Source organism: Streptomyces sp. GLSS-08, assembly GCF_056387915.1.
The window spans coordinates 338,878-396,548 of the sequence record NZ_JBWJAQ010000006.1 but is presented as its reverse complement, the minus strand read 5'-3'; the positions used below and the strand labels follow the sequence as shown (position 1 = coordinate 396,548).

Below are 57,671 nucleotides of genomic sequence, written 5' to 3'. Positions count from 1 at the left end.
CGGGGCGCGGACCGCGCTGAGCACCACGGCGCGGACGCCGCCGAGCACCACGGCTCGGTGCTGGACACCACGGCGCGGACCGCGCCCGGTACGGCGGGCACGTGGACGTCGCGCGCCGCACCGGGCCAGTGCCAGGGCGGCGTCTCTTCGCGCGCACCCGGGCGGCTCGCGCTGGCGGAGCGGCGGCCCGAGCGTACCGAGGCGGTTCGCGCCCGCGGTGCGCGGTGCGGGGGCCCGGAGCCCTTCGCGCCGACTCTCGAACTCCTGAATGAAAAGGCCCCGTCTCTCACTCGCGCGAGTGACCGCGCCCGTACAGTTGCCCACCGCGGCGCGGCAGCGGCCGCCCGGTGGTGCCGCGGCGGGCGGGTGTCCTGGCATCCTTGACGCAGTACGCGAAGCACGACGTGCGGTACACCCCTCCGCGCGCCCTTCTGTACGTTCCTTCGTGACCGTCCGACGCCGAACCAGGAGCCCCGGCCACGTGAGCCTCGTGAGCAGCCACTCACCGCACGGGCAGTCGCCGCTGTGCACCGTGCAGGTGCTCGGGGGCGGCAGTGCGGGCAGCAGCGCCCATGTGCGGTCGCTGGCCTCGGGACTGGTCGCCCGGGGCGTGCGGGTCACGGTGTGCGCCCCCGCCGAGGCCGAACACACCTACGGCTTCGCCGGAGTCGGCGCGCAGCACGTCCCCGTGCCCCGCAGGAGCGACCCCGCCTCCGTGGCCGCGCTGCGGGCGGCCTGCGCGGACGCGGACCTCGTGCACGCGCACGGTCTGCACGCGGCGCTGCGGGCCGCGCTCGCGCTCAGTGGCCGACCCACCCCACTCGTCGTCACCTGGCACACCCGCTCGCAGGCGGAGGGTGCCCGGGCCCATCTGCTGCGCCTGCTGGAGCGCCGCGTCGCCCGGGCCGCCTCCGTCGTCCTCGGCACGTCGTCCGACCTGGTGGACCGGGCACGCAGCAGGGGAGCGAGGGACGCGCGGCTGGCCGCCGTCGCCCTCTCGGCGGCGCGCAAGCCCATGGAGTACGACGAGGCGGAGCGGCTGCGGCACAAGGCGCGGGCCGAACTCGGCGCCACGGAACGCCCGTTGCTCATGGCCGTCGGTTCCCTGGACCGGCACCGCGGCTACGGGACGCTGCTGAGCGCGGCGCGCACGTGGCGCCACCTCAGCCCCGCGCCCTTGCTCGTGATCGCGGGGGAAGGGCCGCTGCGTGCGGAACTGCAGCGCCGTATCGAGGACGAGGGCCTGCCGGTGCGTCTGATCGGCCGGCGCGACGACATCCCGGAGCTGCTCGCGGGCGCCGATCTGGCGCTGCTGCCCAGCAGTTGGGAATCACGCTCCGTCCTCGCCCAGGAAGCCCTGCACGCACGCGTGCCGCTGGTGGCGACCGAGGTCGGCGGCATCCCCGAACTGGTCGGCGACGCGGCCGAACTCGTCCCGTACGCAGACGCGGACGCCCTGGCCGCGGCGGTCGTGCGCCTCCTGGAGGACCCTGCGCGCCGGGAACTCCTCAAGGACAGGGGAGTCCAGCAGGCGGCCACCTGGCCCACCGAGGACGACACGGTCGCCCAGATCCTGAGCGTCTACGACGAGTTGACCCAGCCGCGCCCCCTGCCCTAGCGGAGGACGGGCGCCGGAAGACGGGCGGCGGACGGCGGACGGCGAACGGCGGGCGGCGCGGAAGCCCTACGGCACGTGCCTGCGCGCGCGCAGGGCCAGGCTCAACGCGAGTACCGTCTGCGGGTCGTCCAGGTCCGTGCCGAGCAACTCGCCGATCCGCGCCAGGCGGTTGTAGAGCGTCTGCCGGTTCAGATGCAGTTCGCGGGCCGTCTCCGCCTTGCGGCCCGCGTGCGCCAAGAACGTCTGCAGCGTGGGCAGAAGAGGCGGCTTCGACCGGTTGTCGTGCTCGCGGAGCGGGCCGATCGCCCGGTCCACGAAGGCCGCCAGGTCCGGATGGTCGCGCAGCCGCCACAGGAGCAGGTCGATGTCGAGGCGCCGGGCGTCGTACCAGAGGCGGTCCGACAGGCCCTGTGCCGCCGTCGCCGTCTCCGCCGCGTGCCGCAGGCCCGCCGAGGCCGCCGCCCAGCCGCCCGCGACCCCGACCACCACCACCGGCGGCTGCGCGCCCGGCCGCTGCATGCCCGCCCGCTCCACGCCCGCCCGCAGCGCCGCCGCCACCCGGTCCGCGACGGCCGCGCGCTCGGACTCCGAACGCAGGCCGAGCAGCAGGGGCACGCGGCCTTCGACGGGCCGTACGCCCAGGAGCACGGGCACGCCCACGGAGGCCAGCTCCTCGGCGACCGCGCGGGCGAGAACCGCCCAGCCGCCGCCCGGCGAGAGTCCGTCCGCGAGCCGCATCACGACCGGCAGAAGCGGACTGCTGCCCGGCTTGAAGCCGAGCACGCGTGCCTGGGCGGGCGCGTCCTCGGCCCGGACGCGGCCCTCGGCGAGGTCGGTGAGGAAGTCGCCGCGGCCGCGTGCCGCGAGCTCCTCCTCCTGGCGGGCCTGCATCAGGACCACGGCCAGGATGCCCGCCGCCCGCTCGGCCGCCATCCGGTGCACGGGGGCCGTCGGAGCGGTCACGGGCGTGAGGACCAGCCGGGCGCGGACGGAGCCGGTGCCGGGGCCGCCGCCGGGCACGTCCACGACGGTCGTGCCCGCGGGCGGTTCGTCCTTGTGCTGGCCGCGCAGCCCCTCCCACACCTGGAGCGGATCGGCGCCCGCCGGGCCGGCCCCGGCCGCGTACAGCAGCTGCCCGTCCGCCGTCTCCAGGAAGACCGGGTTGCCGGCGAAGTCCGCGAGGATGCCGAGGACCTGCGGTATCCCGCCCCCGCCGAGCAGTGCCCGAGTGCAGCGCCGGTGCACCTCCTCGGCCCGCTGGAGCAGTGCGTAGTGGCCGTTGACGATCTCGGTGTGAACCTCCTCCGTGACCGCCACGAACGGCACCTCGCGGTGCAGCTGGACCAGCGGGAGGCCGGCGGCGCGCGCCGTCTCCACCAGAGTCGCGGGCAGCCGCGAGAAGCGCGGGCCGAGCTCCACCACCAGGGCGGCGATCCCGCGCTCGGCCAGGGTGCGGACGAAGGCGCGCTGCTCGGCGGGACGGGTACCGAGGCCGTACCCCGTCGTCAGCAGCAGTTCGCCGCCCTTGAGGAGCGAGGCGATGTTCGGTACCTCGCCCGCGTGCACCCAGCGCACCGTGCGCTGCAGCCGGTCGGCCCCCGCCAGGATCTCCGGCAACCCGCTGCGCAGCCCGGGCAGCTCCAGCGCCCGCTGCACGGTGATCCCGGCGCCCTCGGTGTCGTAACGGCTGTCCATGCAGCGGACGCTACCTGCGCGCACGTCCCGGGAACACTTCGGCCCGTCCCGGGCACGGCGGCGGGCGCGCCCCCCGGACGACGCGGCGGCCCCGCCCCCGCCCGGAAGTGCGGGAGGGAGCGGGGCCGCCGTGCGTATGGAGGGTGCAGGTTTCCGATACCTGGCGCTCCGTTGGGTTCTCTGGCGGGCTCTACGGCCGGGTCAGCCCGGCTTGACCGCCAGCGTCGCAAAATAGTTCGACATGTATTGAGCGGATGCGTTGGATTGGTGCGGCGCTTCCGCGAAGCCGGTGAGGACGAACCCCGCGGCGAGCTGCCCGCCGATCTGGTCGGTGAGGGTGTGGCTGTATTCGAGAGCGGCATCCGCGCCGAACTTCGTGGCGCGTTCGTCGGCGGAGTACTGCGTGACATCGCTGTAGGGCAGCTTGTGCACGACGATCAGTTCGCCGCGCTCGTCGAGCGCCTCGTGGTCGAACAAGTACACATCAGGGTTGAGGAAGCCCGCGAGCAGAGTTCCGCCCGGTCGCAGGACGCGGAAGCACTCACGCCACACCAGTGCCAAGTCTGGTACGAATAGGTTGGAGACCGGATGGAATACGACGTCGAATGTCGCATCGCCGAAGGCGCTGAGATCGCGCATGTCGCCTAGGACGGTGCGCAGCTCGAGTCCGTCGCGCGCCGCCACCAGCTGGTCCTGGCCGAGCTGGCGCGGTGAGTTGTCGAACACGGTGACCCGCGCCCCCGCAGCGGCGAGGACCGGACCCTGCTGGCCACCGCCGGAGGCCAGGCACAACACGTCCTTGCCGGTCAGGTCCGTCGGCAGCCAGGAGCGGTCGACCGGCTCACGCCCGATGAGAACAATCGACCAGTCGCCCATGCGGGCGCGCTCGATATCCTCAGCACTCACCGGCCTCGACCACTCGCTGCCCTCTTGGACATACCTGTCCCAGGCTGCCCGATTGTGGGCAACGGGGTCGACAATGTCCTGCACGTTCAACTCCCTGCTACAGCCAAGCGGACACCTGCGGTACTGACAGTTCGGTGCCGCTAGCCAACACGATTGCAGGGTGCGGGCTCAACCAAATTGCCTGCGCCGCTGCGGTCAGAGTCGGTAGAACAGTCAACCGCCGAATGCCGTGGGCATGCCCCGGTCGTCTGCGTTGATGACGACCGGGACGGTCCGGTACACAAGGGGGGAACTACTCGGGTCAGAGGCATGAATCCCGCCCACATGTCGTATCCGACACGGCTACGACATTCCCGCGCGGAATCCGACACGGAGAACGGGATCCCACGGTGGGTCAGCCGCCGTACGCCCCGCTCGCCGTCAGTCGCAGCGCCGTGTCGATCAGCGGGACGTGGCTGAAGGCCTGCGGGAAGTTGCCGACCTGGCGCTTGAGCCGGGGGTCCCACTCCTCGGCGAGCAGACCGAGGTCGTTGCGCAGGTCGAGCAGCTTCTCGAAGAGCTTGCGGGCCTCGTCGACCCGCCCGATCATCGCGAGGTCGTCCGCCATCCAGAACGAGCAGGCGAGGAACGCGCCCTCGTCGCCCTCCAGACCGTCCACGCCCGCGTGCTCGCCGGACGTCGGGTAGCGCAGGATGAAGCCGTCCTCGGTGGACAGCTCGCGCTGGATCGCCTCGATCGTGCCGATCACGCGCTTGTCGTCCGGCGGCAGGAAGCCCATCTGCGGGATCAGCAGCAGCGAGGCGTCCAGCTCCTGCGAGCCGTACGACTGCGTGAACGTGTTGCGCTCCTTGTCGTAGCCCTTCTCGCACACGTCCCGGTGGATGTCGTCGCGCAGCTCGCGCCACTTCTCCAGCGGGCCGTCCGCGTCGCCCGACTCGATGAGCTTGATGGTGCGGTCGACGGCGACCCAGGCCATCACCTTGGAGTGCACGAAGTGGCGGCGCGGGCCGCGCACCTCCCAGATGCCCTCGTCCGGCTGGTCCCAGTGGTCCTCCAGGTAGCGGATCAGCTTGAGCTGGAGGAGCGAGGCGTAGTCGTTGCGGGACAGACCCGTCATGTGTGCCAGGTGCAGGGCCTCGGTTACCTCCCCGTACACGTCCAGCTGGAGCTGGTGCGCGGCGCCGTTGCCGACGCGGACGGGCCCCGAGTTCTCGTAGCCGGGGAGCCAGTCCAGCTCCGCCTCGCCGAGCTCCCGCTCACCCGCGATGCCGTACATGATCTGCAGGTTCTCCGGGTCGCCCGCGACCGCGCGCAGCAGCCACTCGCGCCAGGCGCGCGCCTCCTCGCGGTACCCGGTGCGCAGCAGCGAGGACAGGGTGATCGCCGCGTCGCGCAGCCAGGTGTAGCGGTAGTCCCAGTTGCGGACGCCGCCGATCTCCTCCGGGAGCGAGGTCGTGGGCGCGGCGACGATGCCGCCCGTGGGGGCGTACGTCAGGGCCTTCAAGGTGATCAGGGAGCGGACCACGGCCTCACGGTAGGGGCCGTGGTACGTACATTGGTCGACCCAGTCGCGCCAGAACTCCTCGGTCGCCTCCAGGGACTGCTCCGGCTCGGGCAGCGCGGGCGGCTGCTTGTGCGAGGGCTCCCAGGAGATCGTGAACGCGATCCGCTCACCCGGCGCCACCGTGAAGTCGGCGTACGTGGTGAGCGCCTTGCCGTAGGTCTCGCAGGCTGTGTCGAACCACACGGAGTCGGGTCCCGCGACGGCGACGGTCCGGCCCTCGTGCTTGTGCACCCAGGGCACGACACGGCCGTACGAGAAGCGCATCCGCAGGGCCGAACGCATCGGCACCCGGCCCGTGACGCCCTCGACGATGCGGATCAGCTGCGGCGCCCCGTCACGCGGCGGCATGAAATCGATCACGCGCACCGTGCCGCGCGGGGTGTCCCACTCGGATTCCAGGATCAGCGAGTCGCCGCGGTACGTGCGCCGGGCCGCGGTCGGCGGCTTGGCGTCCGCCGCGTGCGCCGGCCCGAGCCGCCAGAAGCCGTGCTCCTCGGTGCCCAGCAGGCCGGCGAAGATGGCATGCGAGTCGAAGCGGGGCAGGCACAGCCAGTCGACTGTGCCGTCCCGGCAGACCAGCGCGGCTGTCTGCATGTCTCCGATGAGTGCGTAGTCCTCGATGCGCCCGGCCACGTGCATCTCCAGTCGAACGGCCACGTCGCCCCACGAGGGGCGGTCGCTCTTGCGGTCAAGGGGTCTTTGTCAGGCGTCGTCGCGAAACGACGGAAGGGTTGTGTGAATGTCGTTGCGAAACGAACTGCCGAGCTCTCGTGTTCCAGGATGCGGCGTGGGTGGTGCCGTCTACCGGCCGGTCTCGGCAGTGAGTGTCCGAGCAGGATACGACGCACGTCGATGATCCGCTTGCCTCTCCCGGCAACCTGACTCGGCCGACCGAGTGAGCAGAGGGTGAGCGGTGCGGACGGGGTGGGCGGGTCGTGCGGGCTCCGTGTCGAAGTGTGCGCGGAGCGTGGCCGCGAGCGGCCCCGTTCTGGCGCTGATACCCTGGTAGCCCGTGGACCGGAGGGCGAGAAACCCCCGAACCGCAGCGACGGCGCCCCCCGAAAATCCGGTACCTCCGGGTCGGGCCGCCGGTACGCACCCCACACCGCGACCACGGGAGCCCCCTCTTGGCCATGCCGCCCGCTGCTTTCCGAAACAGCACAGCCACGACGACCAAGCACATCTTCGTCACCGGGGGTGTCGCCTCCTCCCTCGGCAAGGGTCTGACCGCCTCCAGCCTGGGCGCGCTGCTCAAGGCACGGGGTCTGCGGGTCACCATGCAGAAGCTGGACCCGTACCTGAACGTCGATCCGGGCACGATGAACCCCTTCCAGCACGGTGAGGTGTTCGTCACCAACGACGGCGCCGAGACCGACCTCGACATCGGACACTACGAGCGCTTCCTCGACGTGGACTTGGACGGCTCCGCCAATGTCACTACAGGGCAGGTGTACTCGACGGTCATCGCCAAGGAGCGGCGCGGCGAGTACCTGGGCGACACCGTGCAGGTCATCCCGCACATCACCAACGAGATCAAGCACCGCATCCGCCGCATGGCCGCCGACGACGTCGACGTCGTCATCACCGAGGTGGGCGGCACGGTCGGCGACATCGAGTCGCTGCCGTTCCTGGAGACCGTCCGCCAGGTCCGTCACGAGGTCGGCCGCGACAACGTGTTCGTGGTGCACATCTCGCTCCTGCCCTACATCGGCCCGTCCGGGGAACTGAAGACGAAGCCGACGCAGCACTCGGTCGCGGCGCTGCGCAACATCGGTATCCAGCCGGACGCGATCGTGCTGCGCGCCGACCGCGAGGTCCCCACCGCCATCAAGCGCAAGATCTCGCTGATGTGCGACGTCGACGAGGCCGCCGTGGTGGCGGCGATCGACGCCAAGTCGATCTACGACATCCCGAAGGTCCTGCACACCGAGGGCCTGGACGCGTACGTGGTCCGCAAGCTGGACCTGCCCTTCCGCGACGTGGACTGGACGACCTGGGACGACCTGCTCGACCGCGTCCACAACCCGCTGCACGAGATCAACCTCGCGCTGGTCGGCAAGTACATCGACCTGCCCGACGCCTACCTCTCGGTCACCGAGGCGCTGCGCGCGGGCGGCTTCGCGAACAAGGCCCGCGTGAAGATCAAGTGGGTCACCTCGGACGACTGCAAGACCCCGGCGGGCGCCGCGAAGCAGCTCGGCGACGTGGACGCGATCTGCATCCCCGGCGGCTTCGGCGACCGCGGTGTGTCCGGCAAGGTCGGCGCCATCCAGTACGCCCGCGAGAACAGGATCCCGCTGCTCGGCCTGTGCCTGGGCCTGCAGTGCATCGTGATCGAGGCCGCGCGGAACCTGGCCGACATCCCCGACGCCAACTCCACCGAGTTCGACTCGGCCACCGGGCACCCGGTCATCTCCACGATGGCCGAGCAGCTCGACATCGTGGCCGGCGAGGGCGACATGGGCGGCACGATGCGCCTGGGCATGTATCCGGCCAAGCTGGCGGAGGGCTCCATCGTGCGCGAGGTGTACGACAACAAGGAGTACGTCGAGGAGAGGCACCGTCACCGCTACGAGGTGAACAACGCCTACCGCGCCGAACTGGAGAAGAAGGCCGGCCTGCAGTTCTCCGGCACCTCCCCGGACGGCAAGCTGGTCGAGTACGTCGAATACCCGCGCGAGGTGCACCCCTACCTGGTGGCGACCCAGGCGCACCCCGAGCTGCGCTCGCGTCCGACGCGCCCGCACCCGCTCTTCGCGGGCCTGGTGAAGGCGGCCGTGGAGCGCAAGACGGGCAAGTGACACGAGGGTTGTACGGTTGCCGGGGTACGCGTCTTTCGAGGTGCGTGCCCCGGTTTCTGTCGCCGGCGCACCGTGGCCGATTCCCTTCGGCCGTGACCGGCTTCTCTCGTGTACGTGTGGAAGGACGCAGGGCATGACGATCAAGGACACCGCCGAGGAGTGGGAGATCCGGGCGAGCGAGACCCCGTTCACCGGGAACAAGACCTCCGTCCGCACCGACGACGTGGTCATGCCCGACGGCTCGGTGGTCCGCCGCGACTACCAGGTCCACCCCGGATCCGTGGCCGTCCTCGCCCTCGACGACGAGGACCGTGTGCTGGTCATCCGGCAGTACCGCCACCCCGTGCGCCACAAGCTGTGGGAGATCCCGGCCGGGCTGCTCGACGTCCCCGGCGAGAACCCGCTGCACGCGGCGCAGCGGGAGCTCTACGAGGAGGCGCACGTCAAGGCCGAGGACTGGCGGGTGCTGACCGACGTCTACACGACGCCCGGCGGCTGCGACGAGGCCGTCCGCATCTTCCTGGCCCGCGATCTGTCCGAGGCCGAGGGCGAGCGCTTCGAGGTCGAGGAGGAGGAGGCCGACATGGAGCTCTCGCGCGTGTCCGTCGGCGACCTCGCCCGCGGGGTGCTCGCCGGGGAGCTGCACAACAACTGTCTGGTCGTCGGTGTGCTGTCGCTGATCGCCGCCCGGAACGGCGCAGGTGTCGACGCGCTGCGTCCGGCGGAGGCGCCCTGGCCCGCCCGGCCCTTCGAGTCCTGAGCCGCTCCCGCGTCTCCTCGGGGGACCCGGTGTGACGATCGGCTGATCCGATCGGGCGACCCTTCCGCCGTGCTCCACCCGGATCGTCGCAGAGCGTGAACTAGGCTCTGAAAACGCCCCGTCCGGAGTCCCGGCGGGCTTGCGCGGCAGTGGGACGGGAGTGTGGCCCGTGGCGGATCAGGCGGTGGACACCGACGGCACGGACGTGTCGGCACAGGAGCGGCCACCGGCTGCCGGGTCCGCTCCTGCGGCGGGTCAGTTCCTGGGCCGGGCAAGAGAGTTGAAGGAACTCCGGGCCGACATCGAGCGCGCCGGACTGGACACCCTCTCCGGCCGCAAGGCGCCCCGCGCCCGGGTGCTGCTCATCGCGGGCCGCCCCGGATTCGGCCGCACGGCGCTAGCGGAAGAGCTGGTGCGGCAGGTCGCCGAGAGTTACCCCGACGGTGTGCTGCGGGCCCGGCTCACCGAACCCGACGGCACGCCGGTGCCCACCGAGCGCACCGCACGGGACCTGCTCACCGCCCTGGCGGAGCCGACCCCGCCCGGGGCCGCCGAGGACGACCTCACCGAGGCACTGCGCGGGGCCCTCGCCGACCGCCGTGCCGTGCTCCTGCTGGACGACGCGGCGACCGCCGAGCAGGTCGACTCCCTGCTGCCGGACACCCCCGACTGCCTGGTCGTCGCCGTGTCGCAGGGCCCGCTGACCGGCATCGCCGACGTCCGCCCCTGCACGCTGGGCGGCCTCGACACCAAGTCCGCCCTGGAACTGCTCGGCCGCCACACCGGCTCGGTCCGCATCACCGTCGACCCCTGCGCCGCCGAGGGGCTGGTCGAGGAGTGCGCCGGCCAGCCCGCGGCGCTGGTGCTGGCGGGCGGCTGGCTCGCCGCCCGGCCGCAGGCCGCCGTGGCCGACCTGGCCAAGCACCTGCACGGCGAGGGCGAGGAGGGGACGCCGCTGGCCCGTGTCTTCCGGCTCGTGTACGCCTCACTGCCCAGCGCCGCCGCCCGGATACTGCGCCTGCTCTCCCTGGCCCCCGCCGGCCTCGTCGACCCGCACACCGCGTCCGCGCTGGCCGGCTGCTCGATCCACGCGGCCCGCACCACCCTGGACGACTTCGCCGGGCTCGGACTCCTGCGGCCGGTGGACTCGCCCCTGCCGCAGTACGAGGTGCCCGGCTGCCTGCTGCCCCTGCTGCGTGCCCTCACCGGGACCCAGGACCGGCCGGCCGAGCTCCAGCTCGCCCGCGCCCGGATGCTGGAGCGGACGGTCCGGCTGCTGGTGTCCTGCCGCGCGATCACCGAGACGGACAGCTCGCCCGCCCGCGAGAAACTCGCCGGCATGCCCCAGGCCCTGCGCTTCCCGCACCCCCGGGCCGCCGCCGACTGGCTGCGCATCCGGCAGCCCGCGCTGCTCGCCGCCGCCCGCGCGGCCGTCGCCGACGGCGAGCTGGACACGCTGGCCCGCCGTCTGATGGCCGCGCTGGTCCGGGCCATGGTGGCGCACATCGGTACGCAGGCGGCGGCGCCCGAGCTGTACGGCATCCACCGGCTCGTCCTGGACGTCGCCGAGCGCCGCGACCTGCCCCGCGAGAAGGCCGCGGCCCTGCTGAACCTCGCCGACCTCGACGCGCAGACGGGCCGTACGGCCGAGGCGCTCGCCCGCTACCGGGCCGCCCTGGACGCCGGACGCGAGGCGGACGACCCCTACGCGACCGGGCGCGCGATGGAATCCGTAGGCGGCGCCCACCAGGAGCTCGGGGACTACGAGCGGGCCGCCGACTGGTACGGCAGGGCGCTGGCGCAGCGCCTGGCGCGCGACGAGCGGGTGGACGCCGCCCGGCTCCACGGCCGCATCGCCACCGTGCACACCTACGCCGGCCGCTACGGGGAGGCGCTGCGCAACTGGCGCTCGGCCGTCACCGGCCACCGCAGGAACGGCGATGTGGCGGCCCAGGCACGGGCGTTGAGCGAGCTGGCCCGGGTCCAGGAGTACGCGGGACGGCCGGAGGAGTCGCTGTACACGTGCCACGAGGCGGTGGAGTGGGCCCGCCGCGCCGAGGACGTGCGACTGCAGGCCGCTCTCCAGCTGAGACTGGCCGACACCCTGGACCGGCTCGGCGACCCGGTCGCGGCCGGGCTGCACCGCAGTCAGGCCGAGCGCATGCTGGGAGATGAGCTGCCGGAGAGCCCGTGAGCCATGAAACAAGCCCCTAACGCCTGCGAAATCCGTAGTGCATCCGCCGAAGATTGATGCTTTGAAAGGCTAGACAGAGAGAATCCCTTCATTAGACTGGCTCCGCCGCGCTGTTTCGTGGTGTCTCCCGGTGTGCCCCCATGGCGCCGGGTATGACGGGCATTGCCCCGATGCGCACCGCCCTGGCGTGCGCAGCCCCAGAACCCTCTGAGCCAAGGACCGTGATCGACGTGAAGGTCGGCATCCCCCGCGAGGTCAAGAACAACGAGTTCCGGGTGGCCATCACCCCCGCCGGCGTGCACGAGCTGGTGCGCCACGGCCACCAGGTCGTCATCGAGCGACACGCCGGCGTCGGCTCCTCGATCACGGACGACGAGTACGTCTCCGCCGGCGCGCAGATCCTGCCCACCGCCGACGAGGTCTGGGCCACCGCGGACCTGCTGCTGAAGGTCAAGGAGCCCATCGCCGAGGAGTACCACCGCCTCCGCAAGGACCAGACGCTCTTCACCTACCTGCACCTGGCCGCGTCCAAGGAGTGCACGGACGCGCTCCTGGAGTCCGGCACCACGGCGATCGCGTACGAGACGGTCGAGCTGCCGAGCCGCGCGCTGCCGCTGCTCGCCCCGATGTCCGAGGTCGCGGGCCGTCTCGCCCCGCAGGTCGGCGCCTACCACCTGATGCGCGCCAACGGCGGCCGCGGTGTGCTGCCCGGCGGTGTCCCCGGTGTGCTGGCCGCCAAGGCCGTCGTCATCGGCGGCGGCGTCTCCGGCTGGAACGCCGCGCAGATCGCCATCGGCATGGGCTTCCACGTCACCCTGCTCGACCGCGACATCAACAAGCTCAAGGAGGCGGACAAGATCTTCGGTACGAAGATCCAGACCGTCGTCTCCAACGCCTTCGAGCTCGAGAAGGCCTGCCTCGAGGCCGACCTCGTCATCGGCGCCGTGCTCATCCCCGGTGCCAAGGCGCCGAAGCTGGTCACCAACGAGCTCGTCTCGCGGATGAAGCCCGGGAGTGTTCTTGTCGACATCGCCATCGACCAGGGCGGCTGCTTCGAGGACTCGCGTCCGACCACGCACGCCGAGCCGACCTTCCCGGTCCACAACTCGGTCTTCTACTGCGTCGCCAACATGCCCGGCGCGGTGCCCAACACCTCCACCTACGCGCTGACGAACGCCACGCTGCCGTACATCGTCGAGCTGGCGAACCGCGGCTGGGTCGAGGCGCTGCGCCGCGACTCCGCGCTGGCCAAGGGCCTCAACACCCATGACGGCAAGGTCGTTTACCGCGAGGTCGCCGAATCGCACGGTCTGGAGCACGTCGAGCTGGACACGCTGCTCGGCTGACAGGTCACTCGCACCACTAGTCGACTTTCCCGGCTGCCCAGTGGCGGATTCCCCGCTGGGAAAAGGCGATACGTCAACACAGGTGGTCAACACCGCGCACCCGGCCGGACCTTGCTGGACAAGGTCCGGCCGGATGTGTGTCGGGTCACTTTGCGAGACTCGTTCAACTCGCCGCGAACGTAACTCTTCAACCGATTCGCACACCGGTGGAACCTGCTGTGTGACGGCCTTACGCCCTTGACAGCGGGGTGTTCGGTCACCGACACATCGGGTCGGGTCCGGCGGATTGTGTTGCTGCGGAGCGGTGACACGCCATAGAGTCGCCAATCGTCGGCATGGTGCCACGCTGACCTATCTAGAAGTTTCCTGGTCACCAAGGAGGTAAGACGACTTGTGAATGAGTCGACATTTACTCCCGGGGGTGGTCAACCAGGAATGCCGACGCGGGGCCAGGGCCCCACGGGGCTCGAGGCTGTCGGCTCCGTCGCTGTCCGCACCTTCGCAGCCCACCAGAGTCCCCTCAGAACAGGGCTGACCCAGCCAGCACACCCGAGCATGGATGGCCATCACGTGAACGCCATGGCCGGCAACGGAAGTGGCGAGAACCACACCCACTTCGCCGACTACGACGAACTGCCCGAGGGTCACTTCTACGACCCTGACGCCGAGTACGAGCCCGATCCCGAGTACGCGGCCACGCTCGCGCCCGACGCGGCCCGTCAGCGCCGTGAGCGCATCGGCCCGACCGGACGCCCGCTGCCGTACTTCCCGATCCCGGGCCCGCTGGCCGACCACGGCCCCGCGAAGATCATCGCGATGTGCAACCAGAAGGGCGGCGTCGGCAAGACGACGTCGACCATCAACCTGGGTGCCGCGCTCGCGGAGTACGGACGCCGGGTCCTGCTCGTCGACTTCGACCCGCAGGGCGCGCTCTCGGTCGGCCTCGGCGTCAACCCGATGGAGCTCGACCTCACCGTCTACAACCTGCTCATGGAGCGGGGCATGGCGGCCGACGAGGTGCTCCTGAAGACGGCGGTCCCGAACATGGACCTGCTGCCCAGCAACATCGACCTGTCCGCCGCCGAAGTGCAGCTGGTGTCCGAGGTCGCGCGCGAGTCCACGCTGCAGCGGGCCCTCAAGCCCCTGATGGCCGACTACGACTACATCGTGATCGACTGCCAGCCCTCGCTCGGCCTGCTCACCGTGAACGCCCTGACGGCGGCGCACAAGGTGATCGTGCCGCTCGAGTGCGAGTTCTTCGCGCTGCGCGGGGTCGCGCTGCTCACCGAGACCATCGAGAAGGTCCAGGAGCGGCTCAACCCCGACCTGGAGCTCGACGGCATCCTCGCCACGATGTACGACTCGCGCACGGTGCACAGCCGCGAGGTGCTCGCCCGTGTCGTCGAGGCCTTCGACGACCACGTGTACCACACGGTCATCGGCCGCACCGTCCGCTTCCCGGAGACCACCGTCGCCGGTGAGCCGATCACCACGTACGCCTCCAACTCCGTGGGCGCCGCCGCCTATCGCCAGCTCGCCAGGGAGGTGCTCGCCCGGTGTCACGCCGAGTGAGTCTGCCTGGGGCCGACGAACTGTTCCGTACCACCGGGGGAATGGCGCTCCAGGCGTCCTCGCCCTCGCGCCGGACCAACGGCGAGGCCAGGGTGCCCGCCCCGGCGGGTGAGAGCGACGCGGCCGCCGCGGCGGAGGACGGGCCGCAGTCGGTGCCCGTGCGGGGCGGCGACGGCGAGGGTGACGAGCATGTGGCGGCAGGCGACGAGTCCGGCGCCGGGGAGTCCCGCAGCCGGGGCACCGGTGGCGACCGCTCCGGCCAAGGACAGCGTCAGGCGCCGCAGGAAGGTTCTTCCGCCGGCCAGTCCTCCCGCAAGCGGAGCCGCGCCGCGAACCGCCGGCCCAGCGGGCGCGAGCGGCACGACGAGAAGATCACGGTGTACGTGTCCGCCGAGGAGCTGATGGACCTCGAGCACGCGCGTCTCGTGCTCCGGGGTGAGCACGGGCTCGCCGTCGACCGCGGGCGGATCGTCCGGGAGGCGGTCGCGGTGGTGCTGGCCGATCTCGAGTCCCGCGGGGACGCGAGCATCCTCGTACGACGACTTCGCGGGCGGTAGCGGTAGCCTGCGACGGCTATGACCTCGAACGACGTCCCCGCCTCCGCCGGTGGCCCCGCCGGGCGCCGGCGTGCGCTCGGACGCGGACCCGGGGCGGCGCCGGCGCCCGCCGAGGAGTCCGTTCCGCCCCCCGTGGAGGGGGCCCCCGAACGTGGACCCGAGCCGGAGCCCGAACTCGAGCCGCCTGCGGCCGAGCCGTCCGCTCCGCCGACGGGGTCGCCGGCGGAGGCCGTACCGCCGGCGCCGGAACCCGAGCGGCCGGCCCCGGAGCCCGAGCGGTCGGTCCCCGAGCGTGAGCGGACGGCCCCGGACCGTGGGCGTCCCGCCCCGGGCGGGCCCGCGGTCCTTGCGGAGCCCGAGGGCCGCCACGCCTCCTCGGTTCGCGCGGAGCCCGCGGCCCCCGCCGGGGCGGGTGACGAGCCCGGTGACGGCGTGTTCAAGGTGCGGCTCGCGAACTTCGAGGGGCCCTTCGACCTGCTGTTGCAGTTGATCTCGCGCCACAGGATGGACGTCACCGAGGTGGCGCTGTCCCGCGTGACCGACGAGTTCATGGCGCACATCCGGGCCATGGGGCCGGACTGGGATCTCGACCAGACGACCGAGTTCCTGGTCGTCGCGGCCACCCTGCTGGACCTCAAGGCGGCGCGGCTGCTGCCCACCGCCGAGGTCGAGGACGAGGCGGACCTGGCGCTGCTGGAGGCACGGGACCTGCTGTTCGCGCGGCTGCTCCAGTACCGCGCCTACAAGCAGATCGCCGACATCTTCAACACCCGCCTGCTGGAGGAGGGCCGCCGCTACCCCCGTACCGTCGGCCTCGAAGCCCAGCACGCCGCGCTGCTCCCCGAAGTGGTCATCACCGTCGGGGCCGAGGGATTCGCCACGCTCGCCGTGAAGGCGATGCAGCCGAAGCCCAGGCCACAGGTGTACGTGGATCACATCCACGCACCGCTGGTCAGCGTGCGGGAGCAGGCCGGGATCGTGGTCGCCCGGCTGCGGGAGCGGGGGGAGGCCAGTTTCCGGGACCTCGTCGAGGACACCGACGACACCCTGACCGTCGTCGCCCGCTTCCTCGCCCTGCTGGAGCTGTACCGCGAGAAGGTTGTGGCACTGGACCAGGAGGTGGCCCTCGGAGAGCTGCTCGTGCGCTGGACCGGCGGGGACGGCGAGGAGCAGGTGAGGGTGACGGACGAGTTCGACCGGCCCCCGGAGGACGCGGAGGAGGAGAAGGCGTGAGCGAGCAGCACAGCGAGTCCCCGGCCGGGCCGGGCACCGTCGCCGCCCTCGATCTCCGGCCCGCCCTGGAGGCCGTCCTCATGGTCGTGGACGAGCCCGCGACCGAGGAGCACCTCGCGAAGATCCTGGAGCGGCCCCGGCGGCAGATCGCGGACGCGCTGCGGGAGCTGGCCGACGAGTACACAGTCCAGGGCCGCGGCTTCGAGCTGCGGCTGATCGCGGGCGGCTGGCGCTTCTACACGCGGCCCGCCTACGCGGCGGCCGTCGAACGCTTCGTCCTCGACGGCCAGCATGCCCGGCTCACCCAGGCGGCCCTGGAGACCCTCGCGGTCGTCGCGTACCGCCAGCCCGTCAGCCGTTCCCGCGTCTCCGCGGTCCGCGGAGTGAACTGTGACGGCGTGATGCGGACCCTTCTTCAGCGGGGTCTGGTGGAGGAGGCGGGCGCGGAACCCGAAACAGGTGCGATCCTGTACAGGACGACGAACTACTTCCTGGAGCGAATGGGCCTGCGCGGCCTGGACGAGCTCCCGGAGCTCGCGCCCTTCCTTCCGGAGGCGGACGCGATCGAGGCTGAGACGCTGGAAGGGGTTCCGTCGTTCGATCCGGACGCACCGGACCCAGACGCAGACGACACGACGACGACGGAACTTTGATGCGAAGCAGTGGCAGCGGCAGTGGCAGGAACAGCGGGCGCGGCAACCCCCGGGGGACCGGCGGGGGCGGCAGCGCCCGCGGGACCGGCGGGGGCGGCGACCCCCGCGGGGCCGGTGGGCGCGGCAGCGCCCGTGGAGCCGGTGGGGGCGGCAGCGCCCGCGGGGCCGGTGGGGGCGGCAGCGCCCGCGGGGCCGGCGGGAGCGGCAACGCCCGCGGGGCCGGTGGGGGCGGCGGCTCCCAGCCCAGGAGCGGAGCGGGGCGCGACGACAGGCCGAAGCGCGAGGGCAGGCCCCGTCCCGAGGAGCGCCGCTACGACGTAGGCCCCGGCGCCTCCCACGAGGGCCCGAAGTCCGGCCGGGGCAACGGCGCCCGCGGTGGCGCCAAGGGCGGCCCCAAGCAGAGCCAGCAGCGCGGCGGCCGTACGGCTCCGGCGCGCTCGCGCGAGTACGAGGCGCGGGCCGAGGAGCGCAACCGTGAGCGGTACGCCGGCAAGCCGGACGTGAAGCCGCCGAAGACGTTCCCCGGGGCCGAGCAGGAGGGCGAGCGGCTGCAGAAGGTGCTCGCGCGTGCGGGCTACGGTTCGCGGCGCTCCTGTGAGGAGCTGATCGAGCGGTCGCGCGTCGAGGTCAACGGCGAGATCGTCGTCGAGCAGGGCATGCGGGTCGACCCCGAGCACGACGAGATCAAGGTCGACGGACTGACGGTCGCGACGCAGTCGTACCAGTTCTTCGCGCTGAACAAGCCCGCCGGTGTGGTGTCGAGCATGGAGGACCCGGAGGGCCGCCAGTGCCTCGGCGACTACGTCACCAACCGGGAGACCCGGCTCTTCCACGTGGGGCGTCTCGACACCGAGACCGAGGGCATCATCCTGCTCACCAACCACGGTGAGCTGGCGCACCGCCTCACCCATCCCAAGTACGGCGTGAAGAAGGTCTACCTCGCGCACATCGTGGGCCCCATCCCGCGGGACCTCGGCAAGCAGCTCAAGGACGGGATCCAGCTCGAGGACGGGTACGCGAAGGCGGACCACTTCCGCGTCGTCGAGCAGACCGGCAAGAACTACCTGGTCGAGGTGACGCTGCACGAGGGCCGCAAGCACATCGTGCGCCGCATGCTCGCCGAGGCCGGCTTCCCGGTCGACAAGCTGGTGCGCGTCGCGTTCGGGCCGATCACCCTGGGAGACCAGAAGTCGGGCTGGCTGCGCCGCCTGTCGAACACCGAGGTCGGGATGCTGATGCAGGAGGTCGACCTCTAGTCGCCCCGCGTCACCGCGTACTCCCTCGGCCGGCCCCGGAACTGTTCCGGGGCCGGCCGACGCGTTCGTCCCACGCGGACCGGAGTGGATCTCCGGCCGGCGCCCCCGGACGCCCGGCGCAATCCGCGGGGTCGTGGGGCTTGTGGGTGCCGCTCCCTGCCTTTATGGTCGTACTGACTATTAGTCGTCCCGACTATTGATCGGGCTGATCAGGAAGGGGGCGGGCGGACGTGCGTGCGCAGGAGGGCCGGGCATCCGGCGGCAGGGCACCCGAGGGCTACGACAAGTACGCGTTCGAGCCCTTCGCGGTCGCCGTCGACCTCGCCGTGCTCACCGTCCGCGCCGGAGCGCTCCAGGTACTGCTCGTGGAGCGGGCGCAGGAGCCGTACGAGGGATGCTGGGCGCTGCCCGGGGGGTTCGTACTGCCTGACGAGTCCGCGGAGACGGCCGCCCGGCGCGAACTCGCCGAGGAGACCGGACTGTCGGACGTCTCCGGACTCCACCTGGAGCAGCTGCGGACGTACAGCGAACCCGGCCGCGACCCGAGGATGCGGGTCGTCTCCATCGCCTTCGCCGCGCTGCTCCCCGACCCGCCCCTGCCGCGGGGCGGCGGCGACGCGGCCCAGGCCCGGTGGCTGCGCTCCGACGCCCTCGGCCCGCTCGCCTTCGACCACGACCGGATCCTCGCCGACGCCCACGACCGCGTCGGCGCCAAGTTCGAGTACACCTGTCTCGCCACGTCCTTCTGCCCGCCCGAGTTCACCCTCGGAGAGCTGCAGCAGGTCTACGAGACCGTGTGGGGCACCGCCCTCGACCGGCCCAACTTCCGGCGCAAGGTCCTTGCCACGCCGGGCTTCGTCGAACCGGTCCCGGGCGCCGCGCGCCTGACCGGCGGCCGCGGGAAACCGGCCGCCCTCTACCGCGCGGGCGGCGCCACCGCCCTGCACCCGCCCCTGCTGCGCCCCGCCTCGGAAGGACGGAACCCATGACCACCACGACGCTCGCGAAACGCGCCGCCACCGGCTCCCTGATCGGCCTCGCCCTCGGCGACGCGCTGGGCCTCCCGACCGAGTTCAACGACGTGCCCTCCATCCTCGCCAAGTGCGGCCCGTGGCGGGAGATGGACCTGCCCAGGCCCGCCGTCGTCACCGACGACACCCAGATGACGCTGGCACTGGGACGCGGGCTGCGTACGGCGATGGACCGCGGGCTGCTCGGGCCCAAGCGGCTCGAGCGGGCCGTGCGCGAGGAGTTCGTGGACTGGTACCAGTCGCCGGACAACAACCGCGCGCCCGGCCGCACCTGCCTCGTCGCCTGCGATCTCCTCAAGTCGGAGCGACGCCCCTGGCAGGACGCCAGCCAGGTCCAGTCCAAGGGCTGCGGGGCGAACATGCGGGTCGCGCCGCTCGGCCTCATCCGCGGGCTGAGCGACGAACAGCGGGCGGGCGCCGCCCAGTTGCAGGCGGCGCTCACGCACGGGCATCCGACGGCGCTCGCCGCCTCGGACCTCACCATGCACGCGGTACGGCTGCTCGCCCAGGGCGCCGAGCCGAAGGGGCTGATCGGCCTCCTGCGCTCCTACGCCTACGAGAACCGCGGCCGCTATCACGAGCGGTGGCTCGGCGACCTGTGGACCCGCGGCCAGGACCCGACGCCCGAGCGCTTCATCGCGCGCGGCTGGGACGAGTGCCTGGACGTGCTGGACCGCCTCCGGCACGCCGTGCACACCGTCTCCCCGGAGACCGACCCCTGCCTGGCCACCGGGGAGGGCTGGATCGCCGAGGAGGCGCTCGCCACGAGCCTGTTGTGCTTCCTGATGTTCGTCGACGAACCCGTCACGGCGCTGCGCCGGGCCGCCTGCACCTCCGGCGACTCGGACTCGATAGCGTGCCTGGCCGGAGCCTTCGCGGGCGCCCACCACGGCTCGGACGCCTGGCCGCGGGAATGGGCCGACCGCATCGAATACCAGAGCGACCTCATGTCACTGGGAGCGCTCTGGGACGCTTGAGGCATGAGAGACGTCCTGGAATTCGATCTCGGCCCCGTGGTGGCGGAACAGCCCGACCCGGTGCTCTTCGCCACCGTCTCCGGAGCGCACCTGTACGGCTTCCCGTCGCGCGACTCGGACGTGGACCTCCGGGGCGTCCATCTGCTGCCGACGGCCGCCCTGGTGGGCCTGCGTGAGCCGGAGGAGACCCGGTCCCGGATGTGGGACCGGGACGGCGTCGAGATGGACCTGGTCACCCACGACCTGCGCAAGTTCGTCCGGCTGATGCTGCGACGCAACGGCTATGTGCTGGAGCAGCTGCTCTCGCCCCTGGTCGTGCACACCAGCGAAGCGCACCGCGAGCTGGCCGCGCTCGCACCCGGCACCCTGACCAGCCACCACGCCCACCACTACCGGGGATTCGCGACGACGCAGTGGCGGCTCTTCGAGAAGACCGGCGAACTGAAGCCGCTGCTCTACACGTTCCGGGTGCTGCTCACCGGCATCCACCTGATGCGCAGCGGTGAGGTGCAGGCCGACCTGCCCACGCTCGTCGGGCAGGTCGGGGCTCCCGCGTACCTGCCGGACCTGATCGCGGCGAAGGCCGAACAGGAACACGGAGCGGCGGACGTCGACCGCGCGCGGGTGAGGGACGACGTGGAGAAACTGCACGCCCGGCTGGACGAGGCGCAGGACGCCTCAGAACTGCCCGACGCCCCGTCCGTCCACGACGTCCTGCACGAGTTCGTCGTCCGGGTGCGCCTGGAGGGCCTGGGGGACGGCCCGCAGGGCTGAGGCGCGGCGGGTGCGGACGAGGAAGTCCTCGACGCGGGCGTGGTCCGGCTCGGCGGGGAGGGGGCTGCGGGTGGCCGCCTCGTCGGCCTCCGCCACCAGGCGGGACATCCAGGTCTCGAAGCGGGCCCAGGAAACCTCGCCGCGCCGCACGGCGAGCAGCGGCTCGCGCCGGTCGCCGACATCGGTCGTCAGGGTGCCGGTGCGCAGGAGGTCGCGGGAGGTCATGAGAAGACGGAGCAGGTGCATGGCGTGCTTCCAGCGCGGCACCCCGTGCCCGCGCACGTCCGCCTCCAGCTTCTTGTACTGGCCGAGGGCGTAGCGGGTGAAGGTCTCGTGCACCTGCCGGGAGAGGAACGCCTCGCGCAGGGCGAGGAGTTCGCGGCCGGTGTCGTCGACGTGCTCCACCAGCGGGGAGTGCAGGCACTCCAGGATGTTCGGGTTGGCGCGCAGGGCGAGGGAGCAGAAGCGCTCCAGCTCCCAGCTGAACTGTTCGTCCGCCGGCCCCTCGACGTGGGTCGGGGGCTTGTCGAAACGCCAGAACAGCGGAGTCGGGGCGAGGAACACGCCCCGGCGGTCGGTGTCGCTGCCGTCCGTGGCCAGACCGAAGGCGCGCGAGCCCATCACGCAGGCGTAGATCGTGTGGTCGCGTACCAGGGCCTCGGAGTGCATGCCCCGGAGCGTACGGGCCGTCCCCGCCCCGGCGAATCGAATTTCCCGTCCCCGTGATCCTCTCCGCGTGGGCCCGACCGGCGCCGCGGGGCCCCCGGGCGTGCCCGTCGGCCACGACTCCGAGGCACGGCCGGCGCAGAAGTACGCGATCGCCCGGCCGTCTCGGCAGGCGGGCGCCGCGCACCCGCCCGCCGCGGGCTGACTACGCTGGTGGGACACGACGTGTACGCAGATCAGCGAGGAGCATCACCGTGGCGGTACGAGCGGTCCGGGGCGCCGTCCAACTGGAGCGGGACGAGGCCGGCCACATGGACGAGCAGGTCAGCGAGCTGCTCACCGCCGTCCTCGAGCGGAACGGCCTCACCACGGACGACCTGATCAGCATCTGGTTCACCGCGACGCCCGACCTGCACAGCGACTTCCCGGCCGCCGCGGCCCGCAAGCTCGGCATCGTCGACGTGCCGCTGATCTGCGCCCAGGAACTGGACATCGAGGGCGCGATGCCCCGGGTGGTGCGGATCCTCGCCCACATCGAGTCCGACAAGCCCCGCGCCGACATCGCGCACGTGTACCTGGGTGCCGCGGGCGCGCTGCGCAAGGACATCGCCCAGTGAGGACCGCACTCGTCCTCGGAACGGGCCTCATCGGTACGTCGGCCGCGCTGGCGCTGACCGCCCGCGGAGTCGTCGTCCACCTCGTCGACCGGGACCCGGAGCAGGCCCGTACGGCCGCCGCCCTCGGCGCCGGCACGGACGAGGCGCCGGACGGGCCCGTCGACCTCGCCATCGTCGCGGCACCGCCCGCCCACGTGGCGGCGGCCCTCGGCGACGCGCTCAGGCGGGGCGTGGCGCGCGGCTACCTCGACGTGGCCAGCGTCAAGGGCGGCCCGCGCCGTGAGCTGGAGGCGCTCGGCCTCGACCTCTCCTCGTACATCGGGACGCACCCCATGTCGGGCCGGGAGAAGTCCGGCCCGCTGGCCGCCACCGGGGACCTCTTCGAGGGCCGCCCCTGGGTCCTGACACCCACCCGCGACACCGGCACCGAGGTGCTCAACCTCGCCCTGGAGCTGGTGTCGCACTGCCGTGCCGTGCCGGTCGTCATGGACGCGGACGCCCACGACCGGGCCGTGGCCCTCGTCTCCCACATGCCGCATCTCGTCTCCAGCATGGTCGCCGCGCGCCTGGAGCACGCGGAGGAGGCGGCGGTACGGCTCTGCGGCCAGGGCATCCGCGACGTGACCCGCATCGCGGCCTCCGACCCCCGGATGTGGATCGACATCCTGTCCGCGAACCCGGGCCCGGTCGCGGACCTACTCGCCGACGTCTCGGCGGACCTCGACGAGACGGTCGAGGCGCTGCGCGCCCTCCAGTCCTCCGACGAGTCGAAGCGCCGGGTGGGCGCCACCGGCATCGAGAACGTCCTGCGCCGCGGCAACGCGGGCCAGATCCGCGTGCCCGGCAAGCACGGCTCCGCCCCGCGGACGTACGACGTCGTCGCCGTCCTGATCGACGACCAGCCGGGCCAGCTGGCCCGCATCTTCGCGGACGCGGGCGCGGCCGGGGTCAACATCGAGGACGTGCGCATCGAGCACGCCACCGGTCGGCAGGCCGGTCTGGTCCAGCTGACGGTGGAGCCGAAGGCGGCCCCGGTGCTGAGCGCGGCCCTGCGCGAGCGGGGCTGGGCGCTGCGGCAGTAGCCGCCGCGCCGGGCGCTGCGACGGGCCGGATGCGGGGCGCCGGGACGGGCCAGTAATACGGGGTCCGTGGAGCCAGTAACCTTGTGCGGGGCGCCCTAGTGCCCCGCACAGACCTCCACCACGCACCAGGAAGGTGTCCCCACCGTGGAAAACGGCGCCGCCCGGACCGCCCAGGCAGTGATTGTCGCCATCGACGGCCCCTCCGGCACGGGCAAGTCGAGCACCTCCAAGGCCGTCGCCGCGCAGTTGGGGCTCAGCTACCTGGACACCGGTGCCCAGTACCGGGCGATCACCTGGTGGATGGTGAACAACGGGATCGACATCACCGACCCCACGGCGATCGCCGCCGTCGCCGGGAAGCCGGAGATCGTCTCCGGGACCGACCCGTCCGCGCCGACGATCACCGTCGACGGGACCGACGTCGCCGGCCCGATCCGCACCCAGGAGGTCACCTCCAAGGTGAGCGCGGTCAGCGCGGTGCCCGAGGTGCGGACCCTGATCACGGAGCTGCAGCGCTCGATCGCCGGCACCGCGGAGCGCGGCATCGTCGTCGAGGGGCGGGACATCGGCACGACGGTGCTGCCGGACGCCGACCTGAAGATCTTCCTCACCGCGTCCCCGGAGGCGCGTGCCGCCCGCCGCAGCGGCGAGCTCAAGGGCGCCGACGTCGACGCCACCCGCGAGGCCCTGATCAAGCGGGACGCGGCCGACTCCAGCCGCAAGACCTCCCCGCTCGCCAAGGCGGACGACGCGGTCGAGGTGGACACCTCCGACCTCACGCTCCAGCAGGTCATCGAGTGCGTCGTCACCCTCGTCGAGGAGAAGCGGGCCGCGAAGTGAGTCGAGCCCTCTCGGCGCAGGCGCCGTCCGTCCGCGGTGCCGAGGTCGGCCGCCGTATCGGCGTCGGTCTGATGTACGGCCTGTGGAAGCCGCGCGTCCTCGGCGCCTGGAGGGTGCCCGCGACCGGGCCGGCGATCCTCGCCGTGAACCACTCGCACGCCATCGACGGCCCGATGGTCATGGGCGTGGCGCCCCGGCCCACGCACTTCCTGATCAAGAAGGAAGCGTTCGTCGGACCGCTCGACCCGTTCCTGCTCGCCATCGGGCAGGTGAAGGTGGACCGCACCACCACCGATCGCACCGCCGTCACCCAGGCGCTCGGCGTCCTCCGCGACGGCGGCGTCCTCGGTATCTTCCCGGAGGGCACCCGAGGCGAGGGCGACTTCGCCTCGCTGCGGGCCGGGCTCGCGTACTTCGCCCTCCGCGGCGGCGCGCCCGTCGTCCCGGTGGCGGTGCTGGGAAGTTCCGGCGGGAGCAGCCGGTTGACGAAGGCGCTGCCACCGCTGCGCAGCCGGGTCGACGTCGTCTTCGGCGACCCCTTCGAAGCGGGCGACGGCAGCGGACGACGGACGCGCCAGGCGCTGGACGAGGCGACCCTGCGCATCCAGAAGCAGCTCAGTACGCACTTGGACCACGCCAGACGTCTCACCGGACGCCCGACGCAATGAACGCCGGGCGCCCCGCCGAGCGCTGAGCGACACTTGAGTAGTGGATCACCCGGTACGGGTGCGTCCACCGATCACCACGATGAACGACGAGGTACGCACTTCATGAACGACCACATCCAGCCCGAGGGCTCGGCCGAGCACGAGCACGGGGCGCTTGGCGATGCCGAGTACGCGGAGTTCATGGAGCTCGCCGCGGAAGAGGGCTTCGACATCGAGGACGTCGAGGGCGCCCTCGACGCGGCGGGCCACGGCCCGCTGCCCGTCCTCGCCGTCGTCGGCCGCCCGAACGTCGGCAAGTCGACCCTGGTGAACCGCATCATCGGCCGCCGTGAGGCCGTCGTCGAGGACAAGCCCGGCGTCACCCGCGACCGGGTCACCTACGAGGCCGAGTGGGCGGGCCGCCGCTTCAAGCTCGTCGACACCGGCGGCTGGGAGCAGGACGTCCTCGGCATCGACGCCTCCGTGGCCGCGCAGGCCGAGTACGCGATCGAGGCGGCCGACGCGGTCGTCTTCGTCGTCGACGCCAAGGTAGGTGCCACCGACACCGACGAGGCCGTCGTGCGCCTGCTGCGCAAGGCCGGCAAGCCCGTCGTGCTGTGCGCCAACAAGGTCGACGGCCAGAGCGGCGAGGCCGACGCCTCCCACCTGTGGGCCCTCGGCCTCGGTGAGCCGCACCCCGTCTCCGCGCTGCACGGCCGCGGCACCGGCGACATGCTGGACGCCGTCCTCGAGGCCCTGCCCGAGGCACCGGCGCAGACCTTCGGCGGCGCCGTCGGCGGCCCCCGCCGCATCGCCCTCATCGGCCGCCCGAACGTCGGCAAGTCGTCCTTGCTCAACAAGGTGGCGAACGAGGACCGGGTGGTCGTCAACGAGATCGCTGGCACCACCCGCGACCCGGTCGACGAGCTGATCGAACTCGGCGGCGTGACCTGGAAGTTCGTCGACACGGCGGGCATCCGCAAGCGCGTCCACCTCCAGCAGGGCGCCGACTACTACGCCTCGCTGCGCACGGCCGCCGCCGTCGAGAAGGCCGAGGTCGCCGTCATCCTGATCGACGCGTCCGAGAGCATCTCGGTGCAGGACCAGCGCATCGTCACGATGGCCGTCGAGGCGGGCCGCGCGATCGTCCTGGCGTTCAACAAGTGGGACACCCTCGACGAGGAGCGCCGCTACTACCTGGAGCGGGAGATCGAGACCGAACTCCTCCAGGTGGCCTGGGCGCCGCGGGTGAACGTCTCGGCGCGCACCGGACGGCACATGGAGAAGCTCGTCCCGGCGATCGAGACGGCGCTGGCCGGCTGGGAGACCCGCGTCCCGACGGGCCGGCTGAACGCCTTCCTCGGTGAGCTGGTCGCCGCCCACCCGCACCCGATCCGGGGCGGCAAGCAGCCGCGCATCCTCTTCGGCACCCAGGCGGGCACCAAGCCGCCGCGCTTCGTGCTCTTCGCCTCCGGCTTCATCGAGCACGGCTACCGGCGCTTCATCGAGCGCCGGCTGCGCGAGGAGTTCAGCTTCGCGGGGACCCCGATCCACATCTCCGTGCGGGTGCGCGAGAAGCGCGGCGCCAAGAAGAAGTGATCACGGGAAAGGGGCGGCTCCTTCGAGGAGCCGCCCCTTTCCCGTGGGTCCCGCCTCAGATCCCCTTGCGGGGCGCGGGCGGCAGCGCCGCCGGTACGTGGTGCATCCCGGTGCCGTGCTGCCGTACGCCCGCCTGCCAGACGGCGGGCGTCGAGCCGGTGTGCGTCTCGTGTGAGCCCCGGTGCGGGTCCGTGTGCTGGGCGCTGCCCTGGCGCGCGGAGTGCGCGCCCACGCTGTACGTGCTGTACGAGGTGTAGGAACTCGCCCCCCGCGGCAGGCTCCCGAAGGGGGTGAAGACCGCCTCCTCCTCCCCGTGGCGGTCGCCGGGCAGCGCCCTGAAGGACCTGACCCACTCCGCGTAGAGCGCGTCGTAGATCGGCGTGGCCGATGGGCCGCCCGGCGGGTCCTGGGCCGGTCGCGCGGACGGGATCGGCTGGAAGGGCTGGCGGCGGGGGGAGTCGTAGGTGTGCACGTCTGTGCCAACGACCCGGTCGCCCAACGGATGCGGTCGCCCCGCCGCTTTCGCAGGTCAACCGTCATGTGGGGCAGCGTGAGGGAGCCGGGGCGCGACCGGCGGCGCGCCCCGGCTCCCGTCCCGGACGGCTCAGGTGCCCGCGAGCGGCAGGGCGGCGGCGACGAGCTGGCCGCCCGCGGCGGCCTTGTCGAGCGCGTCGCGCAGCAGGTCCTCGCGCGGCTGTCGCCCGATCGAGCCGACCGGGGCCGCGAACAGCAGCACCTGCTGGTGCTTGTTGGCGGCGGCCCGCCAGCTCTCGGTGACCTGGAGCGGCTGGTGCGCCTGCCACCAGGCGACCGGGGAGCCGCCGCCGGTGCCCGGCTGGAGCACCGCGTGCAGCTGTCCCATGGCGAGCAGCACGGACCAGCCGTGCAGTACGGAGGGTGCCGAGTTCAGCTCGGTCACCGGCATGAAGCCCTGTTCGATGAGCAGCGGCAGGAAGTCGTCCCCCGGGCCGTTCGTGCCCGGGCGGACGATGGGTCCGGTGGGCTCGACGACGAGCGCCGGGTGCAGCTCGCCGCTGATCAGGACGAGTCCGCTGGTGACGCCGAGCACGGCCTGCTCGGGCGCTGCCTGCGGGGGTGCGGCCTGGGCCGGCGTGTCGTCGGCACCGATGGAGCGGGCGGCGCCCCGGAGCTGCTCCTCGGTGACCTGGACGACCTGGGAGGGCAGGCAGGTGGCGTGGGCGAAGGCCAGGACGGCGGTCTCGTCGCCGATGAACAGGACGGTGCTGGTGCGCTCCTGTTCCGAGTCGCCCGGGGTGCGGCAGGACGTGCAGTCGTAACTGCCCGGGGCGTTCTCTCCGGCGAGCAGCCGGTCGGCTTCTTCGTCGCCGATCTCGGCGCGTACGTCGTCGCTGACGTCGAGCATGCGCGGCACGGGTGGCTCCTCGGGATGCGGTACGTGGCGATGCCGGGTGGCTCCCGGCCCATGAACCGGGGGTCCCCGGCTCATGAAGAAGACAACGGGCGATCCGCGGCCGGGGTCACGCCCGGGGGCGAACGGAATCGAACCGGCCGGCGCACGGGGTGACGTACGCACCGGGATGCATTCCTGCCTGCCAACTGGTCGCTACGGAGGGCGAGTTGTGCCGGTCCGGCGAGCCGTAGACCCTCGGGCCGTCAGGTCGACAAATCCGGACATCATCCCATGCGGGGACCGGCGTGAATTTCGCCGCCGCTCCCGGGGGCGGCGACCGGCCCGCCGGTCCGCCGACCGGGTGGGACCCCGGCCGCCCCGGGCGCGGTCGCCGGCCCGGCGGCGGCCCGCGGCCTAGCGTGGGCCGATGCTCGCCGTGTCGATCAAGCGCATCCGGTGCGCGGCCGTGGCCGCCGCCGCCCTGGCCGTACTCATCCCGTCGCGGGCGGCCGCCGCGCCCCCGCCGTTTCCCGGGCCGCCGTTTCCCGGCTCCACGCTTCCCGGATCGCAGGGAGGCCTGTACGACTGCGCGGCGAAGGACTGGCCCTGGGGGTGTCTCGCCGAGTGCGAGAGCAGCGGGCGGTGGCACGCGAACACCGGGAACGGCTTCTACGGAGGGCTGCAGTTCGGGCAGGCCACCTGGAAGGAGTTCGGCGGCCTCGCGTACGCGCCGCGCGCCGATCTCGCCACCCGCAAGCAGCAGATCAAGGTCGCCCGGGAGGTGCTGGCCTCCCAGGGGTGGGGAGCCTGGCCGTACTGCTCCAGGAAGTACGGGCTCGCGGGCCGGGTGCATGTGGTGAAGTCCGGCGAGACGCTGTCGTCGATCGCCCGCAAGTACGGCGTCAAGGGCGGCAAGGCCGCTCTCCAGAAGGCCAACGAGCAGATGCTCGGTCCCCGCCCCGGCCGGCTGAACCCGGGCACGATGCTGGTCATCCCGCAGGGGTCCGGCACCGCCCGGCATGCGGACCGCGTGCTCTTCGGCCCCCCTCTCGCACCCCCGGCCCCCGCGCCCTCGTCGGTGCCGTCCCTCTCCGCCCCGGCGATCCTGATGAACGGAACGGAACCAGGGTTCCCCGATTCGCCTACCGATCGGGCAACTGTTCGGGAACAACACGGTAAGGGCACCCAACCCCTTGATGAACCTCCGGGTCTAACCATGCGGTAGGTGGACGAGACAGGGGAACACAGCAGATTCGGGGACGCATGCATATTTCCTTCCTGATACACAACGCGTACGGCATCGGGGGGACCATCCGGACGACGTACAACCTGGCCAACACCCTTGCCCGGCAGCACGACGTCGAGATCGTCTCGGTCTTCCGCCACCGGGACGAGCCGGCCTTCGCGCCCGACCCGCGCGTACGGCTGCGGCATCTCGTCGACGTCCGTGAAGGCGGCGGGGGACGCGACGGCGACGATCCGGACCTGAGCCGTCCCGCCAAGGTCTTCCCCCGCGCCGAGGGCCGCTACGAGCAGTACAGCGCGCTCACCGACCGGCGCATCGCCGAGCACCTCGCGAAGGTCGACGCCGACGTCGTGGTCGGCACCAGGCCCGGCCTGAACGTCCATCTGGCCCGCCAGACGCGCCGCGGCCCGCTCCGCGTCGGACAGGAGCACCTCACCCTCGACAGCCACTCCGCGGCCCTGCGAGCCCAGCTGCGCGGCGCCTACCCGCGGCTCGACGCCCTCACCACGACCACCGAGGCCGACGCCCGCGCCTACCGCGGCAGGATGCGGCTGCCCGGGGTCCGGGTGGAGGCCGTGCCCAACCCGGTGCCCGCACCCGGCGTCGAGCCGGCGGACGGCTCGGGCAAGTGGGTCGTCGCGGCCGGACGGCTCGCCCCGGTGAAGCGGTACGACCTGCTCATCAGGGCCTTCGACCGGGTGCGCGCCCAGCGGCCGGACTGGCGCCTGCGAATCTACGGCGGCGGCCGGCAGAGGGACAAGCTGCGGACCCTGATCGACGAACTCGGCCTCTACAACCACGTGTACCTGATGGGCCCCGTCAACCCCATCGAACCGGAATGGGCCAAGGGGTCCATAGCCGCCGTCACCTCCAGCCTGGAGTCGTTCGGCATGACGATCGTGGAGGCCATGCGCTGCGGTCTGCCCGTGGTGTCCACCGACTGCCCGCACGGTCCTGGCGAGATCATCGACAACGGTGTCGACGGCCGCCTGGTCGAGGTCGGCAACGTGGAGGCCATCGCCGCGGGACTCCTGGAACTGATCAACGACGACGGCCTGCGGCTGCGGATGGCCGACGCGGCGCTGAAGGACTCCGCGCGCTTCGACCCGGCCCGGATCGCCGAGCGCTACGAGTCGATCTTCGCCGGTCTGGCGGGCCGCGGCGGCCCCACCCTCGGGGGCCGGGTGCGCGGATCGCTGCACCGTACGCGCGGAGCGCTGCTCAGCGGGGCGTATGCCGTTCGGGATGCCGGACGCGTCGCCGTGACGAAGGGGCACACCGCATGAGAACGCCGGCTCCGCAGACCACACCCCAGCGATCCGACGAGGACACCGCCATGCCGCCGCGTGCCGACTGCATCGCCGACTCCGCCGGCGGACTCACCTTCGACGTGACGGAGACGGGAGAGCCGGGAGACGCGCTCCTGGTGCTGCGCCGCCGGGAGGGCACCGAGGAGGTCAGTCTGCCGCTGAGCCCGGCCGCGGACGGCCGGCTGCGCGCCGCCCTGCCCAGCAGCGTCGCCCTGCCCGAGGGCCGCTGGGACGCGTACGCCCAGGTCGCCGGGGGCGAACCGCGGCGCCTGACGCCTGGCGTGAACGACCTGCGCTCCCTCGTCGACCGGATGCCCAGCGGCTCCCTCGGCCATGTCGCGGTCCGCATCCCGTACGCGACCAAGCACGGCAACCTCACCGTCCGCAGCTGGCTGCGCGCACCGCACGCGGAGGCCGGTGAACTGCTGATAGAGAAAGACGAACTGACGGTGCGCGGCCGGGTGTTCGGCACCGCGCTCGGGCCGGACGCCCACGCCGAGCTGCGCCAACGGCGCCCCGCGGGTTCCGTGGTGCGCGCCGAAGTGCGCGCGGAGCAGGCCCAGTTCGCCCTCACCCTGTCGTACGGAGCACTGGCGCCCGGCATCTGGGATCTGTGGCTGCGGCCCGCGGGGGAGACCGGACCGCGGGTGCGGATCGCGCGACTGCTCGACGACGTCGCCGACAGGAAGGGCATCTTCGCCTACCCCGCGGTAGACCTGGAGACGGAGCACGGCCCGGTGCAGGCCGGGCCCTACTACACCCGGGACAACGACCTGTCCGTCGCGGTGACCGCGGCCGGCTGAGCGTCGCGCGGCCCCGGTGCGGCGGGGCGCCCGGAGTCCCCTCGCGGACCGTCACTGTCCGCAAGGGCTGGCAGACTCGGCGCCATGTTGGAGACATCGGCACGACTGCTGCGTCTGCTGTCACTGCTGCAGGCCCACCGCGAGTGGTCCGGCGCCGACCTGGCGGACCGCCTCGGGGTCACGCCCAGAACCGTCCGCCGCGACGTGGACCGGCTGCGCGAGCTCGGCTACCCCGTCAACGCCAGCCCGGGCACGGGCGGCGGCTATCGGCTCGGCGCGGGAGCCGAACTGCCGCCCCTGCTGCTGGACGACGACGAGGCGGTGGCCGTGGCCGTCGGGCTGCGACAGGCCGCAGGACAGGCGATCGAGGGCATCGGCGAGACGTCCGTCCGCGCTCTCGCCAAGCTGGAACAGGTGCTGCCGCACCGGCTGCGCCGCCGCGTGGGCGCCCTGAACGCCTTCACCGTGCCGATGCTGCGCGGTCCTCGCGCCTTTGCCGTCGACCCCGCCGTGCTCACCGAACTCGCCCACGCCTGCCGGGACTGCGAGCGGCTGCGCTTCGACTACCTCGACCACGGCGGCACCCCGACACGGCGCACGGTGGAGCCGCACCGCCTGGTGTGTTCCGAACGCCGCTGGTACCTGTTCGCCTGGGACGTCGACCGCGCCGACTGGCGCACGTTCCGCGTGGACCGCATCACGCCAAGACCCCCGCACGGACCGCGCTTCACGCCCCGCACCCCGCCCGCCGGGGATCTGGCCGCCCACGTCTCCCGGGGCGTCTCCACGCGCGCGTACGCCTCCCACGCGGTCGTCCGGCTGCTCGTGCCGTTGGCGGAGGCCGCGGAACGCGTCTCACCGTCCGCCGGGACCCTGGAGGCGGAGAGCGAGCACAGCTGTCTGCTGCGCGCCGGGGCCGCGAGCATCGAGCTGATGGTCGTTCACGTGCTGATCATGGGCTTCCCGTTCGAGGTGCTCGAACCCGCCGAGCTGGTCGACGCGCTCAGGACGGCCCGGGACCGTCTGACGGCCGCTCTTGACCGAAGCGCAGCTGCGGGCTGTCCTCCTGCCCGGAGCGGGTCTGCGGGGGAGTGATCGCCGCGAACGCAGGGTGGTGCAGGTCGAAGGCGGGGGCCTCGGAGCGGATCCGGGGCAGCGTGACGAAGTTGTGCCGCGGCGGCGGACACGAGGTCGCCCACTCCAGGGAGCGCCCGAAGCCCCAGGGGTCGTCGACGACGACCGGGGTGCCGTACCTCGCCGTCTTCCAGACGTTGTAGAGGAACGGCAGCGTGGACATGCCCAGCAGGAGGGCGCCGACCGTCGAGACGGTGTTGAGGGCCGTGAAGCCGTCGGCGGCCAGATAGTCCGCGTACCGGCGCGGCATGCCCTCGGCGCCCAGCCAGTGCTGCACCAGGAACGTCGTGTGGAAACCGACGAACAGCGTCCAGAAGTGGATCTTCCCTAGGCGTTCGTCGAGCATCTTCCCGGTGAACTTGGGCCACCAGAAGTGGAAGCCGGCGAAGGTCGCGAAGACGACGGTGCCGAACACGACGTAGTGGAAGTGCGCGACGACGAAGTACGTGTCCGTGACGTGGAGGTCGAGGGGCGGCGACGCCAGGATCACCCCGGTCAGACCGCCGAACAGGAACGACACCAGGAAGCCCGTCGCCCACAGCATGGGCGTCTCGAAGGACAACGACCCCCTCAGCATGGTCCCGGTCCAGTTGAAGAACTTGACGCCCGTCGGGACCGCGATCAGGAACGACATGAAGGAGAAGAACGGCAGCAGCACCGCGCCCGTCGCGAACATGTGGTGCGCCCACACGACCAGCGAAAGACCGGTGATCGCCATCGTCGCGCCGACGAGCGTGAGATAGCCGAAGATCGGTTTCCTGCTGAAGACCGGGATGATCTCCGTGATGATCCCGAAGAACGGCAGCGCGATGATGTAGACCTCGGGATGCCCGAAGAACCAGAAGAGGTGCTGCCACAGCAGTGCGCCGCCGTTGGCCGCCTCGAACACCACCGATCCGAACCGCCGGTCCGCCTCCAGGACCAGCAGCGCCGCCGCGAGCACCGGGAACGCGAAGAGGACGAGGATCGAGGTGAAGAGGACGTTCCAGGTGAAGATCGGCAGCCGGAACATCGTCATGCCGGGGGCGCGCATCCCGATGATGGTGGTGATGAAGTTGACCGCGCCGAGGATGGTGCCGAAGCCGGCCAGCGCGAGCCCCATGATCCACAGGTCGGCGCCGATGCCCGGCGACCGCTCCAGGCTGTTGAGCGGAGCGTAGGCGAACCAGCCGAAGTCCGCCGGACCCTCGGGCACCGCGAGCGAGCCGAGGACGATCAGGCCGCCGAAGAGGAACAGCCAGTACGACAGCATGTTGAGCCGGGGGAACGCGACGTCCGGGGAGCCGATCTGCAACGGCATGATCTCGTTGGCGAACCCCGCGAAGGTCGGGGTCGCGAAGAGCAGCAGCATGATCGTGCCGTGCAGGGTGAACAGCTGGTTGTACTCGTGGTTGTCCATCAGCTGCAGCCCCGGGCGGGCGAGCTCGGCGCGCATCAGCAGCGCCATGAGCCCGCCGACCAGGAAGAAGACGAACGCGGTGATCAGGTAGAGGTGACCGATCTTCTTGTGATCGGTGGTGGTCAGCCAGTCCACCGCCAGCCGGCCCGGCCGCTTCGCCGGTACGGGTCGCGCCGCCGCCCGCGCGGTGTCCGTGCCCATCGCTCGCCCCTTCACTCGTCGCGCCCCCGGGCCCTGCTGAAGCTGACGCCATGATGCTCGCGCCGCCCGGGCTCCGACAGAGGGCGCGCGGGGTTCTGTCCGGGAACCGCATATTCAGGCCGCCGCGGTTTCCCCGGGGCGGCTTCGGATTCGGCTCGCAATGACGTTGCCGTACGCGCGTGTCCGGCCTTTCGACCGGTCAATTCGGAGCATCGCGGGGCCCTTCGGGAATTGTCCGCGGCGGCTCGGCGGACACACACAGAACCCCTCGAAGGTGTGACGGAGGCGGGCCGAAACGCGTGTCGTGATCCTGTGACAGAAGCGTGACCGGAGGGGGACACGTGACGCATGGTGTCCGGTCCGGGCTTCCCCGGCCGCGGCGGGCCGCCTAACGTGGCGGGCATGGCACCCATACCCACCACCCCGCCCGAAGAGCCCGAGGACAGCCCGGAGACCTACGTCGGGCTGGCGGCGAGCAGCGCCGAGGAACGGGCCCGGCAACGCGGCTGGTCCACGGTGCGCTCCCTGCCGCCCGGCTCGATCATCACCATGGAGTACCGCGTGGGCCGGCTGAACCTCGAGGTCACCGACGGCACGGTCACCCGCTGCTGGAAGGGCTGACGGCACCGCTTCCCGCACGGCGAAGGCCCCCGGCTCGTCAGGAACCGGGGGCCTTCGCCGTGCGGGGCGGCTGTGCGTACCGGCCCCGCCGTTCTGTGCTCAGCCGCCCGTCAGGGGGCGGGCCGAGGTGCCCGTGGTCCGCGGCACGCGGTCGGCGTGCGGCGGCCGGCGACTGCCCACCGGCGTGACGGGTGTGCGCTCCGAGCGGGCGGAGTGCGGACCGGGAGCCAGATGGGCGGGCGCCCGGGGCGGCCGTGCGGCGGCCGTCGCGTGGGCCGGGGCCTGCCCGTCGTCGGCGGTCGGCCGCGTGACCATGACCGGCGCGCCCACGGGCGCCGGGGAGGCGGCCGGGACCGTAGTGCCACGGCGGCTGCGCCAGGCGTCGCGCAGGGTGAAGATCCAGGCCTCGGCGCGGGCGATCAACGGCTCGAACCAGGGCAGCGCCAGCAGGATCAGCAGACCCGCGGCCCAGCCCAGGAGCACGTCGCTCAGCCAGTGCGTACCGAGGTAGACGGTGGTGAGTCCGACGCCGAGCGAGGTCACCGCCGACAGCGCGGACAGCCAGCGCCTGGCGCGCGGGGTCGAGGCGAGGTAGGCCAGGATTCCCCAGGTCACCACGGCGTTCGCGGTGTGGCCCGAGGGAAATATGTCGCCGCCGAGGCCCATCTCGTTCGAACCGATGGTGATGGCGTAGTGCGGGCCCAGGCGGCCCATGCCGATCTTCGCGGCGCCGACCGTGATGTTCAGCAGGAGCAGTGAGGCGCCGAGCGTGAGCAGCGGGCGCAGGGTGTGCTGCCGCCAGGAGCGCCAGCCGAGCCACGCGCAGACCATCACGGCGGTGGGGCCGCGCTGGCCGAGCACCACGTAGTAGTCGAGGAACGCGTGGATCTCCGGCCACTGCTGGTACGGCCGGAAGAACATGACCTGCCAGTCGAAGCGGACCAGCCAGGACGTGATCGCGACGGCCCACACGATGGCCACGTAGAAGGTCAGGGTCGCGCTGAGGAGCACGACCCTGTGCCGGCTCATCCTCGGTACGGGGATGTGGGCCGGCCGTTCCGGCTCACGGTCCAGCCGGGCGAAGACCCGCTCCAGACGGGTGAGGTTTCGTTCGGTACGCACTCACTCGACGTTACAGCGAGTGAGCTGTGTTCCCGCGCGATTCACCGGCTTTGTGATGACGATGTGATGTGGGATTGCTCTCAACAGGGCGTTTATTGCTGCGGATTGCATATTCACCGCCGGGTTCGGCCTTCAATTCCTTTGATCATTCGGTGACGCTGTTTTGCGGCTCTTATGAATTCGTTCACCGGGCGCTGGCGCGGAATTCTCCGCGTGCTCACCGGCGGCCGGGGCCCCCGGCCGCGCCCCTCGCCGTGACCGGGTCGGCACACCGCGTCGCTGACCTCGGGGAACGGCGGCATGCGGCGTGGCGCACGCCACACGGTCCGCGCCGGGAACGTGAGAGGTCCGCCACGTGACACCCGGCGGAACTCGCGTACGCTGACCGTTCACTCGCCTTTCGTTGCGTGGGCCCGGGAGCCGCTCCTTCCGCGCCGCAGCCGCAGGGAGTCCCCACCCCGCGGTTTCCGCCGAGGCGAGGGAACATCTGGGAGGTACGTACATGTCCGGGACGACCACGGCCGCTGCGCGTCGCCGTCGGGAGGCCGGGGCCGGTGCCAACCGCTGGGTCGTCCTCGTGGTGCTGTGCGTCAGCCTGCTTCTCGTCGCCGTCGACGCCACCGTGCTCCACGTAGCGGTGCCGGCCGTCACCGAGGACCTCAGGCCCGGCGGGATCGAACTGCTCTGGATCGTCGACGTCTACCCGCTCGTCTGCGCCTCGCTCCTCATCCTCTTCGGCACGCTGGGTGACCGCGTCGGCCGCAGACGGATCCTGCTCCTCGGCTACGCCCTCTTCGGAGTCGCCTCCGCCGTCGCCGCCTTCGCCGACACCGCACAGGTACTGATCGCGGCCCGCGCCCTGCTCGGCGTCGGCGGCGCGATGATCATGCCCGCGACGCTGTCGATCCTGCGCCAGGTCTTCCCCGACCGGCGCGAGCGCGCGCTCGCGATCGGCATCTGGAGCGCGGTCGCCGCCGTCGGCGCGGCCGTGGGGCCCCTGCTCGGCGGCTTCCTGCTGGAGCACTTCTGGTGGGGCTCCGTCTTCCTCGTGAACATCCCGCTGATGCTGGTCAGCCTCCCGGTCGGTCGCCGGCTGCTGCCCGAGTCGACCGGTGACCGCGACGGTCCCTGGGACGTCGTGGGTGCCCTGATGGCGGCCGCGGGACTCTTCGGGGCCGTGTTCGGTGTGAAGCGGCTCGGCGGCGGGGAGCCGCCCCTCAGCCCCGTCACGCTCCTGCCGCTGCTGGTGGGCGGCGCGCTGCTGGCCGCCTTCGTGCGACGGCAGCGGCGGCGCGAGAAGCCGCTCGTCGACCTGCGGATGTTCGCCCGGCCCGCGTTCAGCACCTCGGTGGGCTGCATCGTCCTCGCCATGCTCGCGCTGGTCGGCCTGGAGCTGATCGCCGCGCAGTACCTCCAGCTCGTGCTGGACCTCTCACCGCTGGAGACCGGGCTGCGGCTGCTGCCGCTCACCGTCGCGGCGATGGCGGCGGGACTGGCCGGGGCCAACCTGCTGCGGCGGTTCGGACCCCGCGCGATGGTCTGCGTCGGCTTCTGTGTCACCGCGGCCGCGGTGATCAGCCTGACCGCCATGGGCGACCACGACAACACGGGCCTGCTGCTCTTCGGCTTCGTCCTGCTCGGCTTCGGTCTGGAGACCACGCTCTTCGGCGCCTACGAGTCCATGCTCAGCGAGGCCCCTCCCGCGCAGGCCGGCGGGGCCGCCGCGATCGGCGAGACCTCGTACCAGCTGGGCGCCGGCATCGGCATCGCCCTGCTCGGCAGCGTCATGAACGCGGCGTACACCCCCGGACTGTCCTCGGTGCCCGGTGTCCCCGCCGCCGACTCCGCCGCGGCGGGGCACTCGCTGGGGGAGGCGTACGAGGTCGCGGCGCGGCTAGGCGGGCCCTCGGGTGCGGCCCTGCGGGACGCCGCGCGGGACTCTTTCGTGCACGGACTGCATGTGACCCTGCTGGTCAGCGCCGGGCTGCTGTTGCTCGGGGCCGTGATGGCGCTGCGGTTGCCGCGGGCCATGGAGTGCGGGGCGGCTGCGGCGGGGCCGACGGACGTGCCCTTGCCGCGGGAGGCCGCCGACGCGCGGAAGCCCCGCGTGTCCGCCTGAGCGTCCCGGGCCTTCGACCCGCCGGATGTTCTCCTCCACCCGCGTGCCGCCCGTCCGCTTCGTGGTGCACGTCTCCCGCGGGGCTCGGCGCCGTCGGCGGCTGCCGTCCGTGGGCTCTGGACTTGCGGGGCGGGGGCTCGTAACGTCGGGCCCGAAGTTTGGTTAACACTGCTAGTTTTCGCGTGCCGGAGGTTCTGCCATGACCGCGTCCTCGACATTGCCGTCGTTCGACCCCGCCGATCCGCTGGGGATCGACGACCTCCTGGACGCGGAGGATCTGGCGATCCGCGACACCGTGCGCACCTGGGCGGCGGACCGGGTGCTGCCGTACGTGTCCGAGTGGTACGAGAAGGGGGAGCTGCCGGGCATCCGCGAGCTGGCCCGGGAGCTGGGCGGCATCGGGGCGCTCGGGATGTCGCTCCAGGGGTACGGCTGCGCGGGGGCGAGCGCCGTGCAGTACGGCCTCGCCTGTCTGGAGCTGGAGGCCGCCGACTCCGGCATCCGCTCGCTCGTCTCCGTGCAGGGCTCCCTCGCCATGTACGCGATCCACCGCTTCGGGTCCGAGGAGCACAAGGAGCGGTGGCTGCCCCCGATGGCGGCCGGCGAGGTCATCGGGTGCTTCGGGCTCACCGAACCGGACCACGGCTCCGACCCGGCCGGCATGCGGACCCACGCCAGGCGCGACGGCGGGGACTGGGTGCTCGACGGGCAAAAGATGTGGATCACCAACGGATCGGTCGCCGGGGTCGCCGTCGTGTGGGCGCAGACCGACGACGGGATCCGCGGATTCGTCGTGCCCACCGACGCACCCGGTTTCTCGGCGCCCGAGATCAAGCACAAGTGGTCGCTGCGGGCGTCCGTCACCAGCGAACTGGTCCTCGACGGCGTACGGCTGCCCGCCGACGCCGTGCTGCCCGGGGTCACCGGACTCAAGGGGCCGCTCAGCTGCCTCTCGCACGCGCGCTACGGAATCGTGTGGGGCTCGATGGGCGCCGCGCGGTCCAGTTTCGAGTCCGCGCTCGCGTACGCGAGGACGCGCGAGCAGTTCGGCCGGCCCATCGGCGGCTTCCAGCTCACCCAGGCCAAGCTCGCCGACATGGCGGTCGAGCTGCACAAGGGGATCCTGCTCGCCCATCACCTGGGACGGCGCATGGACGCCGGACGGCTGCGCCCCGAGCAGGTCAGCTTCGGCAAGCTGAACAACGTGAGAGAGGCGATCGAGATCTGCCGTACGGCGCGGACGATCCTCGGCGCCAACGGGATCTCGCTCGAGTACCCCGTGATGCGGCACGCGACGAACCTGGAGTCGGTGCTCACCTACGAAGGCACCGTGGAGATGCATCAGCTCGTGCTGGGCAAGGCGCTCACCGGTCTCGACGCCTTCCGGTGACCCCGGTCCCCGTGACCGGTGCGCCGGAAGGCGGTGCCGGTGAGCGGCCCTGCCCTAGCTCTGGTTGAAGAAGCCGTCCGCCGGACGGCCCGCCGCCTCACCGCTCACGATCTCCGTGTGGGCGGGAGTCAGCAGGAAGACCCGGTTGGCGACCCGCTCGATCGTGCCGCGCAGGCCGAACGTCAGGCCGGCCGCGAAGTCCACCACGCGCTTGGCGTCGGCGGGCTCCATGGACGTGAGGTTCATGATGACCGGGACACCGTCCCGGAAGAGCTCGCCGATGCCGCGGGCGTCCCGGAAGCTGTCCGGGGTCACCGTGCCGATCCGGCGGCCCTTCTCCTCGGCCGTCTCGGAAGCGACCTTGACGCGCGGGTCGGTGACCCAGGCATCGCCGGACTCCTGTCCTTCGGCGTAGTCGTCGTCGTAGTAGCGCTCGTCATCGTTGTCGTCGACGAGGCCAAGCCAGGCACTCGCCTTGCGCACCGATCCCATGGACGCCTCCTCTCACAGCGGTCTTTATTGCTTTCCGCATCCCCATGGTCGTCCATGATGCGGATGTCGCGCCAAGTGGATAGACGCCGTGCGGGGGTTTCGTGACGGTACTGGTGCACAGCGAATCCGTCGAGAGCCCACGTTTCCCAAGGGTCGTGATGTAAACAGCCGCTGACTGGGAGTGAAATATGATTCTTCACTGCGTACGGGTGACGGAGGGTGCGTACGGGTGAACGACGGGGGCGGATACGATGCCGCAGCTCAACGTTGTACGAGGCACGGGGGAGTGTCATGTTCGGAATCGTCCGGCCCTGCAGGCATCGCCTGACAGAGGGTCTGAAAACCCAGTGGATGGCGCACTTGTGCGGGCTCTGCCTTGCGCTGCGCGGGGACCACGGTCAGTTCGCCAGAGTCGTCACCAACTACGACGGACTGCTGATATCGGTTTTGACGGAGGCTCAGGCCGAGCGCGCCACGGGATGGCGGCGCACCGCGGGGCCCTGTCCGCTGCGCGGAATGCGCACGGCGTCCGTCGCGCAGGGTGAGGGAGCACGGCTCGCGGCGGCCGTCTCCCTGGTACTGGCCGCGGCCAAGGTGCGTGACCATGTCGCGGACGGTGACGGACTTTTGGCACGCAAGCCCGTGGCGCTCGCCGCACGCCGGGTCGCCGCGGGCTGGGGCAGGGCCGGTGCGCGCAGCGGTTCGGCCGTCGGCTTCGACACCGCTGTCCTCGTCGACGCCGTCGACCGGCAGGTGGGCATCGAGGCACTCGCGGGGCCCGGAACGTCGCTGCTCACCGTCACCGAACCGACCGAGACCGCGACCGCCGCCGCCTTCGCGCACACCGCCGTCCTCGCCGGCCGCCCCGGCAACGCGGCGCCCCTCGCGGAGGCCGGGCGCCTCTTCGGGCGGCTCGCGCATCTGCTGGACGCCGTGGAGGACCGGGAAGCTGACGCCGCGTCGGGTGCGTGGAACCCGCTGACGGCCACGGGGACTCCGCTCACCGAGGCACGACGGCTCGCCGACGACGCGCTGCACGGGATCCGGCTCGCGCTGCGCGAGGTCGAGTTCACCGACGCCAAGCTGGCCCACGAACTGCTCGCGCACGAGCTGGCGCGGTCGGTGGACCGCGCCTTCGGGACGGCCGGCTGCGGTCACGCGTCCGGACACCCCGGCGGGGCGGACGGTTCGTTCGGACCGCCGCCGCAGCGGGGCCCGCACGGACCGTACGACACGCGGAATCCGTACAGCGCCGGCAACCCCTTCGGCGGCGGGCCCTCGCTCCCGCCGCCGGGCAGACGCGGCCTGCTGACCGGGTGCGCCGTGGCGATCGGGCTGTGCTGCACCTGCAAGGTGTGCTGCGCCGACGAGTACGAGGGGCCGTGGTCACGGCAGCGGCGCGAGGGCTGGTGCAGCAACTGCGACGGCTGCGACTGCTGTGACTGCTGCGAGGGCTGCCAGTGCTGCGAGTGCTGCTCCTGCGACTGCTGAAGCGTGGGACCCCCTCCGGGTGATCGGAGGGGATCTCGTCGCTCGGGGCCGGCCCCGAGCGACGATTCCAGCACCTCCGAGGACCGGACCCGGGTACGCCGCGTGGTCAGCCCCCGGTCACCGGATCTCAGCCCTTGATCTCCGGCGGTGATATCTGCGACTTCTCGATGCCCGAGCCGGTCGTCCCCCACTTCTTGAGGATCTTCTGGTAGGTCCCGTCGGCGATGAGCCGGTTCACCGCGGCCTGGAAGGCGGGCGCCAGCTTCGTGTCCTTCTTGAAAGCGAAGCCGACGTCCAGCCGGTGGAACTCGTTGAGGAACTTCACGCCCTCCTGATGGGCGACCGCGTAGCGCAGACCGTTGATGGTGCTCATCACGATGTCGCTGCGCCCCTGTTGCAGGGAGGACCAGATCGCCCCCTGCTCGCTGTAGGTCTGCACCTTGTACGCCTTCTCACCCGCGTCCGTGCAGACCTTCCTGTTCTGCTCCAGCGTTGCCTCGAAGGTGGTTCCCGCGCTCGTCGCGACGTTCAGCCCGCAGAGCTGCTTCAGGTCGGTGACCTTCCCGAGTTTGCTGTCCTTGCGGGTGGCGAACCCCTGGCCGTCGTTGATGTAGGTGACGAAGTCGATCGTCCTGCGGCGCTCGTCGGTCACCCCGAAGTTGCTCGCCCCGAAGTCGTACTTGCCGCTGTCGAGCGCCGGCAGGATCGCCTCGAAGCTCGCGGCCTCGTGCTCCAGCTTGATGCCGAGCGTCCTTGCGACCGCGTCCGCGAAGTCGACGTCCTGGCCGGACAGGGTCTTGCCGTCCTCCAGGTAGGAGGTGCCCGGCGGCTGACCGGAGACGCTGATCGCGACGGTGAGGCTGTCGACGCCGGACGGCAGGAGCCTGGCCGCCGCCGGGTCCTTCGTGACGGACGAGACGACGTCCGTCGTCGGGATCGTGCCGCTGTCGGCCGCGGCCTCGGCGTCGCCGCCGGCACCCGCGCCGGCCGGGTCGTCGGAACCGCACGCCGTGAGCAGCAGTGCCGCGGAGGTGATCAGGGCGAAGGGGAGGAAGAGGCGGCGGCGGGATTGCGCGGACGTACTCATGGCGTACGGATCTCCTGAACTGGCAGACGGCACATGGGGTGTTGGGGCGCGTGGCCGGTCGGCCGGGCTCGCCGGCCGTCGTGCGGGCAGGCGGGCAGCACGGCTGACCGTTCAGAAAGGGAGCAGGCGCGAGGGGAGGCGCCGGGTACGCGTGTGAAGGCGTCGGTGGACGGCGCTCAGGCGCCGGAGAAACGCAGAGGGCGCCCAGGAGAGAGGGCGCCGGCGGTCAGCTCAACAGGACGAGGACCACACTCGACCGAAGTCGATGTGGGAGCGCGTGACCAGCCACTGCTGCGAATGCATGGACCCAAGTGGAACAGGCATCCGTTTCCGCGTCAACCGGCCTGAGACGTACCGCTCACAGTGTGGACAGCCTTGACAGCGGGGGGAAATGCCCCCGTACTCTCGGCGGACGGCCCTGCTGAGGGGCTCGGCCGTGTGGCGCCCTCGCGGCGCCCGAGTGACCCGTGTGAAGGCATCACCCGTGTTCGACTCGACGCATCACGGAGTCTTCGCATGTCCTCCGACACCCTCACCGAGGTGGCCGCACCGCAAAGAGCGGCGCCCCTGCGCATCGTCCCGCGACGCCGCCCCGGCCAGTGGGCGGCCGCCGTCGCCGTCCTGGTCCTGCTCGGGCTCGCCCTCAACTCCGTCGCCCGCAACGACGCGTTCCAGTGGGACGTCGTCGGCGACTACTTCACCTCGGCCTCCGTACTGCGCGGCCTCGGGCTCACCCTCTGGCTGACCGCGCTCGTGATGGCACTCGGCTTCGCGCTGGGCACCCTGCTGGCGGCGGGCCGGCTGTCCGCGAACCCCGTGCTGCGTTCGGTGAGTTGGGGATACGTCTGGCTCTTCCGGTCGATGCCGATCCTGGTGCAGCTGCTGTTCTGGTTCAACATCGGTGCGCTGTACCCGCAGATCCTCGGCGTGCGGACGGTCGATCTGCTGGGCCCGGTCACCGTCGCGATCGTCGGCCTCACCCTGCACGAGGCCGCCTATGCGGCCGAGGTGGTGCGAGGCGGCATCCTCTCCGTCGACCGCGGGCAGATCGAGGCCGCGCAGGCGCTGGGGCTGAGCCGGTGGCGGCGCTGGTGGAAGATCGTGCTGCCGCAGGCGATGCGCGCCATCGTGCCGCCCGCCGGGAACATGCTGATCGGCACCCTCAAGGGCACCTCCATCGTCAGCGTCATCGCCGTGCAGGACCTGCTCTACTCGGTGCAGCTGGTCTACCACCGCACCTACCAGGTCATGCCCCTCCTGATGGTGGCCACCCTCTGGTACGTCGTCGTCACCTCGGTGCTCAGCGTCGGCCAGTACTACGTGGAGAAGCGCTACGCCCGTGGTTCGGAGCGTGTCCGATGAGCGCCCAGGACCCGGCGGCGCGGCCGTCCCTCGTCATCGTCGGTGCCGGACCCCGCGGAACCGGACTGCTGGAGCGGATCGCCGCCAACGCGCCCGAGCTGTACGCCGGTTCGGGCCTCGACATCCATCTGGTCGACCCCTATCCGCCGGGCGGCGGGCGCATCTGGCGGGAGGAGCAGTCGCCGCTGCTCTGGATGAACTCGCAGGCCCAGGACGTCACGATGTTCACCGACGAGACCGTCGGCATGGCGGGACCCGTCCGCGAGGGGCCCACGCTGCACGAGTGGGCCGGCATCGACGGGCGGACCTTCGCCGGCCGGCGGCGGCAGGGCGCCTATCTGCGTTGGGTGTTCGAGCAGACCGTGGCCGCCCTGCCGCCGGGAATCCACGTCCACCACCACCCGCGGCGGGCCGTACGCGTCGACGGCCCGCGCGAGGGCCGCCAGCAGGTGTGGCTGGCGGGCCGGGCCCGTCCGCTCCCGGCCGACGTCGTCGTCCTCGCCCTGGGCCACCTCGATGCCGAACTCGACCCTGAACAGAGCGCGTTGTCGGCCTACGCGCACGACCACGGACTGGTCCACCTGCCGCCGGACTTCACCGCCGACAGCGATCTGTCCGCCCTCGCGCCCGGCGAGCCCGTCCTCGTGCGCGGCTTCGGGCTGGCCTTCGTCGACCTGGTCGTGCTGCTCACCGAGGGGCGTGGCGGGCGGTTCGAGCGGGGGGAGTACGTGCCGTCCGGGCGCGAGCCGGTCCTGCACGTCGGCTCCCGGCGCGGTGTCCCCTACCACTCCAAGATCGGCTACGACTGGGAGGGCGAACGCCCGCCGCTGCCGCGCTTCCTGGGGCCCGCCGAGATCGACGCACTCCTCGCGCGCCCGGCCGGATTCGACTTCCGCCGGGACGTGTGGCCGCTGGTCGAGAAGGAACTGGGGTTCGCGCACTACCACCGGCTGTTCACGGCCCACCCCGACAGGACCCGGATGGCCTGGACGGACTTCGAGGAGAAGTACGCGGCCGGGGACGGCGCCGGTATCAGGGCTCTGGTGGCGTCCGCCGTGCCCGATCCCGCCGACCGGCTGGACCTCGCCGCCCTCGACCGTCCGCTCGACGGGGTGCGGTACTCCTCGCCCGAGGAGCTCCAGGACGGACTGCGCACCTACATCGAGCAGGACCTGACGCGGCGTCACGACGCCGCGCACAGCCCGGACCTGGCCGTCTTCCTCGGGCTGCTCTCGGTCTACGGTCAGCTGGTCCGGCTCGGCGACATCGGCTCCTGGTGGCACGGCTTCTTCAGCTGTCTGGCGTCCGGGCCGCCCGGACCCCGGCTTCGGCAACTGCTCGCCCTGTCCCGGGCCGGGATCCTCTCCTTCGTGGGCGCGGACATGACCGTCGCCGCCGAGGACGGTGTCTTCCGGGCGCGCAGTGCCACGGTGCCGGGCTCGGTGACCGAGGCCCGCGCGCTGGTCGAGGCGCGGCTGCCGCATCCCACGGCCGAGCGCACCGGTGACTCCCTGCTGCGTGCGCTGTACGCCGAGGGTGCCGCGGCGACCCCCGAGGGGCTGCTCGCCGTGCACCCCGGCGACGGCCGGATCCTGGACCGCTCGGGCACCCCGCACCCCCGGCGCTTCGCGCTCGGCCCGCACACCGACGCCCGGGGCTCGGGCGCCTTCACCCGGCCGCGTACCGGAGGTCCCGCCTTCCGGCAGAACGACGCCGCCGCCCGCGCCGCGCTGGCGTTCCTGCGCGCCCTGTCCTGTCGCGTCGCCGCCTGACGGCGCCGCCGACCGGGGTCCCGCGCGCTTGCGGGTGCCCGGCCCGGCCGTACCGGCCCCTGACGGGGCGGTACCCCGCACGGCGCCCGCAGAGCCCGCGCCGCCGTGCCGCGCCGTTCCCCGAACGCCCCGGGACCGGCCGCTCCCGCGGCCGAGGGCGTGCCCGCCCGGCTCCTTGGCCGGCGGCACGCCATGCCGGCCCCGCCCTCGTCCGAACCTCCGCCCGCGTCCACCACGTCCGAGGAACCCATGTCCCTGACCAGCGATCCACCCCGTCCGTCCCTTGCCGCCCCGGCTGCCGAGCCGGACGATCCCGGCACGCTCGAGGTCGTGCCCGTGCGCCACCCCTGGCGCTGGGCCGCCGTCGTCGTGACCGCCGTGCTGCTCGCCCAGTTCGTGCACGGACTCGCCACCAACCCCGGCTGGGAGTGGGAGGTGTTCGCCGAGTTCTTCACGGCCGACGTGGTCCTCAAGGCGGTCTGGGTCACTCTGCAACTGACCTTCTACGGCACGGCGCTGGGGTTCGCGCTCGGCATCGTGCTCGCCTTCATGCGGCTGTCGGCCAGCCCGTTCCTGAAGGGTGTGGCCTTCGCCTACATCTGGGCGTTCCGCTCCATCCCGCTCATCGTGCAGCTGCTCTTCTGGTTCAACCTGGCCTACCTGTACAAGGAACTGCAGTTCGGCATCCCGTTCGGGCCCGGCTTCTTCTCCTTCGACACGATGGGGCTGGTCGGGGCGATGAGCGCGGCCGTGCTCGGGCTCGCCCTGCACCAGGCGGCGTACGCGGCCGAGATCGTCCGGGGTGGCGTACTGGCCGTCGACGGCGGCCAGTTGGAGGCGGCCGCCGCCCTCGGTATCCCGCGGCTCCGGCAGATCCGGCGGATCGTCCTGCCGCAGGCCATGCGCTCGATCCTGCCCAACGCGGCCAACGAGGTGATCTCCCTCTTCAAGGGCACCTCGATCGTCTCGGTGATGGCGATCGGCGAACTCTTCTACCAGGTCCAGGTGATCTACGGACGCAACGGCCGGGTCGTCCCGCTGCTCATGGTCGCCACCGCCTGGTACATCCTCCTGACCACGGCGCTCTCGATCCTCCAGCACTACGTGGAACGTCACTTCGCGAAAGGAACCGCCCGATGAGCGCGCCCGCCGAGTCCGCCGGCACCCCCGCCGGCCCGGACACCGCCATGGTCGACATCAAGTCCGTCCACAAGAGCTTCGGTTCGCTCGAGGTGCTGAAGGGCGTCGACCTCGAAGTGAGGGCGGGGGAGGTCACCGTGATCCTCGGCCCCTCCGGCTCCGGCAAGTCGACGCTGCTGCGCACCATCAACCACCTGGAGAAGGTGGACCAGGGCTGGATCAGTGTCGACGGCGCGCTCGTCGGCTACCGGCGCTCCGGCGACAAGCTGTACGAGCTGCGCGAGCGCGAGATTCTCAGGCAGCGCACCCGTATCGGCTTCGTCTTCCAGAACTTCAACCTCTTCCCGCACCTCACCGTGCTGGACAACGTCGTCGAGGCGCCGGTGTCCGCGCTGAAGCGCCCGAGCAAGGCCGCCGTGGCGAGTGCCCGGACGCTGCTGGACCGGGTCGGGCTGGCCGACAAGGCCGATGCCTACCCCAAGCAGCTGTCGGGCGGCCAGCAGCAGCGCGTCGCCATCGCCCGCGCGCTCGCCCTGGAGCCGAAGCTGCTGCTCTTCGACGAGCCGACCTCGGCACTCGACCCCGAGCTGGTCGGCGAGGTGCTCGATGTCATCAAGGACCTCGCCCACCAGGGCACCACGATGATCGTCGTCACCCACGAGATCGGCTTCGCCCGCGAGGTCGCCGACACCGTCGTCTTCATGGACGACGGCCGCATCGTCGAGCAGGGCACGCCCGGCGACGTACTCGACCGCCCGGGGCACGAACGCACCCGCGCGTTCCTCTCCAAGGTCCTCTGACCGCCCCTTCTTCCTTTGTCGCCAAGTCCCCTTTCAACCATGAGGAGTTCCACCATGCTGTCCCGACGCGTCTTCGCCGCCTCGCTCGCCGCACTCGTCGCCGTCCCCCTGCTCAGCGCCTGCGGCGGTGACAGCGACGCGGCGACCGGGACGGGCGCCGCCGGCACCAAGAAGGTCGGCGGCCTCAACACCGGCCCCGACCAGCACCGCATCCGCGGCGAGAAGGTCGACGAGATCGCCGCCCTCGTCCCGGCGGCGATCCGCGAGCGCGGCACGCTGAAGCTCGGCCAGAGCGCCGACGCCTCGCCGCCGCTCGGCTTCTACGCGACCGACGACAAGACCCGCATCGGCTCCGAGATCGACCTCGCGACGCTGGTCGCCGACACCCTCGGGCTGAAGCTCGACAACGACGAGGTCTCCTGGGAGAACCTCTTCGTCGGCCTCGACAGCGGCAAGTTCGACGCCGTCTTCTCCAATGTCACCGTCACCGAGGAGCGCAAGGAGAAGTACGACTTCGCGACCTACCGCCTCGACAACATCGCCTTCGAGGCGAAGAAGGGCACGTCCTGGAAGGTCGAGGGGCCGAAGGACGTGGCCGGCAAGACCGTCGCCGTGTCCTCCGGCACCAACCAGGAGAAAATCCTCGTCGACTGGAGCAGACAGAACGAGAAGGCGGGCCGCAAGCCCGTCTCCATCAAGTACTTCCAGAAGGACACGGACTACTACCTGGCGCTCCAGTCCGGCCGCATCGACGCCTATCTCGGCCCCAGCCCGTCCGCCGCCTACCACGTCGCGTCCGCCGGCCAGAGCGAGATCGTCGGCACGCTCTCCGGCGCCGGCGACAAGCTCCAGGGCAAGATCGCCGCGACCACCAAGAAGGGCAGCGGCCTCGTCGACGCCTACGCGGCGGCTCTCGACCACGTGATCGAGGACGGTTCCTACGCGCGGGTGCTGAAGCGCTGGGGGCTCACGAGCGAGGCGGTGCGCAAGTCCGAGATCAACCCGCCCGGCCTCCCGAAGACCTGAGCGTCACCGGCGGTCGCGCACCTCGCGCCGGCCGCCGGTCCTCCGCCGCCCCGCCCGCCGCCACGGGGGCGGGCGGCTCCATCATCAGAAAGGTTCACCCCATGACCGCACCGAACGGCCGGGGGCTTCTGCACCTGGCCGCCGCCCTCGACCAGGAGGCGGCCCACGACGCCGCCCCGTACGTGGAGTCGGCCCGGCTCGCGGAGCGCGGTGCCCTCGACTTCGTGACGCTCGGCGACACCTTCGCGCGGCCCGGACCCGACGCGCTCTCCGTGCTGTCCCGGGTCGCGCCCGCCACCACCCGGATCGGCCTGGTGCCGACGGTGACGACCACGCACACCGAGCCCTTCCACGTCCAGGCGGCCGTGGCGACCCTGGACTGGGTCAGCCGCGGCCGGGCCGGCTGGCGCCTGGACGTGTCGACGACCGAGGGCGAGGCCCGGCTGTTCGGGCGGCGCCGCGCCGCGCCCGCCGAGGCGCTCTGGCAGGAGGCCGGCGAGGTCGCCGACGTGGCCGCCCGGCTCTGGGACAGCTGGGAGGACGACGCCGAGATACGCGACCGGGCGACCGGCCGCTTCATCGACCGGGACAAGCTGCACCACGTCGACTTCCAGGGCACCACCTTCTCCGTGAAGGGCCCCTCCATCGTGCCGCGGCCCCCCCAGGGCCACCCCGTCCGGGTCGTCGACGCGACCGGGGAACACGCCCGGCGGGTCGCGGCCCGCCACGCGGACGTGGCGATCGTCCGGGCCGTGAACGCCGCCCAGGCCGACGCGCTCCGCACCGAACTGCGGGAAGCCGCCGCGCGGTCGGGCCGTGACCCGGACGCGCTGCGTGTCCTCGCCGGTCTCACCGTCGACCTCGGTGACGGCGAGCACGCGGCGGACCCCGGCCACGGCGGGGGAGGGCCCCGGCAGACCGCGCAGGGTCCCCTGTACCGCGGCGGCCCCGTGGACCTCGCCGAACTGATCGCCGCCTGGCACGAGGCCGGTGCCGCCGACGGCTTCCATCTCACACCCGTCGCGCCGCGCCGTGACCTCGAGCGGCTCGTGAACGGCACGGTCGCGCTGCTCCAGCACCGCGGCCTGTTCCGCACCTTCTATCCGGGCAGCACGCTCAGGGAACACCTGGGACTGGCGCGGCCCGTCAACCAGTACGCCGTGGCAGGGGGAGCGTCATGACCGTCCGTCCGTCCGCGCGCAAACAGATCCATCTGGCGGCCCACTTCCCGGGCGTCAACAACACCACGGTGTGGGCCGACCCGCGGTCGGGGTCGCAGATCGACTTCACGTCCTTCGAGCGCCTCGCCCGCACCGCCGAACGCGGTCTGTTCGACTTCTTCTTCCTCGCCGAGGGGCTGCGGCTGCGGGAGCACAAGGGGCGCATCCACGACCTCGACGTCGTGGGCCGGCCCGAGTCCCTCACCGTCCTGAACGCCCTCGCCGCCGTCACCGAGCGGCTCGGGCTCGCCGCCACGGTCAACGCCACCTTCAACGAGCCGTACGAACTCGCCCGCAGGCTCGCCACACTGGACCACCTCAGCGCCGGCCGGGCCGCCTGGAACGTGGTCACCTCCTCCGACGCCTTCACCGGCGAGAACTTCCGCCGCGGCGGCTACCTCGACCACGCAGACAGGTACACCCGCGCCGCCGAATTCGTGGCCACAGCACGGGAGTTGTGGGACTCCTGGACACCGGACGGCGTGCCGCGCCCGTTCGCCCACCGGGGCCGCCACTTCGACATCACGGGTGAGTTCACCGTGCCCCGCTCCCCGCAGGGGCACCCCGTCGTCATCCAGGCCGGGGACTCGCCGGAGGGGCGGGAGTTCGCCGCGTCCGCCGCCGACGTCATCTTCACCCGGCACGGCACCCTGGAGGCGGGCCGCGCGTTCTACGCCGACGTGAAGGGGCGGCTGGCGGCGTACGGGCGCGCACCCGAGGACCTCAAGATCATGCCGGGCGTGACCGTCGTGCTCGGCGACACCGCCGCCGAGGCCCAGGAGAAGGCGTACGGGATCCGCCGCCGGCAGGTCTCCCCGCAGAACGCGCTCCTCGCGCTGGAGCAGATCTGGGGCGTCGACCTCGCCTCGTACGACCCGGACGGGCCCCTTCCCGACCTCGACCCGGTGCCGGACTCCGAACTCGCGCAGGGCCGGACCCGGCTAGGCGACCCCTTCGCCATCGCCGCCAGGTGGCGTGCCCTGTCGCGCGCGAAGGGGCTGTCCATCCGGGAGACCGTGATCGAGGCGACCGGCCGCCAGTCCTTCATCGGCACCCCGGAGGCGGTCGCCGCCGATCTCGACGAGTTCGTGCGGACCGACGCCGCCGACGGCTTCATCCTCGTGCCGCACCTGACACCGGGCGGGCTCGACGAGTTCGTGGACAAGGTGGTCCCGCTGCTCCAGGAGCGGGGCGCGTTCCGTACGGAATACACCGGGACGACGCTGCGCTCGCACCTCGGGTTGCCGGATCCGGTATGGAAGGGTTGATCACATGACGACGGACGCATCCCAGGACTGGAAGCACTGGCACGAGCAGCGCACCGAGACGGTGACGGCGCCCTACGGCCCGCTCTCCCTGACGGGCACGCACTGGCTGGAGGATTATCCGGAGGGTCGACTTCCGGACATCCCGGGGCGGTGGGCCGCCGAGGGCGACGCGGTAGTGCTGACGGCCGGGGAGACCGACGGCCTCACCGTCGACGGAGCGCCCTTCGGTGGCGAGATCCGGCTGGTGGCCGACTCGGGACCGGCCGCCGCCGCCAGGGTCGGACACGGTGAGCGCCGGCTCGTCGTCCTCGCCCGCGAAGGGGTCTGGGGCGTACGCGACTTCGACCCGGCGTCCCCGGCGCGGCGGGCCTTCCAGGGCATCGACGCCACCCCGTACGACGCCCGCTGGTCGGTGCCCGGACACTTCACGCCCTACGGCGAGAGCCGCACCGTGCGGGTCGAGAACGTGGACGGCCGGACCCGGGGTCTGGGGCTCGGCGGAGTGCTCGCCTTCACGCTGGACGGACAGGACCTCACCCTCCAGGTGTCGGTCGAGGGCGACGGCACGCTCTGGGCCGTCTTCGCCGACACCACCAGCGGGAACGGCAGTTACCGCTTCCGGTTCCTGCGCCCCGCGGCACCGGACGCCGACGGCGGTACGACGGTGGACTTCAACCGCTCGCTGCTGCCGCCGTGCGCCTTCGCCGACCACTTCGTCTGCCCCTTCCCGCCGCCCGGGAACACGCTGGGCACGGCGATCGAGGCGGGGGAGCGCAGACTGCGGTGAACCCGCTCGGGGAAGCCGGGGCGCGGAGGGTTCGCTGATCAACTCCCTTGTGGTGAGCGCAAGTTGAACGCTGCACGGCCGAAAGGCGCCCTTGCGCCGGTCGGCCGTGCAGCCGAATATTCCCCACAGCGCTTGTCAGGGGCACGCCTTGTTCGGAATCCGGACGGACCCCTGGCTGCGCCTCACGGGCCCCGACCCCACGCGGGCCCCCGACTTCCCTTCGGAGGAACGACACGTGAGGATCAAGCGCACCACCCCCCGCAGCGGCATATCGAGACGGTCCCGGCTGATCGCCGTGAGCACCGGACTCGTGGCCGCCGCATCGTTCGCGGTCCCCAACGCGAGCGCGTCCGACGTGCACACCTTCAGCGCCACCCAGCTGAGCAAGGTGAACAAGTCGGTGCTCGCCTCCGACATCGCGGGCACCGCCTGGGCGGTCGACCAGAAGACCAACCGCGTCGTCGTCACCGTCGACAGCACGGTGTCGAAGGCCGAGATCGCGCAGATCAAGCGGGACGCCGGCAGCAACGCCGACGCCCTCACCATCAAGCACACCCCGGGCAAGTTCAACAAGCTGATCTCCGGCGGCGACGCCATCTATGCGAGTAGCTGGCGCTGCTCGCTGGGCTTCAACGTCCAGGACAACAGCGGGAACTACTACTTCCTCACCGCCGGTCACTGCACCGACGGCGCGGGCACGTGGTGGTCGAACTCCGCGCACACCACCACGCTCGGCACGACCACGGGCTCCAGCTTCCCGACCAACGACTACGGCATCGTCCGGTACACCAACTCGTCGGTCACCAAGTCCGGCGCGGTGGGCAGCCAGGACATCGCCAGCGCGGCCACGCCGTCCGTCGGCACCACCGTCTACCGTCGCGGCTCCACGACCGGCACGCACAGCGGCCGGGTCACCGCGCTCAACGCGACGGTCAACTACGGCAGCGGCGACGTCGTCTACGGCCTGATCCAGACCACGGTCTGCGCCGAGCCCGGAGACTCCGGCGGCCCGCTGTACGGCGGCTCCACCGCCTACGGTCTGACCTCCGGCGGCAGCGGCAACTGCTCCTCCGGCGGTACGACGTTCTTCCAGCCGGTCACCGAGGCCCTCAGCGCCTACGGCGTCCACGTCTACTGAGACAGGCGCACCGCACCCGTACGGCCGGACGCAGCCGGCGGCACCCGGGCCCCCGCACGCGACCGGCGTGCGGGGGCTCGCCGGTCGCCGGGGCACTCTCGGCGACCGGTGCCCGGATCGGCGACGGTTCACCCTTCCGGCGGGAGTCCCGCACCCAGCGGTCGTGGTGGCGGGACTTCGTCGTGGTGCGGGCCGGTCACCCGGGCCGGGGGGAGACCTCGGCCGGGGCACGGCGCTTCTCGCGCAGGGACGCCGCGAGGAGGGTCACCGCGCTTCCCACCACCGCCCAGGCGGAGAGCACCAGCAGCGAGACGGTCACGTCGTTGCCCTTGAAGTAGGCGATCGAGCGGGCGGCCCAGGTGCCGGCGCCGGGCGGCAGGGCCGGCCCGATCGCCTTCCAGAAGGGCGGCAGCATGGGCAGCGGGAAGGCGCCGCCCGCGCTCGGGTTGCCCGCGATCACGATCAGCAGGATGGCGAGCCCGATCCCGACGATCCCGAAGAGGCCCTGCAGGGCCAGCGTGGCCGCGCCGACCGCGAAGGTGATCAGCGCCCCGAGACCCCACAGCGCCCAGACGCTGCCGGGCAGGGCGCCGAGGACCGGCCCGACGATGACCGCGCCGCCGAGCCCGCCGGTGACCGCGATGAGGGCCATCACGGCGAGCCGGATCGCCGCGCGGCGCGGGTTGGCCGGCCGGGCGCCCGAGCTGATCGCCAGGATCGACGCGGCGAGATAGCCGCCGACGCACCAGCCGACGACCAGGTAGAAGGACGAGAGCCCGTCGAAGTCCTGTTCGGAGGCCGGGGCCAGGTCGACCACCCGGACCGTGCGCCGCTCGCTCTTCTCCAGGGCGGTGGTGAGGGTGCCCAGCGTGTTGGCGAGGGCCGCGCCCCCGCCGGAGGCGACCAGCAGTGTGTCGGTGGTGCCGGACGGGTCGACCACCAGCGCGCCGTCGATGTCGCGGTTCATGATCTGCCGGCGTGCCGCGGCCGCGTCGGGGACCGTCCGCGCGTCCAGCGGCCCGCCCGGGATCTGCCGCAGCCTGCTCACCGTCTGCTCGGCCGCCGCCGCCTGGGGCGCGACGACTCCGAAGGGCACGTCCCTGGGTCTCGGGTCGTGCAGCGCGCCCACGTAGGAGGCGACGAAGAGCAGCTGGAGGGCGATCACTCCGATGACGAGGAGCGTGGCCCGTGGGGTGACCGCGTCCCTCACCTCGGTGAGAAAGGACGTACGCGGGGTACCGGCACCGGCTGTCTGCGTCATGCCCCCACGCTCCGGGCGGCCCGCTGTTTGCGCAGGTGGGACAGGCCCGAATGGATGTAGCACGCTTGTTCGAAAATTGGTCTATGGTGGAGGTGAGGCAGTTGGGAACTAATGTTCGAGAGCCCGGCCAGGGGCTCACGGGTGCGGGAGGTGCGTGTGCCGGGGTTCACGCATCTGCACACCGTCTCCGGGTTCTCCGTGCGGTACGGGGGCTCGCACCCGGAGCGGCTGGCCGGGCGTGCCGCCGAGCGGGGCATGGACGCCCTCGCGCTCACCGACCGGGACAGCGTCGCGGGCGCGGTCCGGTTCGCCAAGGCGTGCGCGAAGGCGGGCGTCCGTCCGCTGTTCGGTGCCGAGCTCGCGGTGGGCGAGCCCGGACGCGGGGAGAAGCGCCGCACCCCGGTCCGCGGCGGCGCCTTCGTCGACGAGTCGGCACCCCGCGCGACCTTCCTCGCCCGGGACGGTGCGGCCGGCTGGGCGGACCTCTGCAGAATCGTTACGGCATCGCAGGGCGGTGAGGGCCCGCCGCTGCTGCCCCGGGCGGACAACCACGCCGAGGGGCTGACCGTCCTGCTGGGCCCCGCCTCGGACGTCGGCCGCGCGCTCGCCGCCGGCCGTCCCGACCGGGCCGCGGCACTGCTCACGCCGTGGCGGGAGGGCTACGGCGACGCCCTGCGGCTGGAAGCCGTGTGGCACGGCCGGGCGGGCACCGGCCCCGGCTCCCTGCGGCTGGCCGCGCGCACCGTCGGCTTCGCGGCCGAGCAGGGGGTGCGCCCGGTGCTCAGCAACGCCGTCCGGTACGCCGATCCCGGCATGGGCCCGGTCGCCGACGTCCTGGACGCCGCCCGCCGCCTCGTCCCCGTCGACCCCCGGCGCGAGCTGGACAGCGGCGAGGCCTGGCTCAAGGACCCGGGCGCCATGCTGGGCGCCGCCGAGCGGATCGTCGAGGCCGCCGGCTTCCGCCGCGACACCGCGTACCGGCTGCTCGAACAGACGCAGGCCACCGCCGCCGAGTGCCTCGTCGACCCCGAGGACGACCTCGGCATCGGGACCGTCCACTTCCCCGAGCCCCACCTCGTCGGGGCGGGCCGCCGCACCGCCCAGCGCGCCCTGGCCTCCCGGGCGGCGGCGGGCATGGTGCTGCGCGGCTACGCCGGGCGCCGGGACTACTGGGAGCGGATGCACCGGGAACTCGACATCATCGCCCACCACAACTTCGCCTCCTACTTCCTGACGGTCGCCCAAGTCGTGGACGACGTGCGGGAGATGGGGATCCGGGTCGCCGCACGCGGTTCCGGTGCCGGCTCGCTGGTCAACCACCTCCTCGGCATCGCGCACGCCGACCCCGTCGAGCACGGGCTGCTGATGGAGCGGTTCCTGTCCAAGCGCCGCTCGGTGCTGCCCGACATCGACATCGACGTGGAGTCCGCGCGCCGGATCGAGGTCTACCGGGCGATCATCGGCCGGTTCGGCACCGAGCGGGTCGCGACCGTCGCGATGCCCGAGACCTACCGCGTCCGGCACGCCATCCGCGACGTGGGCGCCGCGCTGTCCATGGACCCGGCCGACATCGACCGGATCGCCAAGTCCTTCCCGCACATCCGCGCCCGCGACGCCCGCGCCGCCCTGGACGAACTGCCCGAACTGCGGCAGCTGGCCGGGGAGAAGGAGAAGTACGGGCGGCTGTGGGAGCTGGTCGAGGCGCTCGACGCCCTGCCGCGCGGCGTCGCCATGCACCCGTGCGGGGTTCTTCTCTCCGACGCCTCCCTCCTCTCCCGTACGCCGGTCATGCCGACCAGCGGCGAGGGCCTGCCCATGTCGCAGTTCGACAAGGAGGACGTCGAGGACCTCGGGCTGCTCAAACTCGACGTCCTCGGGGTGCGGATGCAGTCCGCGATGGCGCACGCCGTGTCCGAGGTGGAGCGGGCGACGGGCGGCTCCGTGGACCTGGACGCCGTACCGCAGGGCGACCCGGCGACGTACCGGCTCGTCCAGTCCACCGAGACGCTGGGCTGCTTCCAGATCGAGTCGCCGGGCCAGCGGGACCTGGTCGGGCGGCTGCAGCCCGCGACCTTCCACGATCTCGTCGTCGACATCTCGCTCTTCCGGCCGGGGCCGGTCGCCGCCGACATGGTGCGGCCGTTCATCGAGGCACGGCACGGCCGCGCGCCCGTCCGCTATCCGCACCGGGACCTGGAGGGTCCGCTGAAGGAGACGTACGGAGTCGTCGTCTTCCACGAGCAGATCATCGACATCGTCGACATCATGACCGGGTGCGGGCGCGACGAGGCGGACCGGGTGCGGCGCGGGCTGTCCGACATGGAGTCGCAGGGGCGGATCCGCATCTGGTTCGCCCAGCACGCGGCGGCGAAGGGCTACGACGCGGAGACGATCGCGCGCACCTGGGAGATCGTCGAGGCCTTCGGTTCGTACGGCTTCTGCAAGGCGCACGCCGTCGCCTTCGCCGTACCGACGTACCAGTCGGCGTGGCTGAAGGCGCATCACCCCGCCGCCTTCTACGCGGGGCTGCTCACGCACGACCCCGGGATGTATCCGAAGCGGCTGCTGCTCGCGGACGCGCGGCGCAGAGGGGTGCCGATCCTGCCGCTGGACGTGAACCGGTCGGCGGTCGCCCACCGTATCGAACTGGTGTCTGAATACGGGGGAGTCAAGGACGTCTGGGGCGTGCGGCTGGCCCTCTCCGACGTGCACGGCATCAGCGAGGCCGAGGCGGCACGGATCGCGGACGGACAGCCGTACGCCTCACTGCTCGACTTCTGGGAGCGGGCCCGGCCGAGCCGGCCGCTCGCCCAGCGGCTCGCACAGGTCGGCGCCCTCGACGCGTTCGGCGCCAACCGCCGTGATCTGCAACTGCACTTGACGGAGCTGCACCGGGGCGCGCGCGGCGGGCGCGGCGCCCAGCTCCCGCTGGCAGGCGGCCGGCGGACGGCGTCGGCCGGGCTGCCGGACCTCGACGAGGCGGAGAAGCTCAGCGCCGAGCTGGGCATCCTCTCCATGGACACCTCCCGCAACCTGATGGACGACCACCGGGAGTTCCTCCAGGAGCTGGGCGTGATCACGGCCCGCCGGCTGCGGGAGGCGCGCAACGGTGAGACGGTCCTGGTCGCCGGCGCCAAGGCGGCCACCCAGACCCCGCCGATCCGCTCGGGCAAACGCGTCATCTTCTCCACGCTGGACGACGGCACGGGCCTGGTCGACCTCGCCTTCTTCGACGACTCCCACGACACCTGCGCGCACACCGTCTTCCACTCCTGGCTGCTCCTCGTGCGCGGAGTGGTCCAGCGCCGCGGCTCACGCGGCTTCAGCGTGGTGGGGGCCGCCGCCTGGAACCTCGCGGACCTGCTGGAGGTGCGCCGGGAGGAGGGCCTGGACGGCGTGGCCGCACGGCTGGCCGAGGCGGACAGGGCGGACAGGGCGGCCGAGGGCGGCTCCGACGGTCCTCCGCGGGACGGCGACGGACCGTCCCGGGCCAGGCTCGCGGGCTCGGAAGGGCGGCCCCGCCCGGCCGGCTCCGCCGCCCAGGACCCGATGGCCGGCCGGAGCATCCGCCTGCCCACGGGGTTCCAGATGCACCCCTGGGCCGATCTGAAACCCGCGGGCGAAGGGCCCGCGGGGGGAAAGAAGTTGTGGCACCAGTCTCCGGGGAGTGCGGGATGACCATCCTCTGCGTACGTTTCCAGCTGCCTCCGATGTCCGAGGCC

General features: G+C 72.1%; 50 protein-coding genes (2 of these 50 only partly in view). 39 read left to right on the top strand and 11 right to left on the bottom strand.

All coding sequences use genetic code 11. The annotated features are described in order from the left end of the window. Window positions 1-20 carry the 3' end of a hypothetical protein gene (locus AC0ZLC_RS13915; protein ID WP_476752239.1) on the top strand. 751 nt of this gene lie to the left of the window's left edge, so only the last 20 of its 771 coding nucleotides appear in the window; its start codon lies off the left edge, out of view; its stop codon occupies window positions 18-20. Between the two features lie 461 nt (window positions 21-481). Next, window positions 482-1,618, top strand: a complete 1,137-nt coding sequence (locus AC0ZLC_RS13910; RefSeq protein WP_476752238.1) for a glycosyltransferase family 4 protein — start codon at window positions 482-484, stop codon at window positions 1,616-1,618. 66 nt (window positions 1,619-1,684) lie between these two features. On the opposite strand, the gene AC0ZLC_RS13905 is transcribed toward AC0ZLC_RS13910, so the two are convergent. The 3 genes from AC0ZLC_RS13905 to AC0ZLC_RS13895 form a co-directional block, all read right to left on the bottom strand. Next, complete coding sequence (locus tag AC0ZLC_RS13905) at window positions 1,685-3,313, bottom strand: PucR family transcriptional regulator (protein WP_476752237.1); 1,629 nt, start codon at window positions 3,311-3,313, stop codon at window positions 1,685-1,687. A 201-nt stretch (window positions 3,314-3,514) separates the two neighbouring features. Then, window positions 3,515-4,303, bottom strand: coding sequence for a class I SAM-dependent methyltransferase (locus tag AC0ZLC_RS13900; RefSeq protein WP_476752236.1), 789 nt, complete (start codon window positions 4,301-4,303; stop codon window positions 3,515-3,517). Between the two features lie 310 nt (window positions 4,304-4,613). Then, window positions 4,614-6,422: a glycoside hydrolase family 15 protein gene (locus AC0ZLC_RS13895; protein WP_476752261.1), complete on the bottom strand. Its 1,809-nt coding sequence runs from the start codon at window positions 6,420-6,422 to the stop codon at window positions 4,614-4,616. 494 nt (window positions 6,423-6,916) lie between these two features. Here AC0ZLC_RS13895 and AC0ZLC_RS13890 point away from each other — a divergent pair, with 494 nt between their 5' ends. The 12 genes from AC0ZLC_RS13890 (at window position 6,917) to AC0ZLC_RS13835 (ending at window position 20,937) form a co-directional block, all read left to right on the top strand. Next, window positions 6,917-8,584 (top strand): CTP synthase, encoded by a 1,668-nt coding sequence (locus AC0ZLC_RS13890; protein WP_476752235.1) that lies wholly within the window; start codon window positions 6,917-6,919, stop codon window positions 8,582-8,584. 133 nt (window positions 8,585-8,717) lie between these two features. Further along, a complete protein-coding gene (locus AC0ZLC_RS13885) occupies window positions 8,718-9,344 on the top strand; it encodes an NUDIX hydrolase (protein WP_358854116.1) in 627 nt (208 codons plus the stop codon). 169 nt (window positions 9,345-9,513) lie between these two features. Next, window positions 9,514-11,538, top strand: coding sequence for a tetratricopeptide repeat protein (locus tag AC0ZLC_RS13880; RefSeq protein ID WP_476752234.1), 2,025 nt, complete (start codon window positions 9,514-9,516; stop codon window positions 11,536-11,538). A 221-nt stretch (window positions 11,539-11,759) separates the two neighbouring features. Further along, the gene (ald, locus tag AC0ZLC_RS13875) at window positions 11,760-12,884 is read left to right on the top strand and encodes an alanine dehydrogenase (RefSeq protein ID WP_476752233.1); all 1,125 of its coding nucleotides are present in this window, start codon (window positions 11,760-11,762) and stop codon (window positions 12,882-12,884) included. Window positions 12,885-13,319: 435 nt separating this feature from the next. Next, a complete protein-coding gene (locus AC0ZLC_RS13870; RefSeq protein WP_476752232.1) occupies window positions 13,320-14,456 on the top strand; it encodes a ParA family protein in 1,137 nt (378 codons plus the stop codon). After that, window positions 14,441-15,013, top strand: a complete 573-nt coding sequence (locus AC0ZLC_RS13865) for a hypothetical protein (RefSeq protein ID WP_476752231.1) — start codon at window positions 14,441-14,443, stop codon at window positions 15,011-15,013. The genes AC0ZLC_RS13870 and AC0ZLC_RS13865 overlap by 16 nt, the downstream gene beginning before the upstream one ends. A gap of 18 nt (window positions 15,014-15,031) precedes the next feature. Continuing rightward, window positions 15,032-16,246 carry a segregation and condensation protein A gene (locus tag AC0ZLC_RS13860; RefSeq protein WP_476752230.1) on the top strand — a complete coding sequence of 405 codons (1,215 nt, stop codon included), beginning with the start codon at window positions 15,032-15,034 and terminating at the stop codon, window positions 16,244-16,246. Next, on the top strand, window positions 16,243-16,899 hold the full coding sequence (gene scpB / locus AC0ZLC_RS13855) for an SMC-Scp complex subunit ScpB (protein ID WP_476752229.1): 657 nt from the start codon (window positions 16,243-16,245) through the stop codon (window positions 16,897-16,899). The genes AC0ZLC_RS13860 and scpB overlap by 4 nt, the downstream gene beginning before the upstream one ends. Next, window positions 16,899-18,155, top strand: coding sequence for a pseudouridine synthase (locus AC0ZLC_RS13850; RefSeq protein WP_476752228.1), 1,257 nt, complete (start codon window positions 16,899-16,901; stop codon window positions 18,153-18,155). The genes scpB and AC0ZLC_RS13850 overlap by 1 nt, the downstream gene beginning before the upstream one ends. Before the next feature lie 230 nt (window positions 18,156-18,385). Further along, window positions 18,386-19,144 carry an NUDIX hydrolase gene (locus AC0ZLC_RS13845; RefSeq protein ID WP_476752227.1) on the top strand — a complete coding sequence of 253 codons (759 nt, stop codon included), beginning with the start codon at window positions 18,386-18,388 and terminating at the stop codon, window positions 19,142-19,144. Next, window positions 19,141-20,163, top strand: a complete 1,023-nt coding sequence (locus AC0ZLC_RS13840) for an ADP-ribosylglycohydrolase family protein (protein WP_476752226.1) — start codon at window positions 19,141-19,143, stop codon at window positions 20,161-20,163. Before AC0ZLC_RS13845 ends, AC0ZLC_RS13840 begins: the two co-directional genes overlap by 4 nt. 3 nt (window positions 20,164-20,166) lie before the next feature. After that, window positions 20,167-20,937 (top strand): nucleotidyltransferase domain-containing protein, encoded by a 771-nt coding sequence (locus tag AC0ZLC_RS13835; protein WP_476752225.1) that lies wholly within the window; start codon window positions 20,167-20,169, stop codon window positions 20,935-20,937. On the opposite strand, the gene AC0ZLC_RS13830 is transcribed toward AC0ZLC_RS13835, so the two are convergent. Further along, window positions 20,842-21,606 (bottom strand): nucleotidyltransferase domain-containing protein, encoded by a 765-nt coding sequence (locus AC0ZLC_RS13830; protein ID WP_476752224.1) that lies wholly within the window; start codon window positions 21,604-21,606, stop codon window positions 20,842-20,844. The genes AC0ZLC_RS13835 and AC0ZLC_RS13830 overlap by 96 nt on opposite strands. Before the next feature lie 67 nt (window positions 21,607-21,673). Between AC0ZLC_RS13830 and AC0ZLC_RS13825 the strand changes: the two genes are divergently transcribed. From AC0ZLC_RS13825 to der, 6 genes are all read left to right on the top strand, one after another. Continuing rightward, window positions 21,674-21,808: a hypothetical protein gene (locus AC0ZLC_RS13825; RefSeq protein WP_476752223.1), complete on the top strand. Its 135-nt coding sequence runs from the start codon at window positions 21,674-21,676 to the stop codon at window positions 21,806-21,808. 49 nt (window positions 21,809-21,857) lie between these two features. Then, the gene (aroH, locus tag AC0ZLC_RS13820) at window positions 21,858-22,220 is read left to right on the top strand and encodes a chorismate mutase (RefSeq protein ID WP_351516636.1); all 363 of its coding nucleotides are present in this window, start codon (window positions 21,858-21,860) and stop codon (window positions 22,218-22,220) included. Beyond that, window positions 22,217-23,302, top strand: a complete 1,086-nt coding sequence (locus AC0ZLC_RS13815; protein ID WP_476752222.1) for a prephenate dehydrogenase — start codon at window positions 22,217-22,219, stop codon at window positions 23,300-23,302. Before aroH ends, AC0ZLC_RS13815 begins: the two co-directional genes overlap by 4 nt. A 144-nt stretch (window positions 23,303-23,446) precedes the next feature. Then, complete coding sequence (gene cmk / locus AC0ZLC_RS13810; protein WP_476752221.1) at window positions 23,447-24,142, top strand: (d)CMP kinase; 696 nt, start codon at window positions 23,447-23,449, stop codon at window positions 24,140-24,142. Then, window positions 24,100-24,810 carry a lysophospholipid acyltransferase family protein gene (locus AC0ZLC_RS13805; RefSeq protein ID WP_476752220.1) on the top strand — a complete coding sequence of 237 codons (711 nt, stop codon included), beginning with the start codon at window positions 24,100-24,102 and terminating at the stop codon, window positions 24,808-24,810. Before cmk ends, AC0ZLC_RS13805 begins: the two co-directional genes overlap by 43 nt. Before the next feature lie 102 nt (window positions 24,811-24,912). Continuing rightward, window positions 24,913-26,388: a ribosome biogenesis GTPase Der gene (gene der / locus AC0ZLC_RS13800; RefSeq protein WP_358854132.1), complete on the top strand. Its 1,476-nt coding sequence runs from the start codon at window positions 24,913-24,915 to the stop codon at window positions 26,386-26,388. A 55-nt stretch (window positions 26,389-26,443) separates the two neighbouring features. Here der and AC0ZLC_RS13795 read toward each other — a convergent pair whose 3' ends face one another. Then, the gene (locus AC0ZLC_RS13795) at window positions 26,444-26,860 is read right to left on the bottom strand and encodes a hypothetical protein (RefSeq protein ID WP_476752219.1); all 417 of its coding nucleotides are present in this window, start codon (window positions 26,858-26,860) and stop codon (window positions 26,444-26,446) included. A gap of 132 nt (window positions 26,861-26,992) precedes the next feature. Further along, a complete protein-coding gene (locus AC0ZLC_RS13790; protein ID WP_476752218.1) occupies window positions 26,993-27,781 on the bottom strand; it encodes a hypothetical protein in 789 nt (262 codons plus the stop codon). A 406-nt stretch (window positions 27,782-28,187) separates the two neighbouring features. On the opposite strand from AC0ZLC_RS13790, the gene AC0ZLC_RS13785 reads away from it, so the two are divergent. From AC0ZLC_RS13785 to AC0ZLC_RS13770, 4 genes are all read left to right on the top strand, one after another. Continuing rightward, window positions 28,188-28,985 (top strand): transglycosylase family protein, encoded by a 798-nt coding sequence (locus tag AC0ZLC_RS13785; protein WP_476752217.1) that lies wholly within the window; start codon window positions 28,188-28,190, stop codon window positions 28,983-28,985. 38 nt (window positions 28,986-29,023) lie between these two features. After that, the gene (locus AC0ZLC_RS13780) at window positions 29,024-30,292 is read left to right on the top strand and encodes a glycosyltransferase family 4 protein (protein WP_476752216.1); all 1,269 of its coding nucleotides are present in this window, start codon (window positions 29,024-29,026) and stop codon (window positions 30,290-30,292) included. Continuing rightward, entirely contained in the window at window positions 30,289-31,119 is an 831-nt protein-coding gene (locus AC0ZLC_RS13775) for a hypothetical protein (protein ID WP_476752215.1), read from the top strand. Before AC0ZLC_RS13780 ends, AC0ZLC_RS13775 begins: the two co-directional genes overlap by 4 nt. A gap of 84 nt (window positions 31,120-31,203) precedes the next feature. After that, window positions 31,204-32,214, top strand: a complete 1,011-nt coding sequence (locus tag AC0ZLC_RS13770) for a helix-turn-helix transcriptional regulator (RefSeq protein ID WP_476752214.1) — start codon at window positions 31,204-31,206, stop codon at window positions 32,212-32,214. Here AC0ZLC_RS13770 and ctaD read toward each other — a convergent pair. Continuing rightward, window positions 32,123-33,853 (bottom strand): aa3-type cytochrome oxidase subunit I, encoded by a 1,731-nt coding sequence (gene ctaD / locus AC0ZLC_RS13765; RefSeq protein WP_476752213.1) that lies wholly within the window; start codon window positions 33,851-33,853, stop codon window positions 32,123-32,125. The two genes, AC0ZLC_RS13770 and ctaD, sit on opposite strands and share 92 nt — an antisense overlap. 402 nt (window positions 33,854-34,255) lie before the next feature. Here ctaD and AC0ZLC_RS13760 point away from each other — a divergent pair, with 402 nt between their 5' ends. Beyond that, window positions 34,256-34,474 (top strand): I78 family peptidase inhibitor, encoded by a 219-nt coding sequence (locus AC0ZLC_RS13760; protein ID WP_358854141.1) that lies wholly within the window; start codon window positions 34,256-34,258, stop codon window positions 34,472-34,474. A gap of 99 nt (window positions 34,475-34,573) precedes the next feature. Here the strand turns inward: AC0ZLC_RS13760 and AC0ZLC_RS13755 are convergent, their stop codons facing one another. Then, window positions 34,574-35,596: a phosphatase PAP2 family protein gene (locus tag AC0ZLC_RS13755; RefSeq protein ID WP_476752212.1), complete on the bottom strand. Its 1,023-nt coding sequence runs from the start codon at window positions 35,594-35,596 to the stop codon at window positions 34,574-34,576. 502 nt (window positions 35,597-36,098) lie between these two features. On the opposite strand from AC0ZLC_RS13755, the gene AC0ZLC_RS13750 reads away from it, so the two are divergent. Together AC0ZLC_RS13750 and AC0ZLC_RS13745 are read left to right on the top strand one after the other, a co-directional pair. Next, window positions 36,099-37,715: an MFS transporter gene (locus AC0ZLC_RS13750; protein ID WP_476752211.1), complete on the top strand. Its 1,617-nt coding sequence runs from the start codon at window positions 36,099-36,101 to the stop codon at window positions 37,713-37,715. A gap of 199 nt (window positions 37,716-37,914) precedes the next feature. Beyond that, window positions 37,915-39,105, top strand: a complete 1,191-nt coding sequence (locus AC0ZLC_RS13745; RefSeq protein WP_476752210.1) for an acyl-CoA dehydrogenase family protein — start codon at window positions 37,915-37,917, stop codon at window positions 39,103-39,105. 54 nt (window positions 39,106-39,159) lie between these two features. Here AC0ZLC_RS13745 and AC0ZLC_RS13740 read toward each other — a convergent pair whose 3' ends face one another. Next, the gene (locus AC0ZLC_RS13740) at window positions 39,160-39,597 is read right to left on the bottom strand and encodes a cell division protein SepF (RefSeq protein WP_355793185.1); all 438 of its coding nucleotides are present in this window, start codon (window positions 39,595-39,597) and stop codon (window positions 39,160-39,162) included. Between the two features lie 291 nt (window positions 39,598-39,888). On the opposite strand from AC0ZLC_RS13740, the gene AC0ZLC_RS13735 reads away from it, so the two are divergent. Continuing rightward, window positions 39,889-41,088 (top strand): DUF5685 family protein, encoded by a 1,200-nt coding sequence (locus tag AC0ZLC_RS13735; RefSeq protein ID WP_476752209.1) that lies wholly within the window; start codon window positions 39,889-39,891, stop codon window positions 41,086-41,088. Window positions 41,089-41,215: 127 nt separating this feature from the next. Here the strand turns inward: AC0ZLC_RS13735 and AC0ZLC_RS13730 are convergent, their stop codons facing one another. Next, window positions 41,216-42,175 (bottom strand): ABC transporter substrate-binding protein, encoded by a 960-nt coding sequence (locus tag AC0ZLC_RS13730; protein ID WP_476752208.1) that lies wholly within the window; start codon window positions 42,173-42,175, stop codon window positions 41,216-41,218. 516 nt (window positions 42,176-42,691) lie between these two features. Here AC0ZLC_RS13730 and AC0ZLC_RS13725 point away from each other — a divergent pair. From AC0ZLC_RS13725 to AC0ZLC_RS13685, 9 genes are all read left to right on the top strand, one after another. Next, entirely contained in the window at window positions 42,692-43,537 is an 846-nt protein-coding gene (locus AC0ZLC_RS13725) for an amino acid ABC transporter permease (protein WP_476752207.1), read from the top strand. Further along, complete coding sequence (locus tag AC0ZLC_RS13720; protein ID WP_476752206.1) at window positions 43,534-45,309, top strand: FAD/NAD(P)-binding protein; 1,776 nt, start codon at window positions 43,534-43,536, stop codon at window positions 45,307-45,309. Before AC0ZLC_RS13725 ends, AC0ZLC_RS13720 begins: the two co-directional genes overlap by 4 nt. A 249-nt stretch (window positions 45,310-45,558) precedes the next feature. Next, window positions 45,559-46,449 (top strand): amino acid ABC transporter permease, encoded by an 891-nt coding sequence (locus tag AC0ZLC_RS13715; protein ID WP_476752205.1) that lies wholly within the window; start codon window positions 45,559-45,561, stop codon window positions 46,447-46,449. A gap of 47 nt (window positions 46,450-46,496) precedes the next feature. After that, entirely contained in the window at window positions 46,497-47,249 is a 753-nt protein-coding gene (locus AC0ZLC_RS13710) for an amino acid ABC transporter ATP-binding protein (RefSeq protein ID WP_476752260.1), read from the top strand. A 54-nt stretch (window positions 47,250-47,303) separates the two neighbouring features. Continuing rightward, complete coding sequence (locus AC0ZLC_RS13705) at window positions 47,304-48,275, top strand: ABC transporter substrate-binding protein (RefSeq protein ID WP_476752204.1); 972 nt, start codon at window positions 47,304-47,306, stop codon at window positions 48,273-48,275. Window positions 48,276-48,376: 101 nt separating this feature from the next. Further along, window positions 48,377-49,456, top strand: a complete 1,080-nt coding sequence (locus AC0ZLC_RS13700) for an LLM class flavin-dependent oxidoreductase (RefSeq protein WP_476752203.1) — start codon at window positions 48,377-48,379, stop codon at window positions 49,454-49,456. After that, complete coding sequence (locus tag AC0ZLC_RS13695; protein WP_476752202.1) at window positions 49,453-50,763, top strand: NtaA/DmoA family FMN-dependent monooxygenase; 1,311 nt, start codon at window positions 49,453-49,455, stop codon at window positions 50,761-50,763. Before AC0ZLC_RS13700 ends, AC0ZLC_RS13695 begins: the two co-directional genes overlap by 4 nt. A 4-nt stretch (window positions 50,764-50,767) precedes the next feature. Next, a complete protein-coding gene (locus AC0ZLC_RS13690) occupies window positions 50,768-51,550 on the top strand; it encodes a DUF1684 domain-containing protein (protein WP_476752201.1) in 783 nt (260 codons plus the stop codon). Between the two features lie 235 nt (window positions 51,551-51,785). Next, window positions 51,786-52,688: a S1 family peptidase gene (locus AC0ZLC_RS13685; RefSeq protein ID WP_476752200.1), complete on the top strand. Its 903-nt coding sequence runs from the start codon at window positions 51,786-51,788 to the stop codon at window positions 52,686-52,688. Window positions 52,689-52,884: 196 nt separating this feature from the next. Here the strand turns inward: AC0ZLC_RS13685 and AC0ZLC_RS13680 are convergent, their stop codons facing one another. Next, window positions 52,885-53,949, bottom strand: a complete 1,065-nt coding sequence (locus AC0ZLC_RS13680; protein ID WP_476752199.1) for an ABC-2 transporter permease — start codon at window positions 53,947-53,949, stop codon at window positions 52,885-52,887. Window positions 53,950-54,105: 156 nt separating this feature from the next. Between AC0ZLC_RS13680 and AC0ZLC_RS13675 the strand changes: the two genes are divergently transcribed. Continuing rightward, entirely contained in the window at window positions 54,106-57,627 is a 3,522-nt protein-coding gene (locus tag AC0ZLC_RS13675; protein WP_476752198.1) for a DNA polymerase III subunit alpha, read from the top strand. After that, window positions 57,624-57,671: the 5' end (the start) of a DNA polymerase Y family protein gene (locus AC0ZLC_RS13670; protein ID WP_476752197.1), read on the top strand. It continues 927 nt past the right edge of the window; 48 of the gene's 975 nt are visible here — the first part of the coding sequence; the start codon lies at window positions 57,624-57,626; its stop codon lies off the right edge, out of view. Before AC0ZLC_RS13675 ends, AC0ZLC_RS13670 begins: the two co-directional genes overlap by 4 nt.

Coding starts and splice junctions, on each gene's coding strand:
- AC0ZLC_RS13730 (WP_476752208.1), bottom strand. CDS start 42,175: ATGAGTACGTCCGCGCAATCCCGCCGCCGCCTCTTCCTCCCCTTCGCC.
- AC0ZLC_RS13870 (WP_476752232.1), top strand. CDS start 13,320: ATGCCGACGCGGGGCCAGGGCCCCACGGGGCTCGAGGCTGTCGGCTCC.
- AC0ZLC_RS13890 (WP_476752235.1), top strand. CDS start 6,917: ATGCCGCCCGCTGCTTTCCGAAACAGCACAGCCACGACGACCAAGCAC.
- AC0ZLC_RS13740 (WP_355793185.1), bottom strand. CDS start 39,597: ATGGGATCGGTGCGCAAGGCGAGTGCCTGGCTTGGCCTCGTCGACGAC.
- AC0ZLC_RS13735 (WP_476752209.1), top strand. CDS start 39,889: ATGTTCGGAATCGTCCGGCCCTGCAGGCATCGCCTGACAGAGGGTCTG.
- AC0ZLC_RS13905 (WP_476752237.1), bottom strand. CDS start 3,313: ATGGACAGCCGTTACGACACCGAGGGCGCCGGGATCACCGTGCAGCGG.
- der (WP_358854132.1), top strand. CDS start 24,913: ATGAACGACCACATCCAGCCCGAGGGCTCGGCCGAGCACGAGCACGGG.
- AC0ZLC_RS13860 (WP_476752230.1), top strand. CDS start 15,032: ATGACCTCGAACGACGTCCCCGCCTCCGCCGGTGGCCCCGCCGGGCGC.
- AC0ZLC_RS13705 (WP_476752204.1), top strand. CDS start 47,304: ATGCTGTCCCGACGCGTCTTCGCCGCCTCGCTCGCCGCACTCGTCGCC.
- AC0ZLC_RS13850 (WP_476752228.1), top strand. CDS start 16,899: ATGCGAAGCAGTGGCAGCGGCAGTGGCAGGAACAGCGGGCGCGGCAAC.
- AC0ZLC_RS13690 (WP_476752201.1), top strand. CDS start 50,768: ATGACGACGGACGCATCCCAGGACTGGAAGCACTGGCACGAGCAGCGC.
- AC0ZLC_RS13830 (WP_476752224.1), bottom strand. CDS start 21,606: ATGCACTCCGAGGCCCTGGTACGCGACCACACGATCTACGCCTGCGTG.
- AC0ZLC_RS13695 (WP_476752202.1), top strand. CDS start 49,453: ATGACCGTCCGTCCGTCCGCGCGCAAACAGATCCATCTGGCGGCCCAC.
- AC0ZLC_RS13715 (WP_476752205.1), top strand. CDS start 45,559: ATGTCCCTGACCAGCGATCCACCCCGTCCGTCCCTTGCCGCCCCGGCT.
- AC0ZLC_RS13725 (WP_476752207.1), top strand. CDS start 42,692: ATGTCCTCCGACACCCTCACCGAGGTGGCCGCACCGCAAAGAGCGGCG.
- AC0ZLC_RS13895 (WP_476752261.1), bottom strand. CDS start 6,422: ATGCACGTGGCCGGGCGCATCGAGGACTACGCACTCATCGGAGACATG.
- AC0ZLC_RS13745 (WP_476752210.1), top strand. CDS start 37,915: ATGACCGCGTCCTCGACATTGCCGTCGTTCGACCCCGCCGATCCGCTG.
- AC0ZLC_RS13700 (WP_476752203.1), top strand. CDS start 48,377: ATGACCGCACCGAACGGCCGGGGGCTTCTGCACCTGGCCGCCGCCCTC.
- AC0ZLC_RS13835 (WP_476752225.1), top strand. CDS start 20,167: ATGAGAGACGTCCTGGAATTCGATCTCGGCCCCGTGGTGGCGGAACAG.
- AC0ZLC_RS13750 (WP_476752211.1), top strand. CDS start 36,099: ATGTCCGGGACGACCACGGCCGCTGCGCGTCGCCGTCGGGAGGCCGGG.
- AC0ZLC_RS13775 (WP_476752215.1), top strand. CDS start 30,289: ATGAGAACGCCGGCTCCGCAGACCACACCCCAGCGATCCGACGAGGAC.
- ctaD (WP_476752213.1), bottom strand. CDS start 33,853: ATGGGCACGGACACCGCGCGGGCGGCGGCGCGACCCGTACCGGCGAAG.
- AC0ZLC_RS13720 (WP_476752206.1), top strand. CDS start 43,534: ATGAGCGCCCAGGACCCGGCGGCGCGGCCGTCCCTCGTCATCGTCGGT.
- AC0ZLC_RS13770 (WP_476752214.1), top strand. CDS start 31,204: ATGTTGGAGACATCGGCACGACTGCTGCGTCTGCTGTCACTGCTGCAG.
- AC0ZLC_RS13840 (WP_476752226.1), top strand. CDS start 19,141: ATGACCACCACGACGCTCGCGAAACGCGCCGCCACCGGCTCCCTGATC.
- AC0ZLC_RS13710 (WP_476752260.1), top strand. CDS start 46,497: ATGGTCGACATCAAGTCCGTCCACAAGAGCTTCGGTTCGCTCGAGGTG.
- AC0ZLC_RS13885 (WP_358854116.1), top strand. CDS start 8,718: ATGACGATCAAGGACACCGCCGAGGAGTGGGAGATCCGGGCGAGCGAG.
- AC0ZLC_RS13780 (WP_476752216.1), top strand. CDS start 29,024: ATGCATATTTCCTTCCTGATACACAACGCGTACGGCATCGGGGGGACC.
- AC0ZLC_RS13760 (WP_358854141.1), top strand. CDS start 34,256: ATGGCACCCATACCCACCACCCCGCCCGAAGAGCCCGAGGACAGCCCG.
- AC0ZLC_RS13785 (WP_476752217.1), top strand. CDS start 28,188: ATGCTCGCCGTGTCGATCAAGCGCATCCGGTGCGCGGCCGTGGCCGCC.
- AC0ZLC_RS13680 (WP_476752199.1), bottom strand. CDS start 53,949: ATGACGCAGACAGCCGGTGCCGGTACCCCGCGTACGTCCTTTCTCACC.